Genomic DNA, 55,347 nt, shown 5'->3' with positions numbered 1-55,347 from the left:
GGTTCCCTGATCGAAATTGCTTTCATCTCTCTCTTTCTCGCATCCCTGAGGGAGTTGTCGGTGGGCGCGGAGCCCTACCGCGTCACTTCAGCTTCTTGAGGACCTCGGCTGCGGCCGGTCCGGCGGAGGCGGGGTTCTGACCGGTGACCAGGTTGCGGTCCACGACGACGTTCGGGGCCCACGGCTCGCCCGCCCGGTAGTCGGCGCCGGCCTCGACAAGGCGGTCCTGGAGCAGCCACTTGGCGCCCGCCGCCAGGCCGTTCTGGGTCTCCTCGGCGTTGCTGAAGCCGGTGAGCCGGTAGCCGGCGAAGGCGTTGCCGCCGTCGGCCTCGGTGGCGGCCAGCAGCGCGGCCGGGGCGTGGCAGACCACGCCGAGCGGCTTGCCCGAGGCCAGGGTGTCGACGAGGAGCCTGCCGGAAGTGGCGTCGACGGCCAGGTCCTCCATCGGGCCGTGGCCACCGGGGTAGAAGACGGCGGCGTAGTCGTCGAGGTCGACGTCCTCCAGCGCGACGGGGTGCTGGATCTCGCTGATCGAGGCGAGGGCGTCCGCCATCTTCCGCGCGCCCTCCTCGCCGCCGTTGAACTCCGGCGCCAGGCTGACCTGGTCCAGGGGCGGTACGACGCCGCCCGGCGTGGCGACGACGATGTCGTGGCCGGCGGCCTTGAACGCCTGGTACGGGGTGACGGCCTCCTCGGCCCAGAAGCCGGTCGGGTGCTTGGTGCCGTCCGCCAGTGTCCAGTGGTCGGCGCCGGTCATCACGAAAAGGATCTTCGACATGGTGCGGTCTCTCCTAGAGCCGGGTATCGGGCGGCGCCCCGCGGGAGCGGGCGCCCAGGTCTCTGCACTGGTTGCTCGGTCTCTGCACCGGTTGCCCGGTCTCCGGCCGCCGCAGCGAGAACCACGTCGCTGACGGCCTCGGCGGACACCGGGTTCTGCCCCGTGATCAGGCGGCCGTCACGCACGGCGTACGGCGCCGGGGGACGGCACTCCGCTTCCACACCGTCGGCCGACTGCACGCTCGGGGCCGGGTGGGACCGGACGGCACCGACGGTGGTGATCCAGGGAGCCCAGTACTTCACTGCTCTCGAAACTAAAGGTGCTGAAGTATCCGCGCCAATGAAGAAGCCGATACCAGGTATCGATGACCCGATGCCCCGACCCGGTGACCGCGTGCCCCGGTCCTGGGACGGGCGGATGGGTGGCCGGCAGGCGTACCTCGTACGCTCGGATCCGTGAGCGTTCACGACACTCATGCGTCCGGTCCGCTGGACCTGAACCTGCTGCGGACCTTCCTCGCGGTGCACCGCCTGGGCTCCTTCACCGCCGCGGCACGTCAGCTGAGCCTGTCGCAGTCCACCGTCACCACGCAGATCCGGACACTGGAGAACCGCCTGGGCCACGAGCTGTTCGAACGCCGGGCGCAAGGTGTCACCCCGCTGCCCCACGCGGACGAACTCGCCACCCGGCTGTCGGGCCCCCTCGACCAGCTGGCCGTCATCGCCGACGAGGAACCGAGCAGCACCGTGGCGCCGGTGCATCTGGCGGGGCCCGCGGAGTTCATGAGCGTGGCCGGCCTGCTGGTGCTGGGCCCGCTGGTCACGCAGGGCGTCCGGCTGCGGGTGGCCGTCGGGCTGACCGAACCGCTGCTGGAGGAACTGCGGGCCGGACGCCACGACCTCGTCGTCGCCACGCGGCGGCCCCGCGGCCGGACGCTGCAGGCGGACCTCCTCGCCGACGAGGAGTTCGTCCTGGTCGCCGCGCCTGTGTGGGCCGAGCGGCTCAAGGGGCGGGAGCTGTCCACCGCCCTGGAGGGCCTCCCGCTGGTCGCCTACGCCGAGGACCTGCCCATCGCCCGCCGCTACTGGCGCCATGTCTTCGGCCGCCGCCTGCACACCCAGGCCGCGATCACGGTCCCCGACCTGCGCAGCGTCCTCACCGCCCTCACCGCCGGCGCCGGCTGGAGCGTCCTGCCCAGCTATCTGTGCCGCGCCGAGCTCGCGTCCGGCGTCCTCCAGCTGCTGCACCAGCCGGAGGACCCGCCGATCAACACCGCCTACCTCGTCCAGCGCCCGGGCAGCTCCACCAACCCGCACGTGGCGCTCGTCCGCGAGCACCTGCTGTCCGCCGCGAGAACCTGGTGAACGGCCCAGCGACGCGAGAGCCCGTACGGCTGCGCTTCCGCCCCGGCGAGGCGACCCAGCTCGTCATCGGCTGGGCGGACCCTCCGGCCGTACCGCCCGAGAGGCACCTCAAGCCGTGTTCGTCCGCTCCGAGGGCTGACCGGCGCCCGGACGCCGTACAGCTCCCGCTCGGCAGGCGCACCCGCGCCGCGGGTGCCACGCTTGACTGAGTCCCGGCCTCTGGAACGCGGAGAGGGGACGGACATGGAGATCAAGCCGCAGATGGTCGCCATCCCCAAGGACACCGGCCATCTTGAGCAGGGGAAGTACGGCCCCGTTTTCCCCAGGACCCCGGCGTGCTACGGGTTCACCATCATCGCGCGGGTCAAGCCGGGCCGGGCCGAGGCGGTGCGCGCCCACGGCCAGACGCTGGTCAAGGCCCTGGAGGAGGACCCGTACCTGCTGGCGCCGTTGAAGCTGCACTACCTCCGCTGGGTTCTCTTCGACGACGACACGCGCTTCATGTACCAGGGGATCTTCGACACCGACTTCGACAAGTACACCGAGGACGCGGTCGCGCTCTTCACGAAGGTCGGCGCGAGCACCGTCTTCGAGAACCTCGAAGGGTTTCCCGAGGACTGGCAGTCGAACCCCGAGGCGTTCGTCCGGTTCGTGCGGGAACACCACTGTCCGAGCTTCATCGAGTACGGGGAGTATCCGTACGTGACCTCGGACGAGATCAAGAAGGCGCTGCGGATCAAGGGCGCCCTGTCGGAGATGCTCGACCAGCTGCAGTGAGACGATCGGCATGAGCGAGGTCAGGACCGCCCGCACGTACAACCAGCGCCACGTTCCGCGGGAGTACACCCCGGGCGGTCGGCGGGTGAGTATCTACGTGTCCTGGAGCTACCCGGCCGAGGCCGGTCGCGACACGGCCGGGCTGGACAACCGCTTCTCCACGATGACCGAGGTCAGGCGGGTCGCGTGGCCGGACTACGAGGATCCGAGGTGGTCGGATCCGTATCGGTTCCAGCAGGGCATCGCCGGGTCGCTGGAGCTGTTCTTCTGGGCCTGGGTGCCGTTCCAGGACTTCGTCGAGGAGGTCACGGGACACCCCGTCCCGGTGTACCAGCGCATCGACCAGGCGGGCTTCCCCACCCCGCTGGACGAGCGGGTGCTCGACGACACGGACGTGCTCTTCGTGTTCGGGCTGGACCACGCGGTCACCGGGCAGGAGGCCCGGCCCGGGGAGATCGAGGCACTGCGGGCGTTCCTGGGCCGGGAGGGCACCTGCCTCGTCCTGGGCCCGCACCACGACGTCGGCGCGTCGGACGACCTGAAGGTCCGGGAGATGGAGTACCGCCATCACGGCGATCCCCTGGTGCCCCGGCAGCAGCGGTTCGCCACCTACGTCAGGGACCTGATGCAGGGCCTCGGAGTGCCGGTCATGAACCGGTACGGACTGCGCCCGGCGACGGGTGAGGGCAACCGGATCGTCCCGTTGTCCACGGTCAGGGACCTGGACCCGAAGGGCTGGCTGGACGGGGTGACGAACTTCAACTTCCACATGCACCTGCCGCACTACGAGGTGACGACCGACGATCCGGACACCGTCCGTGTGCTGGCCAGACAGCCCATCGACCTGTCCCGGCCGCATCCGTTCACCGAGGCCGGCAACACCGAGTTCAACATGCTCCTGTGGATGCCGCCCGGCGGTGACCGAGCGGCCGACCTGCTGCTGGCGGACTCCACGATCTTCAGCTCCTTGTTCGGCGGGGACGAGAGCCTGCGCAACTTCTGGCGCAACCTCGTCTCCCCGTAGGGCGCGTACGGCCGCCGGGAGGTCAATCGTGAGCGTGCACACGGGCGTCGCACTGGAACTCGACGACATCCAGCGCGGGGTCCTCAGCCCCCGGCCGACACCGTACGCGGCGACGTATCTCGTCTTCCGCATCGACGACCCGGACCACGGGCGGGAGTTGATGCGCCGCGCGAGTTCGGCGGTGACCTCCGCGGCGGACGCGGTCAGCCCGCTGGGTGAGACCTGGGTGAGTGTCGCCGTCACCTGTCAGGGCCTGGCGGTGTTGGGGGTGCCGCGCGCGTCGCTGGAGACGTTCGCCTGGGAGTTCCGGCAGGGGATGGCGGCCCGCGCCCGAGCTCTGGGCGACGTGGGCGTGAGCAGCCCGGAGCACTGGGAGGCCCCGCTGGGCGGCCGCGACGTCCATGTGGTGCTCACAGCGGTCGCGCCCGGTCCCGCGCAGCTGGAGGCGGCCGTCGACCGTGCCCGCCCCGCCTACGACGGGCTGTCCGGCGTGACGGCGGTCTGGCGGCAGGACTGCTACGCGCTGCCCACCGAGACCGAGCATTTCGGCTATCGCGACGGGGTCAGCCATCCGGCCGTCGAAGGCAGTGGCATAACGGGATCCAACCGGCTGGAAGTCCCGCTGAAGGCGGGCGAGTTCGTCCTCGGCTACCCGGACGAGCTCGGCGGTGTGCAGCGCCCGCACCCCACCGAGCTGGGACGCAACGGCAGTTACGCGGTCTTCCGCAAGCTCCACCAGGACGTCGCCGCCTTCCGGCGCTATCTGAAGGACAACTCCACCGGACCCCAGGACGAGGAGCTGATCGCCGCGAAGATCATGGGGCGCTGGCGCAGCGGTGCTCCCCTGGCGCTGGCTCCGCAGGCCGACGATCCCGCACTCGGCGCCGACCCGGACCGCCGTAACACCTTCCTGTACGAGAGCGACGATCCGACGGGGTTCAAGACGCCCGGCGGCTGCCACATCCGCCGGGCCAACCCCCGCGACGCCGCGGTGGCGGGAGAGGTCCGTCTGCACCGCATGATCCGGCGTGGCGCCGTGTACGGCCCGCCGCTGCCCGAGGGGGTGCTGGAGGACGACGGAGCCGACCGCGGCCTGATGTTCGCGTTCATCGGCGCGCATCCGGGGCGGCAGTTCGAGTTCGTGCAGTCGCAGTGGATGAACGACGGTGTCTTCTTCGGCGCCGACGACGCCAAGGACCCCGTCACCGGAGCGCACGACGGCTCCACCGGTTTCACCGTCCCCCGGCGACCGGTGCGCCGGCGCCTGGCCCCCCTGCCGCGGTTCGTCGTCACCCGAGGGGGCGAGTACTGCTTCCTGCCGAGCCTGACCGCCCTGCGCCGGCTCGGCGGTCTGCACGAGTGAGGGCATGCGCCCGTTGGGTCCCGGCCCCGCTGGGTCTATCGTCTGAATTCCGGGGTCGGGACGAGTGACTTCCGGGGTCGGGACGAGGAGGACGGGCCGGCGATGGCGCAGGACGAGGCCGTGATCGGCTGTGTGGGCAAGGTGCTCATCGGGACGCGGGGATCCGCGGGCCCCGGTGAGGTCCTGGTGCGGGTCAGGGGCGGCTCCGAGACCTTCCTGGCATGGTCCGAGGACCCCCTGCCCGCGGGCGCCACGGTCCTCGTGATCGAATCACGGGGATGCCGCCAGGTCGGCGTCATCGAGTGGGTGGATCCATTGGACGCGCTCGGCGGAGAGGCCGCCGGCGCCGGCTGAGGAGTACAGGCATGTTCGGATACCGCGTTCCCGCTCCCGACGAGGCGATGTTGATCTCCGGGGGGCGGCGGGGACTGGGGGGCGCGCCCTTCCGAGTGGTGACGGGACACGGGAAGTTCGTGCTTCCGGTCTTCCGTAAGGTCCGGTTCCTCACGCTGTCGATGTGCGAGGCCGAGGTCACCGAGACCTGTGTGACCAAGCAGGGCATCTCGCTGCATGTGCGCGCGGTGATCGCGTTCAAGGTCGGCAACGACCACGAGAGCATCATCAACGCCGGTCAGCGGTTCCTGTCCGACCAGGAGCAGATGTCGGTGCTCACCGGCCGGATCTTCGCCGGTCATCTGCGGGCCATCATCGGCTCGATGACGGTCGAGGAGATCGTCACCGAGCGGCAGAAGCTGGCCGCCGAGGTGCTGGACACCTCGAAGACGGAGATGGCGAAGATCGGCCTGATCGTCGACTCGCTGCAGATCCAGTCGATCGACGACGGCGACACCGGCTACATCGACGCGATGTCCGCCCCGCACAAGGCGGCGATCCAGCGGCAGGCGCAGATCGCCCAGGCCCAGGCCACCCAGGCCGCGGTCGAGGCGGAGCAGGCGGCGGCTCGCAAGCAGGCCGAGTACGCCCGGCAGACCGCCATCGTCAAGGCCGAGTACTCGGCCGAGGTGGACCGCGCCCAGGCCCAGGCCGCGCAGGCCGGACCGCTGGCGCAGGCGCACGCCCAGCAGGAGGTGCTGGCCGCCCAGACGGAACTGGCCGAGCGCCAGGCCCGGCTGCGCCAGCAGCAGCTGGTCGCCGAGGTCGTCAAGCCCGCCGAGGCCGAGGCCGAGCGGGTGCGGGTCCTCGCCGCCGCCGAGGCCCAGCGTATGAAGATCCAGGCCGAGGCCGCCGCGTCCTACGACCGGGTCGCCCTCGACCGGATGATCATCGACCAGCTCCCGCAGATCGTGAAGGAGGCCGCCGGCGGCCTGTCCGGTGCCAACGTCAACGTCCTGAACGGCGCGGACGGCCTCGGCGAGATCGCCGCCGGCCTGGTGTCGCAGGGCCTGACGATCCTCGAGTCGGTCCGGCACAACCTGAACGGCGGCCAGGACAAGGACGAGCAGGGCGGCAGGGGTGACCTGGGCGGCCTGCTCCAGCTGCGCTCGGGCAAGGAGCGGAACCCGGACGACGACGGTCCGGTCAACGTCGACTAGGCGCCCCGCTGGTGCGCGACCGTGAGGTGACGGTGCGCGCCGGGGCGCTCCAGCTCGTCCAGCACGGCCACCGCCAGGTCCTCGGCGCTGATCCGGGAGCCGCCGTCGGCGTCGGTCAGCAGGGTGTCGGTGCCGCGCCGGTAGCGGCCGGTGCGCTCGCCCGGTTCCAGTACGGCCGGCGGGCTCAGGTAGACCCAGTCGGCGCCGGGGTGGGCCTGGCAGGTACGCAGCTGGGCCACGCCGGCGAGTGCCACGGATCGGTACTCGTCCGGCACGTACACCGGGTTCTCGGCGACCAGGAGTGCCCGGTCGCCGGGGCTGCGCAGGGCGCCGGCGCCGCCGACCACGAGGACGCGGATCCCGAGCCGTGCGGCGGCGTCCAGCACCGTACGGGTGGCGCCGACGAGGAACTCCTGGTCTGCCGGGAAGGTCCGTACGGTCAGTACGACGGCGTCGGCGGCGGAGCCGGCGAGCGCCTCCCGTACGGCGGCCGGGTCGGTCACGTCCACGGCGACCGGCGTCACGGCCGGGTCCTCACTCGCCGGCTTCCGGGACAGCGCCAGCACCCGGTGTCCGCGCGCGCTCGCCTCGCCGACCACCCGGCCGCCGACCATCCCGGTGGCCCCCAGCACGGCGATCGTCATGGTCCCGGCCTGCGAAGCCCGGCTCGTCGATCCTGTTCGCATCGAAGTTCTCCTCTTTCGTTCCGTTCTTCTTCCGTGCCCTCGGGGTGAGTTGCGCGGCCACCAGCGCGGTCAGCGCCAGGGCGAAGCCGAGGGTCTGCGGCAGGCTGAGCGACTCGCCCTGCGCGAGGCCGATGAGGGTCGCGACCAGCGGGGACAGCAGCACCAGCGGTGCGGACGCGGCGACCGGCAGGCTGCCGATGCCGCGGAACCACAGCGTGTACGCGATCAGTCCGCCCATGCTGCCGAGCCAGAGGTAGCCGCCGGCGGCGCCCGCGTCGATCCGCGCGGGCACTCCCTCGACGGTCAGGGTGAGCGGGAGCAGCAGCAGTCCGCCGACGGTCAGTTGCCAGCCGGCCAGGGCGAGCGGGCCGACGCCCGCCGGACGGCCCCAGCGCTTGGTGAGGACGACCCCGCCGGCCATGGTGGCCGTATGGCCGAGACCGGCGAGCACGCCCACGGCGTCCAGCCGGGCCCCCGGTCCGAGCACGACGAGGCCGACACCGAGCACACCGAGCACGCCCCAGCCGAGCCGCCAGGCCGTGGGCCGGTCGTGGAGCACCGCGAGGCCCAGCCCGGCCACCAGCAGTGGCTGGGCGGCGCCGAGGGTGGCGGCGACTCCGCCGGGGAGCCGTTCGGCGGCCACGAACAGCAGCGGCATCGCGCCGATGTTGAGGACGCCGAGGACCGCGGTCTTCCACCACCACTCGCCGCGCGGCAGCACCCGGGTGATCGCCAGCGCGAGCAGCCCGGCGGGCAGGGCCCGCATCAGGCCCGCGAACAGCGGATGCCCGGGCGGGAGCAGCCGGGTGGTGACCACGTAGGTGGTGCCCCACGAAGCGGGGGCGAGCGCGGTCAGCAGGACGGTCGCCGCCCGCTGTGCGGTGGAGGTCGAGGGACGCATGGGGGAAGTCTCGACCGGACCTCGCCATGCATTCAAAGCATGGTTGTAATCGCAGCCATGAATGTAGACGATTGATCTGTGGATCTCCAGCAGCTGCGTTACGTCGTCGCCGTCGCCGACACCCTGAACTTCACCCGGGCCGCCGAGCGGTGTCAGGTGGTGCAGTCCTCGCTGAGTCATCGGATCGCGGCGCTGGAGCGGGAGCTCGGGGTCCGGCTGTTCGCCCGGTCCAGCCGCCGGGTCGAACTGACCGGCGCCGGTGCGGCGTTCCTCGTGGGGGCGCGGGAGTGTCTGGCCGCCGCCGACCGCGCGGTCGCCGATGCCGCCGCCGCGACCGGCGTGGTGCGCGGGCGGCTCGCCGTCGGCGTGATCGTGACCACGGCCGCCGTCGACGTACCCGAGCTGCTGCAGCGCTACCGGGCCCGGCATCCCGACGTCCGCGTCGTGCTGCGGTCCGGGCGCAGCGACGAGCTGGCGGCGGCGGTGCGCGACGGGGAGCTGGACATCGCCTTCCTCGGCCTGCCGGAGGGTGCGCGGCCGGCCGGTCTGGAGACCGTGGTGCTCGATCACGACCGGCATGTGCTGGTGGTGCCGGCCGGGCACCGGCTGGCGGGGGCCGCCCGGGTCACGCTGGCGGAGATCGCCGGGGAGACGTTCGTGGACTTCGTGGCCGGCACCCCCGCCCGCGCCCAGTCCGACCAGGCGTTCGCCGCGGCGGGTCTGGCCCGTGACGTCGCCTACGAGGCCGGTGTCGTGGAGCTGATCACCCGGCTGATCGCGCGCGGGCTCGGTGTCGCGCTGCTGCCGTCGGCGTTCATCCGCCCGCTCGCCGCCGACGACCCCGGGCTGGCCCTGGTGCCGGTGGCCGACGGTCCGCGGCGCCTGGAGTACCTGGCGTGGAGCCGGTTCAACCCGAGCCCGGCCACCCGGGCGATGCTCGACGTCCTCGGGGTCAGACCGCCGTCGGGGCGCTCCTGACGCGGTGCCGCCGTACCGGCCGGCCCGGCCGCTCGGACCGGTTGGGCGTCAGCGGGCGGGAGCGGTCCGCGGGGCGGCGCTCGCCAGCTCCAGCAGTTCCCCGACCGGCCACTGGTCGTACGCGTGCTCCCCGTACTTCGCGGCGAGCACGGTGCCGTCGGCGCCGATGAGGAAGTCGGCGGGCAGGCCCAGCCGGCCGCCGGGCCGGCGGCCGCGCTCGCGCAGCATCCCCCAGGCGCTGCGCGACACCGCCCGCACGACCGGGCCCCACACCCGCGGATCCAGCGGCGCCCGGGGCGCCGACTCCACTCCGAGCTCGGCGTACAGCCGCTTGTCCCGGCGCGGGCACGGTGCCCATCTCCGCGCCGGCGGCCGAGGAGTTCCCGCTCATGCCGGCGACCGCCCGCCGCGCCCGGCGCGTCGATGTGGAACGGGAGTCCTCCGGCGGCCTCGCGGCGCTGCTGGGCGGCCTGACCCCCTGACCCGCCGGACCCTCGGGGATCCGGTGGTTCCGCGGCACTCAGTCCAGCTGGAGCCGGTCCGCGAGTCCCGCCTCCTCGAACGCCTTCACCACGTCGTCGCGGGTCTCGGTGAAGTGGGCCCAGCTGTCGCAGTGGGCCGGCACCACCCGGCGGGCGTCGAGCAGCCGGGCGGCGGCGGCCGTGCCCTGGCCGTCGAGGACGAGGAGGGCGTCGTCGAGGACGGGCATCCGGGGTGCGCCGGCGAAGAGGACGGCGGTGTCGACGGGGGCGAACCGGTCGGCGATCTCCCGCACCAGCTCCAGGGAGGCGTTGTCGCCGCTGACGTAGACGCTCGGCAGGTCGGCGGAGGTCAGCAGGAATCCGGTGACGTCACCGACGAGCGGCTCGGAGCCCTCGGGGCCGTGCAGGGCCGGGGCGGCGGTCACGGTGACCGTGCCGCCGTCGGGACGGGCGAGGTCGACGGACCGCCACGGCGCGAGGGGCTCGGTGGTGCCGCCGAGCCGGCCGGCCGCCGCGGGCGTGGTGAGGGTGCGCGGGGTGGCGGCGAGCAGGGCCCGGCCGGAGTGGTCGAGGTTGTCGGCGTGCTGGTCGTGCGAGAGCAGGACGACGTCCACGGGGCCGAGCGCGGCGGCGCTCACGCGGGGCGGGGCGGTCTTGGTCAGGGTCCGGCCGCTGGGCGACGGGTAGTCACCGGGGCCGTCGAAGGTGGGGTCGGTGAGGAAGCGCAGGCCGCCGTACTCGATGAGGACGGTGGGGCCGCCGAGGACGCTGACGGGTATGCGCTCGTCTGCGGGTGCGGAAGCGGGCGAGGGGGAGGGCGTTGCGGCCATATCGGCTCACCTCACGGATAGAAGGAGTTCATCCGTGAGAGACACTACGCCTTTCTCACGGATGCATGCAAGGCGTACCATGAGACACGTGACAGAGAGCGTGAGTGGGACCGACCGGTCCGCGCCGTACCCCCCGGCGCCGGGCGCCCAGCAGCACCCCGCCCTGGACCTCGCCAACAGCGCGATCACCCTGCCCGGCGGACAGCACATCGACCTCCTCGGCACGCCCGCCGCGGCACAGCGCTGGCTGGTGGAGCGCGGGCTCGCTCCGGCCGATGCCGACCTGCGCGAGACGTGCGCGGGCCGGCTGCGGGCCCTGCGCGAGCGGATCCGCGCACTGCTGGCCTCCCGCGCCGGGGGCCACCCCGCCCCCACCGACGCCCTCGACGCCGTCAACGAGGCGCTCACCCTCGCTCCGGCCGCCTCCCTGCTGCACTGGTCCGCGGAGCGGGGCCTGCACCGCTCCGCCGCCCACCCGGTCACCCAGATCGTCGAGCACGCGCTGGCCACCCTCGCCGCCGACGCCGCCGACCTGCTCACCGGCCCGGACGCGGACCGCCTCACCGCCTGCGGCTCCGCCCCCTGCAACCGCTACCTGCTCCGCCACGGCCGCCGGCACTGGTGCTCCACCCGCTGCGGCGACCGCGCCCGCGCGGCCCGCGCCTACGCACGCCGCACCGGGCGGACCGAGGAGACCTGAGCCCCGGGGGCGGCCCGAGGACGACCGGGCACACCGGGACAGCCCGAGGACGACCGGGACACACCGACGCGGGCGCCGGCCGACCGGGCCGCAGGGGACCGGCCGAAGGAACCACGGCGTGCCGGGGCGAAGTCGCCCGTCGGGGCACTAGCAGTACGGCGCCTGGCTGGTGAGCGAGGAGGCCACCCGCATCCACACCCCGAACTGCCGGTAGAGCGACGGAAGCCCGCCGGTCGCACGGACCGTACGGCTGTCGTCCGCGGTCACCCCCGGGATGCCCAGGAGGGTGGCGGCGACGGAGGCGGACTGCCAGCGGACGGCGAGGGTGGCCTCGGCGGCCACGGCCGCGGGACGCCGGGGGGCCGGGCTCAGGGCCGCCGCGACCGCCTCCTCGACGGCCTTCCAGGCCTCCGCCTCCGGCCGCAGCTCGGCGGCGAACCGGTCATGGGCGTACTTCACGGGCACCGTGACGACCGACGCGTCCCACGCCGTCATCTCCGCGCACGCCACGTCGTCACCCGTGAGGGCCACCACGGGCACCCCCAGGGCCGCGGCCGTGGCGTGGGCGAGCCCGATCTCACCGACCGGGCGGCCGTCCAGCCACATGTCCTCGATCTCGTGACCCATGAAGCTGTGGCTGAGCACGCCCGGCGCGCCGGCCCGGGAGTGGTAGCCGACACACAGCGCGGCGTCGTACTCCCCGGTCAGGCCCTCCAGCATGCCCATCCGCTTGGGCTTGCCGCGCACCAGGCGGGCGGCCGGGTGCAGCGCCTCGGGCAGCAGGTTGCGCATCGGGCCGTGGGCGTCGTTGACGAGGATGTCGTCGGCGCCCGCCGTCAGCGCGCCCCGCACGGCCGCGTTCACATCCTCGGCCATCATGGAACGGCCGCGCTCGTAGTCCCGGCCGCCCGGCTGGACGTCGTCCGCGTCCACGAGCCCGGTGACGCCTTCCATGTCCACGCTGATGTAGATACGCACGACGTCGACCCTAAAGGACCCTACGTATTGTAGGTTCCCAACCGCCGGCGGCACCCGCCCGTTCATACGTCTGTTCATCGGGGGACCCATGCAGGACACGGAAACGGAAGCCGGCGGGGAGGTCTGCGCACACAGTCTCGCGCCGACACTGACCCTGCTGGCCGTCAGCCTCCTCGTCGCCGCCGTCGGCGTGTACGAGCTGTGCGGCTTCGGTCTGCACAGCCTCGACCGGCGCCCGCACCTGTTCAGCGACGGTCTCGCGACCGGCGGGGTGATCGTCGCCGCGGTCGCGGCCGGCGCGGCGCTGGGCAACCTGGGCTGGCACCTGGTGACGGCCCGGCGCGGCAGGGAAAGGGCCGGGTAAGAGGCGCGGCACGGGAAGGGGTTGGGTAAGAGGCACGGCCCGTGGCGGGGCCGGGTAAGAGCCGGTGCCGGTACGCTCCCGGTGCACAGGCGCAATGCCCTACAAACTGTAGGGTGAGCGTCTGCCCCATCCCTCCCCACCCAAGGTGACCAGTCACCATGCCCGCTCAGCAGTCGACCGTTGTCTCCGCGAAGGTCCCCGGTCAGCGCGGCACGCGCCGCGAGTTCCGGTTGCCCGACCCCAGTCCCCGGCTGCGCGCCGGGGCGGCCTCGGCCACCGTGTGGTACCTGCGGCTGATCGCCGTCTTCAACATCATCGCGGTGCTGTCGCTGCCGTTCCGCAAGGAGGTCGAGGAACACAACGACGGCCAGCTCTTCACCGCCCGCCACGTGCACGCGCACACCCACCACGCCGGCCAGTTCTTCACCCCGTACCTGGCCACCGCCGGCCTGGTCTCGGCCGCGGCGGCGATCTTCCTGGCGCTCGTGATGCGACGCGGGAAGCGCGCCGGCTGGGTGGTCAACATGCTGCTCGCCGGCCCCCTCTTCGTGCTCTACGTCCTCGCCCTCACCCAGCACCCGTTCCGCGACCACGCCTTCAACTGGGTCTCCACCGCCCTCACCGGCCTGTTCGTGGCCGCGCTGCTGATCGGCCGCCGGGAGTTCAACGCCGTCGGTGACCCCTCCAACCCCAAGCTCGCGCTGGCCGTGGGCACCGGCGGGGTCGTGCTGACCGGCGGCCTCGGCACACTGCTGGTGCACGCCACCAACACGCTGCCGGGCGCGCCTCTGGCCGAGGAACTCGCCTACACCCTGCTCCGCGGCATCAGCGTCGGCCCGCTCGCCGACCGGGTCGACTCCGTGCACGCGCCCCGCTGGGTCGACATCATCATCAACATCCTGCTCGCCGCGGCCTTCTGCCTCGTGCTGTACGCCTGCTTCCGCTCCCCGCGCGGCCGCCGGCTCCTGACCCCCGAGGACGAGGAGAGGCTGCGCGCGCTGCTCGACAAGCACGGCGCCCGTGACAGCCTCGGCTACTTCGCGCTGCGCCGCGACAAGGCCGCCATCTTCTCCCCCACCGGCAAGGCCGCCGTGACCTACCGCGTCGTCGGCGCGGTCTCCCTCGCCTCCGGCGACCCGATCGGCGACCCCGAGGCCTGGCCCGGCGCCATCGACGCCTGGCTCACCGAGGCCCGCCGGCACGCCTGGACCCCGGCCGTCATGGGCGCCAGCGAGGAGGCCGGCACCATCTACGCCCGCCACGGCCTGGACGCCCTCGAACTGGGCGACGAGGCGATCGTGGACATCGCCGACTTCACCCTGGACGGCCGCGCCATGCGCGTGGTCCGCCAGGCCCACAACCGGGTCAAGCGGGCCGGGTACAGCGTCCGCATCCGCCGCCACGAGGACATCCCCGCGGACGAGATGGCGCTGCTGACCGAGCGCGCCGACCGCTGGCGCGACGGCGCCACCGAACGCGGCTTCTCCATGGCCCTGGGCCGTCTGGCCGACCCGGCGGACGGCCGCTGCGTGATGCTGGAGTGCCGCGACGCGAACGACGAGCCGCGCGCCCTGCTCAGCTTCGTGCCCTGGGGCGAGCACGGGCTGTCCCTGGACCTGATGCGCCGCGACCGCGACTGCGAGAACGGCCTGATGGAGTACATGGTGGTGGAACTCCTGCTCGGCGCCAAGGAGCTGGACATCCACCGGGTGTCCCTGAACTTCGCGATGTTCCGCTCGGTCTTCGAACGCGGCGCCCGCCTCGGCGCCGGCCCGGTCCTGCGCCTGTGGCGCTCCACCCTGACGTTCTTCTCCCGCTGGTGGCAGATCGAGTCCCTCTACCGGGCCAACGCCAAGTACCGCCCGGTGTGGGAGCCCCGCTTCCTGCTGTTCGCCAAGAGCAGCGACATCCCCCGGATCGGCCTGGCGAGCGCCCGGGCGGAGGGCTTCCTCACGCTGCCGGGGATGGGCGGGCACCAGCCGTAGCGTGCGCGGACGAGGGGCCGAGGACGGGCGGGGTCACCGCGCCGGCGGCGGAGTCGGGAAAGTAGGGTTCCGCGTCGCTCTGCCGCCAGCCGGGGTCGTAGGCGCAGGGCGCGGTGGCGCCGCCGGCGAAGTACTGGCGGTCCGCGAACCAGTCGAAGGACATCCGCTCGTCCCCGTCGTCCCGCTGGGCGTAGAGCGTTCCGTCCCTACCCTTGCCCGCCGCGCGGTACGACGTGATCTCCCACCCCTCGTCGGTGAGGCGCCGGTGCAGCCGGCGCAGGCCGGCGGCGGCCTGGCTCGCGGGCACACGGTCCAGCGCCCACGCGTGATGCATGCGGTAGGCGCCGTCGACGGTCTTGTCCTCCATCCCCAGCAGACCGCCGTCGTAGCAGTAGCCGGCGTCGAGCGTGTTCTCCGGGCTGACGCCGACGCGTTCGACCCCGGGCCGCACGGGCCGGGTGAACCCCATGGCGTCGTAGGCCTCCTGGGAGTGCCGGAAGACTCGGCCGGCCATGTCCTCGGGTGCGACGCGGGGAAGGTCCGTGGCGTCCCCGGCGTTCCAGGCGAGCCGAACGACCAGGACGAGCAGCGCGACGAGCGCGAGGCCTCCGCAGCCGAGGCAGCCGAGGAAGGGGGAAGGGGCCCCGGAGCCGGTCGTCGGGGCGGCGGTGGCCGTGGCGGCCGGTGTGGTCTGCTCGGGCATACGAGGACCGTAGGGCGCCGGGGGACCCCGGCGCATGCGCGTGCCTACCCGGGCACGGTAGGTACGTCTACTCAGTCACGCGGGCCCCGCACCCTCACGGCGTCCGGCCGCCCACCGTGAACCCGATCACCGCTCCGCCGCCCTCCCGCCGGAAGGCGAAGGGCGCTCCGCCGTGCGCCATGGCGACCTCACGGACGATGGACAGGCCCAGTCCGGAACCCGGCAGGGAGCGGGCGTCGGCGGCGCGGTAGAAGCGGTCGAAGATCCGGATGAGGTCGCCCTCGGCGATCCCGGGGCCCCGGTCCAGCACCTCCACCCGCACGGTCCCCGACCGCGCCGGCCCGGTGACGTCGACCTCGATGGGGCCCTTCCCGCCCCGGTCGAACTTGGCCGCGTTCTCCACCAGGTTGGACAGGGCCCGCTGCAGCATCCCGGGCCGCCCGTCGGTCGTCGTGTCGCCGCTCGCGCGCAGCACGATCTCGCGCCCGGTACGGCGTTTGGCCAGCCCCACCACGTCCTCGGCGATGTCCGCGAGGTCCACCCGCTGCGGCGGCTCGGTGTCGGACTGCCCGGCGGCGAGGTCGACCAGCTCGTTGACCAGGTCGGTCAGCTCCCGCGCCTCCTGGGTGAGGTCGGCGACCAGTTCCTCCCGCGTGGCCGGGGGGAGTTCGTCGATGCGGCGGAGCAGGGAGATGTTCGTGCGCAGGGACGTCAGCGGCGTACGCAGTTCGTGCCCCGCGTCCTGCACCAGCCGCCGCTGGTCCTCCTCGGACTGCGCGAGCCGGCCCAGCATCCGGTCGAAGGCCCGCCCGAGCCGGCCCACCTCGTCCAGCCCGGCCACCGGCACCTCGATGCCCAGCCGGCGGGTGCGGGCCACGTCCTCCGCCGCGGAGGTGAGCACCACCAGGCGCCGGGTGATCCGCCGGGCCAGCCACCACCCGAACAGGCCGGCCGCCACCACGACCGCCGCCATCAGGATCAGCGTCCGCTGCTGCAGCGCCCGCAGCAGGTCCTCGGTGTCGCTGAACTCCTGCGCGACCTGCACCGCGCCCCGCCCGTCGCCGAGCGAGACGGTGGCGATGCGGAACAGGTCCTCGTCCACCCGCACGTCCTTGTGCTCGACCACCTTCCCGGCCGTCACCGCGAGCGCCATGGCCTTGTCGCGGGAGGTGACGGGCAGGCTCGGATTGCCGTGGTCGACGATCTGGCCCTGCGCGCCCAGCACCTGCACATCGGTGCGGGCGGGCCGCACCAGGTCGTGCCCGGGACGGGAGGAGGAGAAGTCGTCGGGGACCATCTCGTGCTGCCGTACCTCGTCCCGTACGTCCTGCACGACCTGCGTGAACACCGACTGCTGGTCGACGCGGACCAGCCGTGCGGCGGAGCCGTACGACAGGATGCCGACGAGGATGGTGACGGCGGCGGTGACCGCCGCGAAGGAGACGGCGAAGGTGGTGCGCAGGGAGACCAGCTTGGGCCGGCCCGGGGCCAGCAGCCGCCGCAGGCGGCCCACCTAGTCCTCCCGGAGCACGTAACCCACGCCCCGCACGGTGTGGATCAGCTGCGGGGCGCCGGGCTCGTCCAGCTTGCGGCGCAGGTAGCCGACGTACACGGCGAGGTTCTTGGAGCCGGGCCCGAAGTCGTAGCCCCAGATCCGGTCGTAGATCGTGGAGTGGTCGAGCACGATCCCCGCGTTGCGCACGAGCAGCTCCAGCAGCTCGAACTCGGTGCGGGTCAGCTCCAGCTCCCGCTTGCCGCGCCAGGCCCGGCGGGCCTGCAGGTCCATGCGGATGCCCGCGGCCTCCACCTGCCGGTCGGGCAGCTGGGCGTCCCGGCCACCGGCCTCGACGCCCGCGCCGCCGTTGCCGCCGCCGGCGGGCACCGGGCTGGTCCGGCGCAGCAGGGCGCGCAGCCGGGCGAAGACCTCCTCGACGTCGAACGGCTTGACCACGTAGTCGTCGGCGCCGGCGTCCAGGCCGGCGATGCGGTCGGCGGTCTCCACCAGCGCGGTGAGCATGAGGATCGGCGTGCGGTCGCCCTCGGCGCGCAGCACCCGGCAGACCTGGAGGCCGTCGATCCCCGGCATCATGACGTCGAGGACGAGGACGTCCGGCGGGGTCTTGTGGGCCTGTGCCAGCGCTTCGACGCCGTCGGCCACCGCCGTGACCTCGTACCCTTCCAGGGTCAGGGCACGCTCCAGGGCATGACGGATGGCACGGTCGTCTTCGGCGAGCAGCACAGTCTGGGGCACGGTCCCAGTCTGCCAAGGCCTGCGGCGATTCGGCCGGGGCGAGCGGACCTACGATCACCCTTTTTACCGGCCTCTCACCGTCACAGGGGCAACCCGGCGCCGGGTTCTACCGTCTTCTCACCGTCGGCCGCGCCGCGCCGCCTACCGGCGTCCCCGGACCCGGCTCCGGCCCCGTTCCTCACACGCCGGTCGGGCTCAGCTTCGCCAGCTGCTCCTCGAAGGGCACGACCACGAATCCGCCGGAGGCGCCCGCCGCGGCCCGGCCCGAGGCGCCCGCCCCGCCCTGGTCGGACGTGCCCGCCCCGATCCCGCCGGACGTGCCCGCCCCGGGCGCCGACAGCCCGGTCATCAGGCCGGCCAGCTCTCCCGCCGCCCGCTCGATCCGCCCCGGGAGCCCCTCCTCACCCCAGTCCTCCGACGCCGCGTACACACCGGTCGGCGCGACGACGGCCCGCAGGTAGGTGAACAGCGGCCGCAGCGCGTGCTCCAGCACCAGCGAGTGCCGGGCCGTGCCCCCGGTGGCCGCGATCAGCACCGGCGTGCCCACCAGCGCGTCCTTGTCCAGCACATCGAAGAACGATTTGAACAGCCCGCTGTACGACGCGCTGAACACCGGCGTGACGACGATGAGCCCGTCGGCCCCCGCCACCGCCTCCTGCGCGGCGGCGAGCGCCTTGCCGGCGAAGCCGTTGGTGAAGTTGTGCGCGATCTCGACCGCGAGGTCACGCAGCTCGATCACCTGGACGTCGGCCGGCGTCCGCCGGTCCACCGCGGCGGCCAGCCGGTCGGCCAGCAGCCGGGTGGAGGACGGCACGCTCAGTCCCGCGGACACGACGACGAGCCTCATGCGACGGTCTCCTTCCGCTCCTGACCGGCGGCGAGCAGGGACTGCTGGGTCGGCGCCTCGGGCACATCCGCCGGGCGCCCCTTGGCGAACTCCTCGCGCAGCACCGGTACGACCTCCTCGCCGAGCAGGTCGAGCTGCTCCAGCACGGTCTTCAGCGGCAGGCCCGCGTGGTCCATCAGGAACAGCTGGCGCTGGTAGTCACCGGCGTACTCGCGGAAGGACAGCGTCTTCTCGACGACCTGCTGCGGGGAGCCCACCGTCAGCGGGGTCTGCTCGGTGAACTCCTCCAGCGACGGCCCGTGGCCGTACACCGGGGCGTTGTCGAAGTACGGCCGGAACTCGCGCACCGCGTCCTGCGAGTTCCTCCGCATGAACACCTGTCCGCCCAGTCCGACGATCGCCTGCTCGGGCGTGCCGTGCCCGTAGTGGGCGTACCGGGTCCGGTACAGCTCGACCATCCGCTTGGTGTGGTCGGCGGGCCAGAAGATGTTGTTGTGGAAGAAGCCGTCGCCGTAGTAGGCCGCCTGCTCGGCGATCTCGGGCGAGCGGATCGAGCCGTGCCAGACGAAGGGCGGGACGCCGTCCAGCGGGCGGGGGGTGGAGGTGAAGCCCTGCAGCGGCGTGCGGAACCTGCCCTCCCAGTCCACGACCTCCTCGCGCCACAGCCGGCGCAGCAGGGCGTAGTTCTCGATGGCGAGGTTGATGCCCTGGCGGATGTCCTGGCCGAACCAGGGGTAGACCGGCCCGGTGTTGCCCCGGCCCATCATCAGGTCGACGCGCCCGTCGGCCAGGTGCTGCAGCATCGCGAAGTCCTCCGCGATCTTCACCGGGTCGTTGGTGGTGATCAGGGTGGTGGAGGTGGAGAGGATCAGCTTCCGCGTCCTCGCGGCTATGTAGCCGAGCAGGGTGGTCGGGGAGGACGGCACGAACGGCGGGTTGTGGTGCTCGCCGGTGGCGAAGACGTCCAGGCCGACCTCCTCGGCCTTCAGCGCGATGGCGACCATGGCCTTGATGCGCTCCGCCTCCGTCGGCGTACGCCCCGTGGTGGGGTCCGGCGTGACGTCGCCGACCGTGAAGATCCCGAACTGCATGGTCGCTCACCCTCCAGGTTGTTGACCGTTCAACTATATCCCGTCGAACGGTCCCCCCGGCCGGGTTATTCCACCCCCGCCCCACACCCCTCAGGGCGCCAGCACCAGCCGCCCGCGCACGCCGCTCTCCGCCAGCCGCGCATGCGCCTTCGCCGCGTCCTCCAGGGCGTAGGCCTCCGCCACCCGCAGGGTCAGCACCCCCTGGTCCACCAGCCGGACCAGCTCGTCGAGCTGCACCCCGTCGGCCCGCACCCAGACGTTCTCCATCCGCACCCCCCGCTCCGCCTCGGGCAGCACCCCGTCACGGACCGCGACGAACGCGCCCCCGTCCCGCACCCACGCCAGCGCGGGCGCCCCCAGCACGGCGGCGTCCAGCACCGCGTCCACACGACCGGGCTCGACGCCCTCGGAGGTGAAATGCGCGGCCCCCAGGGAGCGCACCAGCTCCTCGTCGCCCGCCCGGGCGTGCCCGGTCACCTCGATCCCCCGGTGCGCGGCCAGCTGCACCGCGAACCCGCCGACCGCCCCCGCCGCTCCGGTCACCAGCAGCGAGTCGCCCGGCGCGAGGTCCAGCAGAGCCAGGGCCTGCAGCGCGGTCAGCCCGTTCAGCGGCAGGGTGCCCGCGTGCACCGCGTCCACCGAGGCGGGTGCCGCGGCCACCGCACCCGCGTCCACGACGACGTACTCGGCGTGCGCGCCCAGCGGGTCGGCCACCCCCGGCGCCAGCGCCACCACCGGGTCGCCGACCTGCCAGGCGGCGGGCGCGCCCACCGCGTCCACCGTGCCGGCCACGTCCCAGCCGAGCCCGAGGGTCTTGCCGGCCCCGCCGAAGAGACCGGCGCGCACGGCCGCGTCCACCGGGTTCAGCGCGCTCGCGGCCACCTTGATCCGCACCTGACGCGCCCCCGGCTCCGGCACCGGCACCTCGGCGATCTCCACGGCCTCCGGTCCGCCGAACGTCGTCACCACAGCAGCACGCATGTCAACTCTCCCTGAAATCAAGGCACTTGATGCTTTCGCGGCATCTCTCCGGCCGCACACCAACCGTAGGAGAGCTACTATCGATCGGTAAGTAGTTACCTGAGAGTGCGTAGCTGACCCCGAGGTGAGAGCCCATGGCGACCACGACCGCCGCCCAGCGGCGCGAACAGGCCCGCGCCGACTACGACGCCTTCCTGCGCGCGTGCCCCACCAACCAGCTCCTCGGGCGGCTCAGCGACAAGTGGGTCAGCCTCGTCGTCGCCGCCCTGGCCGCCGGCCCCCAGCGCTACAGCGACATCGGCCGCAGGATCGCGGGCGTCAGCCCCAAGATGCTCACGCAGACCCTGCGCACCCTCGAACGGGACGGCATCGTCAGCCGCACGGTCACCCCGTCCGTCCCGGTCCGCGTCGACTACACCCTCACCCCGCTCGGCGCCAGCCTCGCCGGCCTGCTGACCGCGGTGAAGGAGTGGGCCGAGACCCACTTCGAGGAGGTCCGAGCGGCCCGCGAGCGCTACGACACCGAGAACGCCGTCTGAGCCCGGCGGCCCGAGCGGCGCGGAGCGCGTGGACCCCGCGTGCCAAGCTGCTGTCCATGTCGATCCTCCGCTCCGCCGCCCTGTTCGTCCTCGCCGCCCTCTTCGAGATCGGCGGCGCCTGGCTGATCTGGCAGGGCGTGCGCGAGCACCGGGGCTGGCTGTGGATGACGGGCGGTGTCCTGGCCCTCGGGGCGTACGGGTTCGTCGCCACCTTCCAGCCGGACGCCCACTTCGGCCGCATCCTGGCCGCGTACGGCGGGATCTTCGTGGCGGGCTCGCTCCTGTGGGGCGTCGTCGCCGACGGCTACCGCCCCGACCGCTGGGACGTGACCGGCGCCCTGGTCTGCCTCGCCGGGATGGCCATGATCATGTGGGCGCCGAGGAACGGCGGTTGAGCCTCACTTACGCTGGACACAGCCCTTCGCCACCGGATCACAGGAGCTGCCCATGACCCCCGCCTCCCGCATCGCCGTCGTCACCGGGGCGAGCAGCGGCATCGGCGCCGCCACGGCCCGGCAGCTCGCGGAGGCCGGCTACCGCGTCGTCCTCACCGCCCGCCGCAAGGACCGCATCGAGGCGCTGGCGGAGGAGCTGACCAAGGCGGGCCACTCGGCCGTCGCCTACCAGCTGGACGTCACGGACCGCACGGCGGTGGACGAGTTCGCCACGGCGTTCCAGACGATCGGCGTCCTGGTCAACAACGCGGGCGGCGCCCTCGGCGCGGACCCGGTGGCCACCGGCGACCCGGCGGACTGGCGCACGATGTACGAGACGAACGTCATCGGCACCCTGAACCTCACCCAGGCCCTGCTGCCGAAGCTGGTGGCCGGCGGCGACGGCGTGATCGTCGTCGTGTCCTCCACCGCCGGGCACGGCACGTACGAGGGCGGCGGGGGCTACGTGGCCGCCAAGCACGGCGCCCACGTCCTCGCCGAGACCCTCCGCCTGGAGATCGTCGGCCAGCCGGTCCGCGTGATCGAGATCGCGCCCGGCATGGTCAGGACCGAGGAGTTCGCCCTGACCCGCTTCGGCGGCGACGAGGCGAAGGCCGCCAAGGTCTACGAGGGCGTGGCCGAGCCGCTCTCGGCGGACGACGTGGCGGAGACGATCACCTGGGCGGTCACCCGCCCCAGCCACGTCAACGTGGACCTCCTGGTCCTCCGCCCCCGCGCCCAGGCATCCAACACCAAGGTCCACCGAGAACGCTGATGCCCGAAGACAACTCCCCGGAGTCCCTGGAAAAGCGCCGCCTGGCCCAGGAGACCAAGGACGAACGCCAGGTGTGGTACTTCCTCGCCTACTTCCTCTTCGGCATCCACATCCTGGCGTTCGTCATGATCTACGCCGTGCGGCACGGTCACTGACGACACGTCAGCCCTTGACGCACACGACCTGCTTGAGCTTCGCGACGACCTCGACGAGATCCCGCTGCTGGTCGATGACCTGGTCGATCGACTTGTAGGCGCCCGGGATCTCGTCCACGACGCCGGAGTCCTTGCGGCACTCCACGCCCCGGGTCTGCTCCTCCAGGTCCTTGGTGGAGTAACGCTTCTTCGCGGCGTTGCGGCTCATCCGCCGGCCGGCTCCGTGGGAGGCCGAGTTGAAGGCCGTCTCGTTTCCGAGGCCCTTCACGATGTACGAGCCCGTGCCCATGGAGCCGGGGATGATCCCGTACTCGCCGGAGCCGGCCCGGATCGCGCCCTTGCGGGTGACGAGCAGGTCCATGCCCTCGTACCGCTCCTCCGCCACGTAGTTGTGGTGGCAGGAGATCTCCGGCTCGAAGACCGGTTTGGCCTTCTTGAACTCCTTGCGGACCACGTCCTTCAGGAGCGCCATCATCAGCGTGCGGTTGTACTTGGCGTACTCCTGCGCCCAGAACAGGTCGTTGCGGTAGGCCGCCATCTGCGGGGTGTCCGAGACGAAGACCGCCAGGTCACGGTCGACCAGGCCCTGGTTGTGCGGGAGCTTGTGGGCCACGCCGATGTGGTGCTCGGCGAGCTCCTTGCCGATGTTGCGGGAACCGGAGTGGAGCATCAGCCACACGGCACCGGTCGTGTCCGTGCAGACTTCGATGAAGTGGTTTCCGCTTCCGAGCGTTCCCATCTGCTTGGAGGCGCGCTCCAGGCGGAACCTGACCGACTCGGCCACTCCGTCGAACCGCCCCCAGAAGTCGTCCCACCCGGACGTGGCCAGCCCGTGGAAGTCCCCCGGGGCGACGGGATCGTCGTGCATCCCCCGGCCCACCGGGATCGCCTGCTCGATCTTCGACCGGAGCCGGGACAGGTCGCCCGGCAGGTCGTTCGCGGTCAGGGACGTCTTCACCGCCGACATCCCGCACCCGATGTCCACTCCGACCGCCGCCGGGCAGACCGCGCCCCGCATGGCGATGACCGAACCGACCGTCGCGCCCTTGCCGTAGTGCACGTCCGGCATCACGGCCAGGCCCTTGATCCACGGCAGGGTCGCCACGTTCTGGAGCTGGCGCAGGGCCACGTCCTCGACCGTCGCGGGGTCCGTCCACATCCGGATCGGGACCTTCGCGCCCGGCATCTCCACGTACGACATACGTTCCTCATTCCCCCGAAAACGACAGCAAAAGACTTGAAAGCAGCAAAGCGCAAAAGAGGTGACAGGCTCGGTGAAAAAGGACAAGGGACCGGCGGCCACGGCAGTGCGTGCGATACACATTGTCTCCAGGGGGCGCCCCGCTGCGGCAAACGATTAACCAGCGGGGACACTGGAGCACCGAGCTAGCGCACACCCGAGAGGAGCCCGACCGTGCAGCGGAAGGCGTACGTATCCGGCACCGCCGCCCTCCTCGTGGCGCTGCTGGCCGGCTGCACGAGCGGCTCGGGCGGTGACAGCCCCACGGACGACGCCAATCCGGGCGAGGCCGGCACCGCCACGGTGGCCGCCCAGCCCGGCAAGTACCGCACACTCCCCGAACCCTGCGACGCGGTCGACCACGACACCCTCGACTCGCTGCTGCCCGGCATCAAGCAGATCACCGACCCCACCCAGCGGGACAAGGCCTACCAAGGCGAGGCCGAGCTCACCTACGACACCGAGCGCAAGGTCGGCTGCCACTGGAAGGTGGAGGCCGCGAACGCCACCGACCGCCTCGCGGTCGACTTCGAGCGCGTGGTGTCGTACGACAACGCGATCAGTGACGACGACCAGGCGCAGCAGCTGTTCGAGGACAAGGAGTCGGCCGCCGACCTGCCCGAGCCGGGCGGTTCCCCGGCGACGGGCGGCACGCCCGCGTCCCCGGCCGCGTCGACGCCCAGGGGCACCGCCTCCTCCGCTCCCTCGTCGGCCCCGTCGCCCTCCGCGAGCGGCGGCGCCTCCCCCTCCGGCTCCTCCTCCAGCTCCTCCTCTTCCGGATCCCCCTCCGACTCCGCCTCGGCGGCCGATCTGCAGCCGCGGGTGCTGTCCGATCTCGGCGACGAGGCGTATCTGGACGACCAGCTCGACTCGTCCGGTTCGACCGCCGAGCAGCGGACGGTGACTGTGGTGTTCCGCACGTCCAACGTCGTCGTCACCATCGAGTACGAGGAGCAGCCGACGGCCACCGGAACGGTCCCCGACAGCAAGGAAATGCAGGACAGGGCCCGTAATCTGGCCTCTCAACTGGCCGACGCGCTGGGCGGTTGACGGCCCCCGGGACCGTTCGCCCCGTCGCACGCGAAGCAACCGAACGGAAACCGCACCGCTCCTTCACCGCGTACCGTGGCCCCGCAGGAACCCGCACGACCACCGAGCGTCATGAGTGAAGGAACCATGCAGCGAGCAGCCCAGCGAGACGACCGTGCCCAGCGACAGATGCGTGGCAAGCGCCTGAGCCGTGTTCTTGTCTGCGCGGCAGCCGTTCCGGCGGTGCTCATCACCGCCGCCTGTTCGTCGGACTCGGGCGACTCCAAGAGCAAGGGCGCCGACAGCAGTGCACGGCAGTCCGCGGGCAGCAGCGCGAAGCCGTCGGCGAGCGCCTCCCCGACCGTGCAGGCGGCGGCATACCAGAAGCTTCCCGCCGCGTGCGCGGTGCTGTCGAAGAAGACCCTCGCGGATCTGGTACCGAACGCCGCCTCTTCGGGCAAGAAGGGCACTTCGGACGATCCGTCCTCGCGTGCCTCCTGCTCCTGGAGCAGCCTGGACAACAACGGCGTGAAGGGCTCGCAGTTCCGCTGGCTGAACGTCTCCCTGCTCCGCTTCGACTCGGACACCGCGCGCGGCGCCGGTGACGCGCAGGCCCACACGTACTTCGGCCAGCAGGTCAAGGACGCCGAGGCGGTGGACGGCGCGAAGAACACCAAGGAGATCCCGCTGTCCGGCACGGGCACGGAGGCGACGGCCGTGCGCTACGACCTGAAGAAGAAGGAGGGGCTCTTCAAGCAGCAGACGGTGGTCGCCCGGGTCGAGAACGTGGTCATCACGCTCGACTACAACGGCGCCGGTCTCGCGGGTGAGAAGACCCCGGACGCCGACGACCTGACGAAGGCCGCGCAGCAGGCGGTCAAGGAGGTGGTCGGTTCGGTGTCGTCCGCCAACGGTGGTTCGTCCTCGGGCGGTTCCTCCTCGAAGGCCCCGGCCTCTCCGTCGCAGTCGGCGTCCAAGTCGGCGTCCCCCTCCAAGTCGCCGTCCAAGTCGGCCTCTTCCAGCGCTTCTCCGTCCAAGTCGGCCGCCCGGAAGAGCTGACCCCCGGTCCGAACCCCCGACCGGTACCACGTTCGGCGTAAGCGTGTGCCACCCTGTTGCGCGCAACAACAGCAAGGGGAGGGGAGTACGAGTGGCCGCGCCACTGCAGCTGACTCGGATGCACCGCGTTCTCATCGGCGTGGTCGTGACCGGCGCCTTGATCATCGCCGGTATCGGCTTCGCCGGCTCCTACGCGGCCGTCCGCGAGCTGGCCATCAAGAAGGGCTTCGGGAACTTCTCCTACGTGTTCCCGGTCGGCATCGACGCGGGTATCTGTGTCCTGCTGTCCCTGGACCTACTGCTGACCTGGATCCGTATCCCCTTCCCGCTGCTGCGTCAGACGGCGTGGCTGCTGACGGCGGCGACGATCGCGTTCAACGGCGCCGCCGCCTGGCCGGACCCGCTGGGCGTCGGCATGCACGCGGTGATCCCGGTCCTGTTCGTGGTCGCGGTCGAGGCGGCCCGGCACGCGATCGGCCGCATCGCCGACATCACGGCGGACAAGCACATGGAGGGCGTCCGGCTGACCCGCTGGCTCCTCTCCCCGGTCCCCACGTTCCTGCTCTGGCGCCGGATGAAGCTGTGGGAACTGCGCTCGTACGACCAGGTGATCAGGCTGGAGCAGGAGCGTCTCGTCTACCAGGCGAGGCTCCGCAGCCGCTTCGGCCGGGCCTGGCGCAGGAAGGCTCCGGTGGAGTCCCTGATGCCCCTGCGCCTGGCCCGCTACGGCGTCCCCCTGGCCGAGACGGCCCCGGCGGGGCTGGCGGCGGCGGGTATCGAGCCGAACGTGATACCCGCCGTGGCGGCGGGCGGTCGCGCCACCGGGGCGGTGCCCGTCCCGCAGCAGGCGGCGCCTCCCGCCGGCGAGCGGCGCCCCGAGCTGCCGAGCCAGAACGCCGCGCCGCCGGGGAGTGGCCCCGTGGACGAGGAGAGCCCCTGGTTCCAGGCCCAGCGGGAGATCGAGTACCAGGGCGGCTACGACCCCACCTACGAGCCGCCCCTGGACCCTCAGTACGCCCCCGAGGAGGAGTACCAGGGCTGGTACGAGGAGCCGCCCCCGGAGCAGTTCCAGCAGCCCTCCCCCGAGGAGACCGGCAGTTTCCCCATCCCGGTGGGCCCGAACCGCACCCGCGAACTGGGCGAGGGCGGCGGCCCCCCGGAGCCGGACGAGGACGCGTACTACCAGGTCTTCCGTGAGTCGATCAAGAGCGGGAACGGGGCGCCGACCCCCCGCGGTTTCATCGCCGACGTCGAGGCGACGTACGGCATCGCGCTCCCGGAGGCCGAGTCCAAGCGCATGCTGAACCGGTTCTCCAACCGCCTCAACGCGGAACTCGCGGACGAGCACATCGCCTGAAAGGCACCGGCGGACAGAAAAAAGGGGCCCTCCTGTGAAAGAGGGCCCCTTTTTCTTACGCGGTTGCCAACGGGCTCTTACTCGCCGAGCAGCTTGCGGACCCGGTCCTGTCCCACCGCCAGCAGCAGCGTGGGCAGCCGCGGCCCCGTGTCCCGCCCGACCAGCAGGTGGTACAGCAGCGCGAAGAACGACCGCTGAGCCGTCTTGATCTCCGGCGGCAGTTCCTTGGGCGTGGCGTCGGCCGGGAACCCGGCCTGCACCTTGGGCACGCCGTAGACGAGGTGGGTCAGACCGTCGAGCGACCAGTGCTCGGCGAGCCCGTCGAGCAGCAGCCGTACCGACTGCTGGGACGCCTCGTCGAGCGACTTCAGCAGCTCGGCGTCGGGCTCGTCGCGCACGATGGTCCGCTGGTCGGCGGGCACGTGCGTGTTGATCCAGGCCTCGGCCCTGTCGTAGCGCGGCCGGGCCTCGTCCAGGGAGGCCAGCGGCTGCTCCGGGTCCAGCTCGGAGAGGATCCGCAGGGCCTGGTCCTCGTGGCCGGCGGTGATGTCGGCGACGGACGCGAGCGTGCGGTACGGCAGCGGGCGCGCCGTCTTCGGCAGCTCGCCGCCGGCCGTACCCACCGCGCGCATGTACGCGGCGACGTCGGCCGGCAGCGCGGAGCCGTCGGCGACCTTCCCGGCGAGCTTGTCCCACTCGTCGTAGAGCCGCTGGATCTCCTGGTCGAAGGCGATCTTGAAGGACTGGTTGGGCCTGCGGCGGGCGTAGAGCCAGCGCAGGATCTGCGGCTCCATGATCTTCAGCGCGTCGGCGGGCGTCGGAACGCCGCCGCGCGAGGAGGACATCTTCGCCATGCCGGAGATGCCCACGAAGGCGTACATGGGCCCGATCGGCTGCTTGCCGTCGAAGATCCCGACGATCTGCCCGCCGACCTGGAAGCTGGACCCGGGCGAGGAGTGGTCCACACCGCTCGGCTCGAAGATCACGCCCTCGTACGCCCAGCGCATCGGCCAGTCGACCTTCCAGACCAGCTTGCCGCGGTTGAACTCGCTGAGCCGGACGGTCTCGGTGAAGCCGCACGCGGTGCAGGTGTACGCCAGCTCGGTGCTGTCGTCGTCGTAGGAGGTGACCGTCGTCAGGTCCTTCTCGCAGTTGCCGCAGTACGGCTTGTACGGGAAGTAGCCGGCGGAGCCGGAGCTGCCGTCGTCCTCGGACGCGGCGCCCGAGCCCTCCTCGGCCTCCAGCTCGGCCTCGTCGACGGCCTTCTGCTGCTGCTTCTTCGGCGCCTTCTTCGTGCGGTACTGGGCGAGGATCGCGTCGATGTCGCCGCGGTGCTTCATCGCGTGCAGGATCTGCTCGCGGTAGGCGCCGGAGGTGTACTGCGCGGTCTGGCTGATGCCGTCGAACTCGACGCCCAGTTCGGCCAGCGAGGCGATCATCGCGGCCTTGAAGTGCTCGGCCCAGTTCGCGTACGACGACCCGCCCGGTGCCGGCACGGAGGTCAGCGGCTTGCCGATGTGCTCGGCCCACGACTCGTCGACGCCCGCGATGCCCGCCGGGACCTTCCGGTACCGGTCGTAGTCGTCCCAGGAGATCAGGTGCCGGACCTGGTACCCGCGGCGGCGGATCTCGTCCGCGACCAGGTGGGGGGTCATGACCTCACGGAGATTGCCCAGGTGAATGGGCCCGGAGGGCGAGAGTCCGGACGCGACGACGACCGGTTTACCCGGGGCCCGGCGCTCCGACTCCTCGATGACCTCATCCGCGAAACGGGAGACCCAGTCGGTGGTCTCGGTGCTCTGAGCCACGATCGGCACGTCCTTCTTTCTGAACGGGGTGACACCCCATTCTCACAGACCGTCCGTCGACCGGGAAAACGCCTTTACCCACCATGGGATACTGACCGGGACTATCCATCCCCACGAGGAGAACGGCACCCATTCCTATGGCCTCGGTCACGTCCCTCAGCGATTCCGTCCAGCAGCACCTCGCGTCCGCCCTCTCGGCCACCCTGCCCGAGGCCGCCGGCGCGGACCCGCTGCTGCGACGAAGCGACCGGGCCGACTTCCAGGCCAACGGCATCCTGGCGCTCGCGAAGAAGGCGAAGGCGAACCCGAGGGAGCTGGCGACGCAGGTCGTCTCCCAGGTGGCCACCGGCACCGAGCTGATCAAGGACGTCGAGGTCTCGGGCCCCGGCTTCCTCAACATCACGATCGCGGACCAGGCGATCACCCGGAACCTCGCCGCGCGGTACGCGGACGACACGGGCCGCCTGGGCGTGCCGTACGCCGAGCACCCCGGCACGACGGTGATCGACTACGCCCAGCCGAACGTGGCGAAGGAGATGCACGTCGGCCACCTGCGGTCCGCGGTGATCGGCGACTCGGTGGTCCAGATCCTGGAGTTCACCGGCGAGAACGTGGTCCGCCGCCACCACATCGGCGACTGGGGCACCCAGTTCGGCATGCTCATCCAGTATCTGGACGAGCACCCGCACGAGCTGGACCACAAGGCGTCCGCCGAGGACGCCGCGGCGTCGGGCGAGGAGGCGATGTCGAACCTCGACCGCCTCTACAAGGCCGCGCGCAGGAAGTTCGACTCCGACGACGAGTTCAAGACGCGCGCCCGCCGCCGGGTGGTCGACCTCCAGGCCGGCGACCCGCACACGCTCGCCATGTGGCAGAAGTTCGTGGACGAGTCGAAGATCTACTTCTTCTCCGTCTTCGAGAAGCTGGACATGGAGATCCGGGACACCGACATCGTCGGCGAGTCCGGCTACAACGACATGCTGGCCGAGACCTGCCGCCTCCTGGAGGAGTCGGGCGTGGCGGTCCGCTCCGAAGGCGCCCTGTGCGTGTTCTTCGAGGACATCAAGGGCCCGGACGGCAACCTGGTCCCGCTGATCGTCCAGAAGTCCGACGGCGGCTACGGCTACGCGGCCACCGACCTGTCCGCGATCCGCGACCGCGTCTTCGGCCTCAAGGCGAACACGCTCCTGTACGTGGTGGACGCCCGCCAGTCCCTGCACTTCCGGATGGTCTTCGAGACGGCACGCCGGGCCGGCTGGCTGGGCGAGGACGTCACGGCGACGCAGCTGGCCTTCGGCACGGTCCTCGGCAAGGACGGCAAGCCCTTCAAGACGCGTGAGGGCGAGACGGTCCGCCTGGTCGACCTGCTGGACGAGGCGATCGACCGCGCCTCGGCCGTGGTCCGCGAGAAGGCCCAGGACCTCTCCGAGGAGGAGATCGCCGAGCGGGGCACCCAGGTGGGCATCGGCGCGGTGAAGTACGCCGACCTGTCCACGTCGGCGAACCGGGACTACAAGTTCGATCTGGACCAGATGGTCTCGCTCAACGGCGACACCTCCGTGTACCTGCAGTACGCGTACGCCCGTATCCAGTCCATCCTGCGCAAGGCCGGCGAGGTTCGCCCGGCCGCGCACCCGGAGCTGGAACTGGCCGACGCCGAGCGTGCCCTGGGCCTCCACGTGGACGCGTTCGGGCAGACGGTGTCGGAGACGGCGGCGGAGTACGCCCCGCACAAACTGGCCGCGTACCTCTACCAGCTGGCGTCCCTCTACACGACCTTCTACGACAAGTGCCCGGTCCTGAAGGCCGAGACGCCGGACCAGGTGGAGAACCGCCTGTTCCTGTGCGACGTCACGGCCCGCACCCTGCACCAGGGGATGGCCCTGCTGGGGATCAGGACGCCGGAGAAGCTCTGACCCGACCGGCCTACGTCTGGGCGTCCAGGAGTTCCCGGGTGCGGCGGATCAGGGCCTGGCGTACCGAGTCCGGGGTGAGGATCCGCACGGGGGCTCCCAGGCCCAGGAGGTAGCGGGCGAGGCCGTCCGGGTCGGGGCCGCCGATGTCGACCAGGGTCGCGTCCGGGCCGTCGGGGCGGTGGGTGCCGACCGTGGCCGGGACGAGTCGCAGGGCCTGCGCCATCGGCAGCGGGAGGCGGACGGTCGCGGACAGCGGATAGGGGCCGTTCGCGATGTTCCGGGAGACCAGCCGCGCCGGGTCCGGCGGATCGGTGAGATCCGCCGGGTGACCGGTGGGCTGGAGGCGGTCGACCCGGTCGGCCCGGAAGGTGCGCCACTGTCCCCGGGACACGTCCCGCGCGACGAAGTACCAGCGCCGGCCCGTGTGGACGAGACGGTACGGGTCGACGTCCCGGACCGAGCTCCGGCCCTCCCCGTCCGTGTACGCCAGCCTGGCGCGCAGGCCTTGGCGGCAGGCGACCGCCAGTTCCAGCAGCAGACCCGGTCTGATCCGATCCCCCTCGGCCCCCGGAAGCCGTACGAAGGCGTCGTCCAGCTCGCCGAGGCGTTCCGCGACCCGCCGGGGCAGCACCTGCCGCAGCTTCAGCAGTGCCGACAGCGCCGCCTGGTCGCCGCCGAGCGCGTCGCTCAGCGCGGCCTCCCGCAGCCCGACCGCCACGGCCAGCGCTTCTTCGTCGTCGAGGATCAGCGGCGGCACACGGGAACCGGCGCGCAGGCGGTAGCCGCCCCACGGGCCGGCCTCGGAGTCGACGCGGTAGCCGAGGTCCCTGAGCCTGGCGATGTCCCGGCGGACCGTGCGGTCCGTGACATCCATGCGCTCGGCCAGTTCGGCGCAGGTCCAGGACGGGCGGGAGGACAGCAGGGACAGCAGCCGGAGCAGCCGGGCGGACGAACTGAGCACGCCCGGAAGTCTGGCACGCCCTCGGCATGACCAGGACCGGAACTGTCCTGGTCCTGTCCTAACGTTCCTCCCATGACCACGCAGACCTCTTCCTCGTCCCCTTCCGCCCCCGCGTTCCGCTACGCCGCCGTCACCTTCGACTGCGCCGACCCCGCCGAACTGGCGCGCTTCTACGGCGAGTTGCTCGGCATGGCGGTCCTCTACTCCACCGACGACTTCGTCCTGCTCGGCAAGGAGGGCGCGACCGGCCTCGGCTTCAACCGCCTCGCCGACTACCGCCCGCCCACCTGGCCGGACCCCGCGCAGGAGAAGCAGGCGCACATCGAGCTGGGCGTGGACGACCTGGACATCGCCGAGAAGCGGCTGCTCGACCTGGGCGCCACCAAGCCCGGCTTCCAGCCGGGCGAGGACCGCTGGCGGGTCCTGCTCGACCCGGCCGGCCATCCGTTCTGCATCACGACGCTGGTCTGACACCTCGCGCCGGCAGCGCCGTGACGGGCGGATCCGCGCCGGGTGTCCGCCCGCCACGGGGCGCCCGCTGGGGCCAGAAGAGCACGTACGCCGCCGAGCCGAGCCCGAAGGCGAGGCGGATGAGGCCCTGGGTGGAGTCCGACGGAACCAGCAGGGCGCTGCCGTAGAGGGAGATGAGGGCGATCCAGCTCACCCAGGGGACCAGGCGGCGTTGGCCGATCGAGTCCCAGATGAGCGTGCCCAGCAGAACCGAGGCGTTGTAGTACGTGTACACGCTCGGGTCGAGCAGGATGCGGGCGTCGGCGGCCAGGAAGACCACCGCCGGCCAGCGGTGCCGTCGTACCGCGAGCGCGCCCAGGGCGATGCCGAGGGCCATCTGCGCGGGACGGTCCCACCAGGGGGTCACGGGGTCGTTCGCACCGAACCAGCGCAGCGAGGACGCCGGTTGGTTGGGGATGGTGAAGCGGGCCGCGTGCAGGGTGTCCAGGTGGCTGAGGTAGAAGGGCAGCCAGGCGACCGCCACCAGGCCGAAGGCCCATGCCGCCGAGCGCAGGCGGGCGGGGCGGGGCAGCGCCAGGAGCAAGGGCAGGAAGCCGACCGCCCAGGGCTTCGAGTCCACCGCCAGCGCCAGGAACACGCCCACCGCCGTCGCCCTGCCGCGGACCAGGGCGCGGACGGCGAGGGTGGTGAAGAACAGGGCCAGGACGTCGTCGAGATGGGCGAAGCGGACCGAGACCTCGACCCACATGGGGATGAAGGCGGCACCGGCGATCAGGACGCGTTGCTGGAGGCGTTTGTGGTTGAGGCCGGTACCCCGGTTGTGGTCGGCGGCGGCGCGGCCGACCAGGACCAGCATGTACAGGCCGAGGCCGGACATGAACGCGTCGGCCAGCTTCTCACCGACGTCGGCCGGGAACGGCGCGAACAGCCCGGCCACCACGAAGCTGACGGGGCCGATCTGCAGGTTCGGGTGGTTGGCGTAGAGGGCCAGGCCGCCGCCGGAGACCTGGTTGAACAGCAGTTGCTGGCCGGTTCTCAGGTAGTGCCAGGAGATGGCGGCGTGGCGCTCGGCCACCACGAACCAGACGGCGGTCCACAGGGTGAGCAGCACGATGTGCCATCGCACCGGGTAACGCCCGATCCACACGTTCCGCCCTTCCCCTCCCCCGGCAACCCGGCACCCGGCGCTCATCACAACATCACCCGGTAAGAGAGGCTGCGGCGGGCACCGGTTCATCGGGGAACCCGGTCAACGGCGTTGTCAGTGAGGGGCTTTACAGTCACGGTCATGGCGACTCTTCCCAATCCGCTGCCCAGGCTGGCCACCGACCCCAGCGGGCGCTCCCTCGGGCTTCAACTGCCGCCCGGCAGGCTCGTCGACATGGCGGACGACGGCCCCTGGCACGAACCTCTGCTGTGGTACGCGGAGAAGCCGGCCGCGCCGGGCACCTGGAAGGCACTGGGCGCGCCGGCGGCCCGGGCCGGCCTGCTGCCGGTGCTCGTGGACACCGGCGGTGGCGTGGGCGGTCCGCACGAGTGGGTGCTGTTGCCCGGCGAGACGTCGTACCCGGGTGATCACGACGCCGAGGACGTCCTCGCGGAGTACTGGGAGGAGGAGACGGAGGACGGCGAGATCGCCGGGGAGATCGAACCGTTCGGGGACGAGTGGCCGGGCCTCGCGCCCGCCTCCGCCGCCCTCGCCGCCGACCCGGACACCCGCGCAGCGCAGGTCGCCGACGCGCTGGCCGGGGACCCGGAGTCGGACGTGGAGGAGCCGCACCTCGCACTGGTCGCGGCCCGCCGGTCCGCCGACATCCCGGCGGCGATCGGCTGGACCGGTCCGGTGAACTACGAGGGTGACGTGGCCCGGATATGCGCGGTGCTGCGCTCCTGGGAGGACCGCTTCGGCATCCGCGTGGTGGCCCTCGGCCTGGACGTCCTCGTCGTGTCGGTCGCGGCCCCGCCAGTCACCCTGGAGGAGGCGGAGGCCGTGGCGGCGGAGCACTTCGCGCTGTGCCCGGACAACGTGCTCCAGGGCGAGCGGGACACCCTGCGCGCCTATGCGAAGGACCTGATCGGGGCATCCGCCTGGACCTTCTGGTGGGACTGACCCCGGACGGCTCCCGTCACGCGCTCGCCCGGTCCGCGCCCGCTCAGTGCGCGTTCGCCTCTGACGCCGTCTCCCACTTCTCGCCGCCCAGCGGGAAGGCGTACGCGGGCCGTCCGTTGTTGCCGCTGGTGCGGAACGGCCGGCCGCCGTCGTCGACCCGCAGCGTGCCGTGCCGTGTCCCGCTGGACCAGGACAGCTCCAGGTACCAGCTGACGTCGTACGCGGAGGCGTCGGCCGTGAGGTGGAAGACCTCGGGGTCCGACCGGCTCACCTTGTAGGGGAAGCCGCGCTGTCCCGACTCCGGTACGGCCGCGGGGCGCAGGGCGTCCAGGGCGACCGTGAAGGAGCGGGTCGGCACACCGCCGCCGCAGCCCACGCCCGGGTAGCCCATGGCGTAGTCGTTCCAGGCGAGCGGCGACCGCCGGCCCGCCGTGCGTACCGAGAGCCCCTCCAGGACGACGGTGTCGGAGCCGGTGCCCTGCACGGTGAAGGTGACGTACTGCTCCCGGGCCGAGACGGCCCTGTGCACGGCCACCCAGGCGGGCGCGTCCTGTTCCAGCGGGGGCGGGGAGACCTCGGTCGGGGCCCGGTCGACCAGGTAGTGCGGGGAGCAGGGGTCCGCCCAGGCGTAGGGATGGGTGGTGACCGCGAGGGGAGGGGTGGCTGCGGGGTCTTCTTCCGGCGTACGACGGGTGTGCGGTGTGCTCGGCGCCTCCCCGGGCGTGGACGGCGCAGGGGAGGCCGTGGGCGAGGGAGGGGCCGGGGTGGCCGAGCGGGTGGAGTCCGTTCCGTACGTGGTACCGGCCGTCGGCGCCCGGTGCTGTACGGAGGCGTCGGGCGGGGCGGTCTTGCCGGCGTGCTCGGTTCCGCTGGACGAGAGGTCGAGGGCGAGCGCCACGGTGCCGAGCAGGGCGGTGACGGTGAGGGCGGCGAGGAGGACGGTCCGGGTACGCCGCCGGGGCCGGCCGTCGTCCGGCACCCGCCGCCCCTGGACGGACGCCGCGTCGTCTGCCGTCCCCTCCCGCACGGGAACGACATCACACACCGGCTCCTGCCCAACAGGCCCTTGCGCAACCGGTCCCTGCCCCACCGGCTGTTGCCCGACCGGCTCCTGCCCCACCGGCTGTTGCCCGGCCGGTTCGCGTCCCGCCGGCTCCTGCCCGGCAGGCTCCTGCCGCACCGTTCGCCTCCGCCCCCGCGCCGCGTCCGCCAGCACCCATCTCCGGTGCAGCTCCACGAGTTCCTCGGGGGTGGCCCTGCACAGGCGGGCCAGGCGCTCCACGGGGGCGTAGTCGGTCGGTACGGCGTCCCCGTTGCAGTAGCGGTGCAGCGTCGACGTACTCATGTGGAGCCGCTTGGCGAGCATGCCGTAGCTGTGCCCGGAGCGGTCCTTCAACTCCCGCAGTAACTCCGCGAACCCGGTCTCCGTGATGCCGTCCGCCACCGTTCCTCCACCCCTGTGTCCCCTCGCGGCGTCCCCTCCCGGCGTTCCAGGAAGGGAACGTTCCCGCAGGTCATCCCCCATGTAGCCGTTCCACGCGTCCCGGATTCCCGGTAGCCCCTGGCCACCGGGACGAAACGCCGCACAGGCTGTGTGTCATCCAAACACGCCAACGGGCCCGGCCCGAAAGAGGACTTGCCATGCGTATGCGCCACATCCGTCTGTACGCCGCGACCGGCACCGCCCTGACCGCTCTCGCCCTCACGGCGTGCGGGGCCGGCGGAACCGGCACCAAGGACGAGGGCGCCGCCCAGCCGAAGCCCACGACGGCCGCCACGGCGGCGGCCAGGACCACCACGCCCGGCGCCGGCACCACCACCGCGTCCCACGCCACCAGCATGTCCGCCCGCACCTCGGCGGCGAAGCCGGGCGGGCACACCACCGGCGTGGCGCTCCAACCCTGCAACGGCTCGAACACGAAGGTGACCGCCACCCCGGTGTCCCGCCCGCTCAACCACCTGCTGCTCACCGCGACGAACACCAGCGGCAAGCGCTGCGACCTGCTGTACTGGCCGACCCCGCGCTTCGACGACGCGCAGTGGGCGCCGGAGGTGATCAAGGACAGCGAGCCGCAGGCGGTGGTGTCCCTGGCGCCGGGCGAGTCCGGGTACGCGGGCGTGCGGCTGTCGGCGGCCGACGGCAGCGGCGAGCACGGCAGCACCGCCCACAAGCTGGAGGTGTTCTTCCTGGGCCGCACGCCGGACACCGACGGCGGCCCCTCCGCGCACCCGTCGCTGCCCGCGAAGGGTGTGTACTACGACTCCACGCTGGCGATGACGTACTGGCAGCGGGACCGGTCGGACGCGCTCAGCTGGTGACGCCCTCGTAGCGCCGCAGCTTCTGCGCCGCCTCGGTCGCCCAGTAGGTGAGGATGTTGCGCGCCCCGGCGCGCTTGATGCCGGTGAGGGTCTCGAAGACGGCCCGGTCGCGGTCCACCCAGCCCTTCTCGGCGGCGGCCTCGATCATCGCGTACTCGCCGGAGATCTGGTAGGCGGCGACGGGCACGTCCACGGCGTCCGCGACCCGGGCGAGGATGTCGAGGTACGGCCCGGCCGGCTTGACCATCACCATGTCCGCGCCCTCGGCGAGGTCCAGCTCCAGCTCCCGCAGGGACTCGCGCCAGTTGGCGGGGTCCTGCTGGTACGTCTTCCGGTCGCCCTGCAGCGACGACGCCACGGCCTCGCGGAAGGGGCCGTAGAAGGCGGAGGAGTACTTGGCGGTGTAGGCGAGGATCGCGACGTCCTCGCGGCCGATCTGGTCGAGGGCGTCGCGGACGACGCCGATCTGGCCGTCCATCATCCCGCTGGGGCCCACGACATGGGCCCCGGCGTCGGCCTGCACCTGGGCCATCTCGGCGTACCGCTCCAGGGTCGCGTCGTTGTCGACGCGGCCCTCGGCGTCCAGGACGCCGCAGTGCCCGTGGTCGGTGAACTCGTCGAGGCACAGGTCGGACATGACGAGGAGGTCGTCGCCGACCTCGGCCCGCACATCGCGCAGCGCGACCTGCAGGATCCCGTCGGGATCCGTACCGGCCGTGCCCAGCGCGTCCTTCCCGGCCTCCTCCGGCACGCCGAACAGCATGATCCCGGAGACCCCGGCCGCCACGGCCTCCGCCGCCGCCTTCTTCAGGCTGTCGCGGGTGTGCTGGACGACACCGGGCATGCTGGCGATCGGCACGGGCTCGCTCACGCCCTCCCGGACGAACGCCGGAAGGATGAAGTCGGCCGGGTGCAGGCGCGTCTCGGCGACCATGCGGCGCATGACGGGCGAGGTCCGCAGCCGGCGGGGACGCGTACCGGGAAAAGATCCGTACTTCGTCATGGCTCCTACGCTACGCCCGCCCGCTCCGCGCCTTTGCCAACACCATGTCGGCCCGGTGCCCCGCGCACAGGCATCCCACAGACACCGCATTCGAGGGCATAACGGCGCCGTCATACGAAGCCTTTGCGCTCCCCTGGGCATCCCTGGATCCGCCGGCCTCCCCAGCGCGGGGGGACCAGGGGGCCGAGCCCCCTGGTACCTCAGGTGGTCGTGCGGCGCCGGCGCGCCCCCGGCCGTCGCTCGCTGGGCCGCGTCACCGGGTCCCCGGCCTCCAGGGCGGCAGCCCGCCGCTTCATGCCGAAGTCGGCCAGCGCCTCCGCCAGCTTGTGCACCGACGGCTCCGGCGCCATGACATCGACCCGCAGCCCGTGCTCCTCGGCCGTCTTCGCCGTGGCCGGACCGATGCACGCGATCACCGTCACGTTGTGCGGCTTGCCCGCGATCCCGACCAGGTTCCGGACCGTCGACGACGACGTGAAGAGCACCGCGTCGAAGCCGCCGCCCTTGATCGCCTCGCGGGTCTCCGCCGGCGGCGGCGAGGCCCGCACGGTCCGGTAGGCCGTGACGTCGTCGACCTCCCAGCCCAGCTCGATCAGACCGGCCACCAGGGTCTCCGTGGCGATGTCCGCCCGGGGCAGGAAGACGCGGTCGATCGGGTCGAACACCGGGTCGTACGGCGGCCAGTCCTCCAGCAGACCAGCGGCCGACTGCTCGCCGCTCGGCACCAGGTCCGGCTTCACACCGAACGCGACGAGCGCCTTCGCGGTCTGCTCGCCCACCGCAGCCACCTTGATACCCGCAAAAGCCCGAGCATCAAGGCCGTACTCCTCGAACTTCTCCCGTACCGCCTTCACCGCGTTGACCGACGTGAAGGCGATCCACTCGTAGCGGCCCGTCACCAGGCCCTTGACCGCGCGCTCCATCTGCTGGGGCGTGCGGGGCGGCTCCACCGCGATCGTCGGGACCTCGTGCGGCACGGCGCCGTAGGACCGCAGCTGGTCGGAGAGCGACGCCGCCTGCTCCTTCGTACGCGGCACGAGCACCTTCCAGCCGAACAGCGGCTTGGACTCGAACCACGACAGCTGGTCGCGCCGGGCGGTGGCGGAGCGCTCGCCGACCACGGCTATCACCGGCCGGCCGCCGTCCGGCGACGGCAGCACCTTCGCCTGCTTCAGCGTCTGCGCGATCGTGCCGAGCGTCGCCGTCCAGGTGCGCTGGCGGGTCGTCGTACCGGCGATCGTCACCGTCAGAGGGGTGTCCGGCTTGCGGCCGGCCGACACGAGCTCGCCCGCTGCGGCGGACACGGAGTCCAGGGTCGTGGAGACGACGACCGTGCCGTCGGAGGCACCCACCTCCGTCCAGCACCGGTCCGAGGCCGTACGGGCGTCCACGAACCGGACGTCCGCCCCCTGCGCGTCCCGCAGCGGCACACCGGCGTACGCGGGCACGCCGACCGCGGCCGCCACACCCGGTACCACCTCGAAGGGCACACCGGCGGCGGCGCAGGCGAGCATTTCCTCGGCCGCGTCCGTATCAAGTCCCGGGTCCCCGGACACCGCACGGACGACCCGCCTGCCGCCCCGCGCAGCCTCCATGACAAGATGAGCGGCATCCCGGGCAGCGGCCCGGAAAGCGGCGGTTGTTGACGTGCCGTCAACGACCGTCAACTGGGGCGTGCCCGGCGGCCCCGCGGAGGGATCCGCGTCGGTGCGCACCACGGAGACGCCCTGTCGGGCGTGCGTCCGGATCACGTCGAGCACCTCGTGCTCGGCGACCAGGACGTCCGCGTTCGACAGCGCCTCCACAGCGCGCAGAGTCAGCAGTCCCGGATCTCCGGGTCCGGCACCGAGGAAGGTGACGTGCCCGTGTTCAGGACCGGCGGCGGGAAGGGTGGTGGGGCTCACTGTGCTCGCTCCCCCATCAGACCGGCCGCGCCCTGGGCGAGCATCTCGGTGGCGAGGTCGCGACCGAGTGCCAACGCCTGGTCGTGCGTCTGGGGCACGGGACCGGTGGTGGACAGCTGCACCATGCGGGTGCCGTCGGTCGTGCCGACAACACCGCGCAGGCGCATTTCCTTGACAAACTGCCCGTCGGCCAGGAGGTCGGCCAGCGCGCCCACAGGGGCGCTGCAACCGGCCTCCAGGGCGGCGAGCAGTGACCGTTCGGCGGTCACGGCGGCCCGGGTGAACGGGTCGTCGAGCTCGCCGAGCGCCGCGACGAGGTCCGCGCGGTCCGCGGCACACTCGATCGCCAGGGCCCCCTGGCCGGGGGCGGGCAAAACCGTGTCGACCGACAGGAAGTCGGTCACCTCGTCGATCCGGCCGATCCGGTTCAGTCCGGCGGCGGCCAGGACGACCGCGTCGAGTTCACCGTCCCGGACGTACCGGATGCGGGTGTCGACGTTGCCGCGTATCGGGACCGTCTCGATGTCCAGTCCGTGGGCGCGGGCGTACGCGTTCAGCTGCGCCATGCGGCGCGGCGCACCGGTGCCGATGCGGGCGCCCCGCGGCAGATCGGTGAACTTGAGGGCGTCACGCGCGACGATCACGTCCCGCGGGTCCTCGCGCACCGGTACGGCGGCCAGGACCAGCTCGTCGGGCTGCGCGGTCGGCAGGTCCTTGAGCGAATGAACCGCGAAGTCGACCTCGCCCCCGAGCAGCGCGTCGCGCAGCGCCGTGACGAAGACGCCGGTGCCGCCGATCTGGGCGAGGTGCTCGCGGGAGGTGTCGCCGTAGGTGGTGATCTCGACCAGCTCGACGGGCCGCCCGGTCACCCGGCGGACGGCCTCCGCCACCTGCCCCGACTGGGCCATGGCGAGCTTGCTGCGCCTGGTCCCCAGTCTCAGTGCCTTCTCAGTCATGCCGGTCGGTCCTTCTTGTCTGTGCTGTCCCCGGCCCGGGAGACGGCGGCGACCGTCTCGGGATCGAGGTCGAACAGGGTGCGCAGCGCGTCCGCGTACCCGGCGCCGCCGGGTTCGGCCGCGAGCTGCTTGACCCGTACGGTCGGCGCGTGCAGCAGCTTGTCGACGACCCGGTGCACGGCCTGCCGGATCTCACCGCGCTGGCGTTCGTCCAGGTCGGGCAGGCGGCCGTCGAGCCGCGCGATCTCACCGGCGACGACGTCGGCGGCCATGGTGCGCAGCGCGACGACGGTCGGCGTGATGTGCGCCGCCCGCTGTGCCGCGCCGAAGGCCGCGACCTCGTCGGAGACGATACGCCGGACCTGGTCCACATCGGCCGCCATCGGCGCGTCGGCGGAGGCTTCCGCCAGCGACTCGATGTCGACCAGTCGCACCCCGGCCAGCCGGTGCACGGCCGCGTCGATGTCGCGGGGCATGGCCAGGTCGAGGAGGAAGAGGGAGGGCGCGGGACGCTCGGCCACCGGCTCGGGCTTGCGCCGCTCCGGGATGCGGCCGACGGTCGCGGCGGTCGCGGCGAGCGCGGTGATCAGCTCGGCGTCCGCCTCGGGCGTACGGCGGCCCGGACGGTCGAGGGTGCCGCCCGCGGCCCAGGCCGCGTGCTGCTCCAGGGTGGCCGCGTCCATGCCCGCGACGGCGGCCTCGCCCATGACGGAGAAGCCGGGCTGTGCGGCGGCCAGGTCCAGCGGGCAGTTCTCGTCGGTGCCGACGCTGGTGGGCGGCAGCGGGGTGCCGGTGGTCCTGGGAGCCGTACGGGCGCTGTCGTCCGCGGCGGTACGGCCGCTGCCGGCGATCTCGGTGACGGGGGCGCCGGTGCGGCCCTCGACCGCCTGGGCGACCGTTTCCGCCGTGAGGACCAGGCCCGTCGCCCCGGTACAGGAGACGATGACGTCGGCACGTGTCAGCTCGCCCGGTATGGCGTCCATCGACACCGCGCGGGCGGTCGCCGTGTTGTCCTCGGCCTCGGTGAGGATCTGCGCGAGCCGCTCGGCGCGCTCGAAGGTGCGGTTGGCGACGACGACCTCGGCGATCCCGGCCCGCGCGAGCGTGGCCGCGGCCAGCGAGGACATCGACCCGGCGCCGATGACCAGCGCCTTTCTGCCCTCGGCCCAGGCGGACACGGCGGTGCCGACGGCCAGCTGCTCCAGGCCGAAGGTGACCAGGGACTGCCCGGCGCGGTCGATACCGGTCTCGGAGTGGGCGCGCTTGCCCACCCGCAGGGCCTGCTGGAACAGGTCGTTCAGCAGCCGTCCGGCGGTGTGCAGCTCCTGCGCCCTGGCCAGCGCGTCCTTGATCTGGCCGAGGATCTGTCCCTCGCCGACGACCATCGAGTCCAGGCCGCAGGCCACCGAGAACAGGTGGTGGACGGCCCGGTCCTCGTAGTGCACGTAGAGATAAGGGGTCAGTTCCTCCAGGCCGACACCGCTGTGCTGGGCGAGCAGCGTGGACAGCTCGGCGACGCCGGCGTGGAACTTCTCCACGTCGGCGTACAGCTCGATGCGGTTGCAGGTGGCGAGCACGGCGGCCTCGGTGGCCGGCTCGGCGGCGACCGTGTCCTGCAGCAGCTTGGTCTGGGCGTCCGTGCTCAGCGCGGCCCGCTCCAGCACGCTGACCGGCGCGCTGCGGTGGCTCAGCCCGACGACGAGGAGGCTCATGCCGGCATCACGGCGGGTACGTCCCCGTCGGGTCCCTGGTCGGCGGAGTCGCCTGCGGCCACGCCACGGGCGGTGGCGGCGGGCAGTGCGCCGTCGCCCGCGGCGGTCTCCTCTCCGGCCTTGCGCTGCTCGTGGAAGGCGAGGATCTGGAGTTCGATCGAGAGGTCGACCTTGCGCACGTCGACGCCGTCCGGGACGGACAGCACGGTCGGCGCGAAGTTCAGGATGGAGGTGACGCCGGCGGCCACGAGCCGGTCGCAGACCTGCTGGGCGACGCCGGCGGGGGTGGCGATGACGCCGATGGACACCCCGTTGTCCTTGATGATCTTTTCGAGGTCGTCCGTGTGCTGCACGGGGATACCGGCGACGGGCTTCCCGGCCATCGCGGGGTCGGCGTCGATCAGCGCGGCGACACGGAAGCCGCGGGAGGCGAAACCGCCGTAGCCGGCGAGGGCGGCGCCGAGGTTACCGATACCGACGATGACAACCGGCCAGTCCTGGGTCAGGCCGAGTTCACGGGAGATCTGGTAGACGAGATACTCCACGTCGTAGCCGACACCGCGCGTTCCGTAGGAGCCCAGGTAGGAGAAGTCCTTGCGCAGCTTGGCGGAGTTGACCCCCGCCGCCGCGGCCAGCTCCTCGGAGGAGACCGTGGGTACCGAGCGCTCCGACAGCGCGGTCAGGGCTCGGAGGTACAGCGGAAGCCTGGCGACGGTGGCCTCGGGAATCCCTCGGCTGCGGGTCGCCGGTCGGTGTGTTCGGCCAGTTGCCACGGTGCTCCTGCGGGTAGAGCGGGGCTGCGGGCGGTCATGCGTCCCCAGACCGCCCCGTCGACAGCAGGCTATGTCTTTGTGAACGCGTGCACAAAGATGGTGTCCGATTTGCCCGGCAGAAGTGACCGGGGTCACGCACCCATGATGCCCTCGCCGGGAACCGGTGCATACACACCGACGTTCCTTCGTTACTGGGGGCAAACCCGCACACTCTCCTCACGAATCCCGCCCCCGAGACCAAACCGCCGTCGATCCTAAGTGACTTTCCGGGCCAGTTTGGACTAGTCGGTCAGTGCCCGACGCAGTCGCTCCTCGTTCACGCGCCAGAAGGTGTGCTGTTCGCCGTCGATCAGCACCACCGGGATCTGCTCCCAGTACTTGTCGTGCAGATCACGGTCCTCGGTGATGTCCTTGTGCTCCCAGGACACGCCGAGCTCGCCGCAGACCTTGTCGACGACGAGCTGGGCGTCGTCACAGAGGTGACAGCCGGGCTTGCGGATCAGCGTGACGAGCCGCTCGCGGGGATCGGCCTTACGCCGGAAAAGGGGACTCATACCGGCCATTCTCCCGCGTCGCCCGCCGGCGCCTCCCCGCGCGCGGAGCCCCTGATCCACACCCCGGCCCGCGCGCCCGTTTTACGGCCAGGTCGCGGAGAGTTCACACGCTTCCAACCTCTCGACCGACGGAAGCACCGAACAAACTGGCTATGCTCACGACATGGCCGCTCTCGGATGGCTCACTCCTCGTAGGCGCTCCGCCACGGCGCGCAGCGTGTTGGCAGGCGAGGCCTCGGCGGAGGCTGCCCGCAAGTCGTCACAGGAAGCGCAGGCCCCGCAGGTCGCCGAGGAGGAACCGGACTTCCCGGTGATCGGCGACGACAAGGCGGCCGCCTTCTTCGACCTCGACAACACCGTGATGCAGGGTGCCGCGCTGTTCCACTTCGGCCGGGGCCTGTACAAGCGGAAGTTCTTCGAGACCCGCGACCTGGCCAGGTTCGCCTGGCAGCAGGCCTGGTTCCGGCTGGCGGGCGTCGAGGACCCCGAGCACATGCAGGACGCCCGCGACTCGGCGCTGTCCATCGTCAAGGGCCACCGCGTCGCCGAACTCGCCTCGATCGGCGAGGAGATCTACGACGAGTACATGGCCGACCGCATCTGGCCCGGCACCCGCGCCCTCGCCCAGGCCCACCTGGACGCCGGTCAGAAGGTGTGGCTCGTCACGGCGGCACCCGTGGAGATCGCCCAGGTGATCGCCCGCCGCCTGGGCCTCACCGGCGCCCTCGGCACGGTGGCCGAGTCGGTGGACGGCGTCTACACCGGCAAGCTGGTCGGCGAGCCGCTGCACGGCCCGGCGAAGGCGGAGGCGGTGCGCGCCCTGGCGTCGGCGGAGGGCCTCGACCTCTCCCGCTGCGCGGCGTACAGCGACAGCCACAACGACATCCCGATGCTGTCCCTGGTCGGCCACCCCTACGCCATCAACCCCGACGCCAAGCTGCGCAGACACGCCCGCGAGCAGGACTGGCGGCTGCGGGACTACCGCACGGGCCGCAAGGCGGCCAAGGTCGGCATCCCGGCGGCGGCCGGCGTCGGCGCGGTCGCCGGCGGCACCGCGGCGGCCATCGCCCTGAGCCGACGGCGCCGATAGGCGCCCTGCGCGCCCCCCGGCAGCCGTGCCGCCGGGGGCGGCGCGGGCGGGCGCGGTGGCACCCCTGAGCGAGCGGCGCGTCAAACCCGACCGCCCTGTTACCGCGCACGGATTATGCCGCGGCCATTTCAACACGCCCCGTACCTCACCGAAACCGGCCGCTTTTCGATCAACAAGCGGTCAATCTGCGGCACTTGATGCGGCGCCAATCGATAAAAGAAGCGACGCAATCGATGATTTGAGCAACTCGGTGTAGCAGTGCCTGCACGAAGCGTTATTCTCCTCAGACGCAAACCGGTACCCCTCCGTCGCTACGACGGGTGAACGGTCCCGCACTGCACGTGATGGAAGCTCTGCCTCTGGGAGTCCCGTGTACCCACACGTCGGGGTTGACGCCTCGGGCCTGGCTACGCTGCGCGCAACAGTCGCAACGGTCAAAGAGACGCTGCGCGGCCTCGTCCCCACCGCGTACGCCGTCCCCGCCTTCGCCGCCGCGCCCGTCGGCCCGTGCTACGCACTGGCCGACGGCAGCGCCGCGGTCGGCAGACGGGGGCGCTCCGCCGGCGCCGCCACCGCCCGCCGTCCGGCCGCCGACAGCGACAGCGCCCGGATGATGGACCTGGTCGAGCGCGCCCAGGCGGGCGAGGCCGAGGCCTTCGGCCGGCTGTACGACCAGTACAGCGACACGGTCTACCGCTACATCTACTACCGCGTCGGCGGCCGGGCCACCGCCGAGGACCTCACCAGCGAGACCTTTCTGCGGGCCCTCAGGAGGATCGGCACCTTCACCTGGCAGGGCCGCGACTTCGGGGCCTGGCTGGTGACGATCGCCCGGAACCTCGTCGCCGACCACTTCAAGTCCAGCCGTTTCCGGCTGGAGGTCACCACCGGCGAGATGCTCGACGCCAACGAGGTCGAGCGCTCCCCGGAGGACTCCGTCCTGGAATCCCTGTCGAACGCCGCGCTGCTCGACGCCGTACGCCGGCTCAACCCACAGCAGCAGGAGTGCGTCACGCTCCGCTTCCTCCAGGGCCTCTCGGTCGCCGAGACCGCCCGCGTCATGGGCAAGAACGAGGGCGCCATCAAGACCCTGCAGTACCGCGCCGTACGCACCCTGGCCCGGCTTCTGCCGGACGACGCCCGCTGAGCCGCAGCCCCGCACGCCGCCACGGAGGGCAACACCCAACTCACGCTCCGTGAAAGCCCGTTGCCTTTCCGAACCGGTCATCCGCCGTCCGTAACCCAAGTGCCGCGCCAGTCGTTGTGCGGGATACAGGCTCCCTGTGGTCACGTCTTGGCCGACCCTGATCACTCGATCGTGTGGAAGTGGTCGCGGCGTGCAACCCTCAGGACCCCCTGGGGAGTCGACCGTCATGACGAGAGGAGGTGCCGCCAGTGATCGCGAACGTATCAACCCACCGGCGGGCGAACGCCTTCGCCCAGGCCCTGGAGGAGCAGCCCGACCGGGACACGGCGGCCGAGCAGTCCGAAAGTCCGGCGGGATTCCCGCCGACCGCCGAGGAACGCTCCGAGCAGGGCGAGCTGCTGGCCCTCACCACGGACCTCGGCGCACTGCCCAAGCCGCAACTCGATCCCGAGGTCAAGGTCGTGCAGCGCGCCCAGCTGGTGGCCGCGATGGAGGCCATGCTCCAGGAGGGCACCGGGGCGGCGGACACGCCCGTACCCGGACAGCGAGGGCACGGCCGGGGCGCGCACCGAGCGAGCCCGCTGGGCAAACTCCGCCCGCGTTCCCGGCTGACCAAGGGGCTCGCCGCGGGCGGGCTCAGCGTCGGCGTGGCCGCAGGAGCCTTCGGCGGAGTCGCCGCCGCCAGCTCCGAGGCCCTGCCCGGCGACTCGCTGTACGGCCTCAAACGCGGCATCGAGGACTTCAAGCTCAACTACCTGACCGACGGCGACGACCAGCGCGGCCAGACGTACCTCGACCAGGCCTCGACCCGGCTCAACGAGGCCCGCCGGCTGATGGACCGCGGCCGCGGCGGCCAGCTCGACCACGAGTCCATCGGTGAGATCCGCCGCACGCTCTCCGGCATGCAGCACGACGTGGCGGAGGGCCACCGCCTGCTCCACGAGGCCTATGAGGCGGACCCCGGCTCGCTCGGCCCGATCCAGGCCCTGTCCACCTTCTCCCGGTCCCACCGCGAGGTCTGGAGCGCGCTCAGCGACAAGCTGCCCGTGCAGCTCGGGGACGTCAAACAGCAGGTGTCGTCGGTGTTCGACGCCATAGACCAGGAGGTCGCCCCGCTGCAGTCCCTGCTCCCGCCGCCGCCCTCCCAGAGCAGCGACGGCAAGCGGCAGGGCACCAGCTCGGCCACCACCGGCTCCTCCGGCGCCCACCGGTCGTCGACCACGCCCAGCGCCTCCGGCCACACCCCGGCCTCCGGCAAGCACACCAGCTCCGGAGTCCCGAGCGGCTCGGCCACCGGCAGCAGCGGCGAGGGCCTGATCGGCGGCAACACCGGCGGGCTGCTGGAGCCGCCGAAGACGGGCCCCGGCAGCAGCACACCGTCCACCAGCAAGCCCCCGACGACCGCACCGGACGTCACCCTTCCCCCGCTCCTCCCGGGCCTCCTGCCCGGCCTGGGCATCGAGGGCGAGGAAACGCACTAGCCCCCCACGGATGCGACGACGGGGGCGCCCTTTCCGAGCAGGGCGCCCCCGTCGTCGTATCCGGACCAGGCCCCGGACCGGCGTCAGAAGAACACCGAGCGCCGCTGCACCAGCAGCTTGTACAGCGTGTGCTGGATCTGCTCCCGGACCTGGTCGGTCAGGTTGAACATCAGCATCGGGTCCTCGGCCGCCTCCGGCGGATAACCGTCCGTCGGGATGGGCTCGCCGAACTGGATCGTCCACTTCGTCGGCAACGGGATCGCACCCAGCGGACCGAGCCAGGGAAACGTCGGTGTCAGCGGGAAGTACGGGAAGCCCAGCAGCCGCGCCAGCGTCTTCGCGTTGCCGATCATCGGGTAGATCTCCTCCGCCCCGACGATCGAGCAGGGGATGATCGGCGCGCCCTGCCGCAGCGCCGTCGACACGAAACCGCCACGGCCGAACCGCTGGAGCTTGTACCGCTCGCTGAAAGGTTTCCCGATGCCCTTGAAGCCCTCCGGCATCACCCCGACCAGCTCGCCCTGCGCCAGCAGCCGCTCGGCGTCCTCCGCACACGCCAGGGTGTGCCCCAGCTTGCGCGCCAGCTCGTTGACCACCGGCAGCACGAACACCAAGTCCGCCGCCAGCAGCCGCAGATGACGGCCGGCCGGATGGCGGTCGTGCACGGCGACCTGCATCATCAGCCCGTCCAGCGGCAGCGTCCCGGAGTGGTTGGCGACGATCAGCGCCCCGCCCTTCGCCGGGATGTTCTCGATGCCCTTCACCTCGACCCGGAAGTACTTCTCGTACACCGGCCGCAGCATCGACATCAGGACCTGGTCGGTCAGCTCCTCGTCGTAACCGAAGTCGTCGACGTCGTAGTCCCCGGTCAGCCGGCGGCGCAGGAAGGCCAGCCCGGCCGCCACACGCCGCTCCAGGCCCGCGTCCCGCCCCCCGTCACCCGACCGCTCCAACGGCCCCTCCGCACGGCTCACAGACCCGTCTTCCTGCCCCCCGCTCCGGCCCGGCAGAGGCTGAACCTCACCCATCTCCCCGGCCTCGCCGAGCGCGCCGCGCCGACTGCCCGCGCCGCGCCGCCGCGCCGGGCGCTGCACGGCGCTGCCCCGGGACCGGTCGTCGTCGAACGGAATGACCTTGGCGTCCGCCATCGTTGCCGCTCTCCTCAGTTGGCGCTGTGCGTGGTGAGCCGGCCGCCGCCCCTCGCGGCCAGCGCGGCGATCCGGTCGACGGCCCCCGCGAGGGCCTCCGGCGGCACCAGACCCGGGCCCTGGCCGCGCGCGAAGTCCTCGAACGTCTCCGCCGTCGTGTACCGGGGCGTGAAACCCAGCGTCTCGCGCATCTGGACCGTGTCCACCACCCGCCCGTGCGTGAGCAGCCGGATCTGCTCCGGCGAGAAGTCCGTCATACCGAGCGTACGCACCAGCGAACCCGCCCACGTGACCGCGGGCAGCAGCAGCGGCACGGTCGGCCGCCCGAGCCGCCGGGAACACTGCGACAACAGCAGCACGCCGTCGCCCGCGATGTTGAACGTGCCGCTGTTGAGGGTGCCCCGGCGGGGCTCGTGCGAGGCGATCCGCAGCACCTCGATGACGTCGTCCTCGTGCGCGAACTGCAACCGCGGGTCGTAGCCGAACACGGTCGGCAGGACGGGCAGCGCGAAGTAGGAGGCCAGCGGGGTCTCCGCGGCCGGCCCGAGGATGTTGGCGAACCGCAGCACGCACACGGCGACGTCCGGCCGACGCCGGGCGAACCCGCGCACATACCCCTCGACCTCGACCGTGTCCTTCGCGAACCCACCGCTCGGCAGCGACTTCGGCGGAGTCGTCTCGGTGAACACGGCCGGATCACGCGGCGCCGACCCGTACACGTTCGTACTGGACTTCACCACCAGCCGCGTCACGGCCGGCGACTTCTGGCAGGCGCCGAGCAGTTGCATGGTGCCGATGACGTTGGTCTCCTTGACCGTGGCCCGGCTGCCGCTGCCCAGCGCCGTACCCGTCACGTCCATGTGGACCACCGTGTCGGCGCCCGTCTCGGCGAGCACCCGGGCGATGGTCGGCTGCCGGATGTCGGCCTGGATGAAGTCCGCCCCGCCCAGATGGTGCGCCGGCGGCACCGCGTCCACGGCGATCACCCGGTCGACCTCCGGATCCCGCTGGATCCGCCGTACGAACCGGCCGCCCAGTTGCCGGGCCACTCCGGTGACGAGCACGACCTTCCCCAAGATCAGCGCCTTCCCTCGTACGTGATGCGTACGGCCAACCTAGCGGGTTGATGTTGCGCTGTGATGACCGCCCGATGCATGAGGTGACGGAAATTCACTCATCGGAACTTCCGGCTCACCCGGTGGGACGGGTGCCCCGGAAACGGCTGTGGCCTCCCACCAGTGCGATGGGAGGCCACAGAAACACGCTGACACGCTCTCGCGCGTCGCTTACTTCTTGTTGCGACGCTGAACGCGCGTGCGCTTGAGCAGCTTGCGGTGCTTCTTCTTGGCCATCCGCTTGCGCCGCTTCTTGATAACAGAGCCCACGACTACCCTCGCTCACTTCTCATCACTCGGTTGTTTGGGCGCCATGGGCCCACACGACCTACGAGGGGCTAGCCTACCCAACCGAGCGCCCAGGTCGTAATCGAGGGGGTAACCCCAGGTCACCCGCGGCCACCCGGGGTCGTCGTCAGGCCGTCTCCACCCCCACATAGCTGTCACGGAGGTACTCGTGTACCGCCTGTTCCGGGACGCGGAAGGACCGCCCCACCCGGATCGCGGGCAGATGACCGCTGTGCACCAGGCGGTACACGGTCATCTTCGACACTCGCATCACCGAGGCGACCTCCGCCACGGTAAGGAACTGAACCTCGTTCAGAGGCCTCTCGCCAGCTGCACCCATGACACACCTGAACCTTCCGCACTCGACGGCCACCGGCTTCCCCTTCCGGTGACTCTTCGTCGTTGCGTGCTCACTCCCCAATGTAGGGGCGGGTGATGCAAGTGGGGAAGAGGTGCACCCATCGCAGGCCTACTGTGACAGACTCGCTCGTTTGAGTACGTAGCGGGTAAGCGGCCGGTAGTGATCAGACCGCACGCCGTCATCAACCGGAACGACGACGGACACGCGCCCCTCCGCCTCCCCCACGAACAGCGCCGGATCATCGGTGTCGGCCAGACCGATCGCCTCGAACCCCAGCTGACCAGCACCGCAGACCCACCCGTGGTCCCCGACGACCAGCTCCGGCAACGGCCCCCCACCCGCCGCCGCGGCCTCCAGCACGACCCGAACCGGCAGCGGTGAATGACAGTGCACGCCCGGCTCACAACCGGGGCGCCCACCACCGGGTTCCCGCACCAACCCGACCCCCCGCGCGTAGTCCAGTGCACACGTACGTAGACCGAACCGGGTCAATATGTCGACACAGCGACCCTGCGCCGGGGTGAGCACGGCACACCCCGCCGCCGAGAGCGCGTCCGCCAAGCCTGCGTAGAACCCGAGCAGCCGCTGCGGATGCCCGGTCCCGAACAACACCGGCGCCCCCCGCCTCGCCGCCTCCCCGATCCGTCCCGCGAACGCGTCCAGCGCGGCCAGCGTCCGCTCGGGATCGATCACATCCGGACCCGAAGTGTGCCGAGGATCGGCCGAGACCCCGCACCTCTCCGCCATCAGGCCCAGCACGTCCCGCTGCCCCCAGACCCCTTCGGGGTCGATGCCGATCAGCACCCGCGGATCCCGGGCGGCGAACAGCCGGTAACTTCGCAGACTGTCCTCCCGCGAGGTCCCGATCTCCCCGGCGAGCCGGACAGCCAGCAGATGCGCGCGCAGAGCTCCGCCGGTCCACATGCGTGCGATCGTGACGCATCGGACCGGGCGAGGGGACGGGAACGGACGAAGTCCGCACGGTTGGCCTAACGGCCGGGAAGGGTCACGGCAGCAGCCCGCGCAACGGAAACACCGCCTGGCGAGTGGCCCGTACGGCCTGGTCCAGGCGATCAGCGGGGTCGTAACCCGACTCCCACGACGCCCAGTTCACCGGCCACCGCCCATCCGTCATCCGCTGCGGCCCCAACTGCCGGGTCCGGGCGAACACCTCCTGCCGCCACGGCTCGGGAATCACCGCCTCGGGCGCCACCGGCCTCCCCGCCGCGATCCCCACCAGATGCGTCCACGACCGCGGCACGACATCGACCACCGCATACCCGCCGCCCCCCAGCGCGATCCACTTCCCCCCGGCGTACTCGTGCGCCAGCTCATGACACGCCACCTGCACCGCCCGCTGCGCATCCAGCGACACGGCGAGATGCGCCAGCGGATCCTCGAAGTGCGTGTCGGCCCCGTGCTGCGACACGAGCACCTGCGGCCGGAACTCCGCGAGCAGCTCGGGCACCACCGCGTGAAACGCCCGGACCCACCCCGCGTCCCCGGTCCCCGCCGGCAGCCCGACATTCACGGCCGAGCCCTCGGCACAGTCCGCCCCGGTCTCCTGCGGCCACCCGGTCTGCGGGAACAACGTACGAGGGTGCTCGTGCAACGAGATCGTCAGCACCCGCGGATCCTCCCAGAACGCCGCCTGCACCCCGTCCCCGTGGTGCACGTCGACGTCCACATAGGCGACCCGCTCGGCCCCCAGCTCCAGCAACCGGGCAATGGCCAGCGCGGCGTCGTTGTAGATGCAGAACCCCGACGCGCCTCCCGGCATCGCGTGATGCAGCCCGCCCGCGAAGTTCACGGCATGCTCGGCGTCCCCCCGCCACACCGCCTCCGCCGCCCCCACGGACTGCCCGGCGATCAGCGCCGACACCTCGTGCATCCCCGCGAACGCGGGATCATCGACAGTCCCCAGCCCGTAGGCCCCGAGGGCCCGCGCCGGATCCGCCGAGGCCGCCTTCACGGCGTCGATGTAGTCCTCCCGGTGGACCAGCCGCAGCGTCGACTCCCCGGCCGGCTTGGCCGCGACGACCTCCATCTCCCGGTCGAGCCCGAAGGCAGCCACCAGTTTCCGGGTCAGCGCCAGCCGGACCGGATCCATCGGATGGTCCGGGCCGAAGTCATAGCCCGTTACTGCCTCGTCCCACATCAGCTGTGCGCGGCCGCTCATGCCCGCCACCGTATCGGTCCGGTTGAGCGGCGAACGACCTGGCGTACACCAACGTCACCAGCACCAACACCATCGGCACAAGCATCGCCCCCCGGTAGCTCCACGCGTCGCCCAGCGCCCCCACCAACGGCGAACCGACCAGAAAGCCCACGTAATTGAAGATGTTCAGCCGCGCGACGGCCGCATCCGAAGCGCCCGGGAACAACCTGCCCGCCGCCGCGAACGTCTGCGGCACCAGCACGCACAACCCCAGACCCAGCAGCGTGAACCCGAGCATCCCGACCCAGGCCCCGGACGCCGAGGCCACCACCGCGAACCCGCCCGCCGCCACCAGCGTCCCCAGCCGTACGACCGCCACCGCCCCGAACCGCCGCACCCCGAAGTCCCCGATGGCCCGCCCCAGCAGCGTGGTCACCATGTACACGTTGTACGGCACGGTCGCCAGCTGCTCCGAGCTGCCCAGCACGTCCTTCAGGTACTTGGCGCTCCAGTTGGAGACGGTCGAGTCCCCGATGTAGGCGAAGGTCATCACCAGGCACAGCGGCAACAGCAGCCTGAAGACGACACCCCCGCCCTGCCCCTGGCCCCGCTCCTGACCCACGGACGCCGGCTCGCCGTCGACGTACCACCGGCTCCCCACGAGCGTCGCGGGCAGCAGCACGGCCACCACCGGCAGGTACGACACCCACAGCGCGAGATGCCAGTGCGCCCCCACCCACGCCAGCGAGGCGCCCAGGATCCCGCCCAGGCTGTACGCGGCATGGAAGCTGAGCATGATGCTCCGCCCGTACGACCGCTGCAGGCTCACCCCCAGCATGTTCATGGAGGCGTCCAGCGCCCCCACCGCCAGCCCGAACGCGCCCAGTGCCACCGCCAGCTCCGCGATCCGCCCGCCCGCCCCGGCCCCGAGCAGCGCCAGCAGCACCAGCGGCTGGGACCAGCGCAGCAGCCGGCTGGGCCGTATCCGCTTCACCAGCTGCTCGGTGGTCACACTGCCGACACCCGCGAGGATGGGTACGGCGGCCAGGAACACCGGCAGCAGCGCGTCGGAGATGCCGTACCGGTCCTGGATCGCCGGGATGCGCGTCACGAGCAGGGCGAAGGTGGCGCCCTGGGCGAAGAAGCCGAACGCCAGCGAGGCCCTACCGCGCCGCAGCACATCTGTCATGGCGGCGAGCGTAGGGCCCCGGGCTACCGGTGGGTAGATCCAGCCAAAGATGAATTTCCCTCAGCTTTACCTGGTGAGTACGGGTGGGTCAGGCGGCGGCGGGCGCGGTGGCCCCGGCCTCGCCGACCTCGGCTCCGGACTCGGTCTCGGCCTTGAGCATCTCCTGCATCGGCTCGATGGCCAGTCCACCGCCGACGAGCATGCCGATCCCGATCGCGCCGACCACGAAGACCGTGCCGAGCCAGACCATGGTGTCCACGGGGACGGTGTAGGCACCCACCACCCGTGCGACGCACTCGGTGAGCAGCGCCAGGCCCCAGACGACGGAGTAGGCCCGCTCCTTGCGCAGGAACTCCGCGGACCGGGCCGCCGCTCCGGACGTCAGCCGCGTCCAGGCGGCCTCCTTGGCCGCGTCGGCCTTCACCAGGAAGGGCTTCAGGCCCGCGGTCATCATCGGCTTGCCCATGCGCACGGAGAGCAGGATCCCGATCCCGACGGTGCTGCTGACCACGCCGTCCTTGGCGAGCATCAGCCGGGGGTCACCGGAGACGAAGGTCAACAGCAGCGAAACGAGGTTGACGGCCAGGATCAGCCCCGCGAGTCCGTTCGCCTTCCGCTCCTTCACCAGGGCCCACACGGTCCGCACCGCCGGCACCACACTGCTCCAGGCGAGCGCGGCGAAGGTGCTCATCCCGAGGGCATCCTTGAACAGGTAGTACGAGCCGAGCGGGACCCCCACGTCCAGGACCAGCGGCAGGAAGTTGTCCAGCACGCTCGGGTTCTGCTTCTGCTGCTCGGTCCGGCCCTGGGCCCCCGTGTTCTTCGTCATGCCCTCAGCTTCGCCGCTGCGGGGGGTGCGCCGGTAGAAACGATCGTCCGGACGTCCGCATGACAATTGTCAGGTCCGGCCCGATGGCTCAGGTCATACCAGCAGGTCGGCCAACTCCCCCATGGACGAGAAAAGTTGGTTCGCCCCCGCCAGCCTTGCCGCCGGCGTCATCGCGGTGAACCCGAAGACATCCATCCCGGCCGCAACGGCCGCCTGTACGCCCAGCGGAGAGTCCTCGACGACCAGGCACCGTGCCGGAGCCACACCCATCCGCTCCGCGGCGTACAGGAACAGGTCGGGTGCCGGCTTCCCCCGTCCCACGTCCTCGGAGCTGAAGACGCGGTCCTCCGCGAACCACCGGTCGAGGCCGGTCGTCCGATGCCCGACACGGATCCGCGCATGACTCCCGGAGGAGGCCACGCAGTACGGCATCCCGTCCGCGGCCAGCTTCTCGAGTACCCCCTCGACGCCTGCGACGGGATGCAACTCCCGCTCGAACGCGGCGAACACGCGCGCGTGGAAGACGTCGTCGAAGTCGTCCGGCAGCCGCTGCCCGGTCCGCTCCAGCACCAGTTCGTGGATCCGGTGCATGGCCGACCCCATGTAGTCCCGGATGGAGTCCTCGTACGTCGTCGGGTGCCCCAGCTCGGTCAGATAGGCGGCCAGGTGCCGATTGGAGATCGGCTCACTGTCCACGAGAACACCGTCGTTGTCGAAGATGACAAGGTCATAGCGCATGCGGTCGAGCATAAACGCAGAAAGGCCCACGCCAGATGGCGTGGGCCTTTCTCAAAAATTGTTCGGCGGCGTCCTACTCTCCCACAGGGTCC

General features: G+C 71.8%; 57 protein-coding genes (1 of these 57 only partly in view). 24 read left to right on the top strand and 33 right to left on the bottom strand.

Going from position 1 to position 55,347, the window contains the following annotated elements; all coding sequences use genetic code 11:
• Both IE244_RS32725 and IE244_RS32720 read right to left on the bottom strand, forming a co-directional pair.
• On the bottom strand, window positions 1-26 hold the beginning of the coding sequence (locus IE244_RS32725; RefSeq protein ID WP_191877204.1) for an NAD(P)H-quinone oxidoreductase. Its footprint begins 940 nt before the window's first position; the window shows 26 of its 966 coding nt (coding positions 1-26); the start codon lies at window positions 24-26; its stop codon lies beyond the left edge, outside the window.
• 56 nt (window positions 27-82) lie between these two features.
• A complete protein-coding gene (locus tag IE244_RS32720; protein WP_191877203.1) occupies window positions 83-778 on the bottom strand; it encodes a type 1 glutamine amidotransferase domain-containing protein in 696 nt (231 codons plus the stop codon).
• A gap of 455 nt (window positions 779-1,233) precedes the next feature.
• Here IE244_RS32720 and IE244_RS32715 point away from each other — a divergent pair, with 455 nt between their 5' ends.
• From IE244_RS32715 to IE244_RS32690, 6 genes are all read left to right on the top strand, one after another.
• Complete coding sequence (locus IE244_RS32715; protein WP_191877202.1) at window positions 1,234-2,142, top strand: LysR family transcriptional regulator; 909 nt, start codon at window positions 1,234-1,236, stop codon at window positions 2,140-2,142.
• Window positions 2,143-2,385: 243 nt separating this feature from the next.
• A complete protein-coding gene (locus IE244_RS32710) occupies window positions 2,386-2,919 on the top strand; it encodes a hypothetical protein (protein ID WP_191877201.1) in 534 nt (177 codons plus the stop codon).
• A 10-nt stretch (window positions 2,920-2,929) separates the two neighbouring features.
• The gene (locus IE244_RS32705) at window positions 2,930-3,943 is read left to right on the top strand and encodes a hypothetical protein (RefSeq protein WP_191877200.1); all 1,014 of its coding nucleotides are present in this window, start codon (window positions 2,930-2,932) and stop codon (window positions 3,941-3,943) included.
• A gap of 28 nt (window positions 3,944-3,971) precedes the next feature.
• Window positions 3,972-5,306, top strand: a complete 1,335-nt coding sequence (locus IE244_RS32700) for a Dyp-type peroxidase (protein ID WP_191877199.1) — start codon at window positions 3,972-3,974, stop codon at window positions 5,304-5,306.
• 102 nt (window positions 5,307-5,408) lie between these two features.
• Window positions 5,409-5,660, top strand: coding sequence for an NfeD C-terminal domain-containing protein (locus IE244_RS32695; protein WP_191877198.1), 252 nt, complete (start codon window positions 5,409-5,411; stop codon window positions 5,658-5,660).
• Window positions 5,661-5,671: 11 nt separating this feature from the next.
• On the top strand, window positions 5,672-6,859 hold the full coding sequence (locus IE244_RS32690) for an SPFH domain-containing protein (RefSeq protein ID WP_191877197.1): 1,188 nt from the start codon (window positions 5,672-5,674) through the stop codon (window positions 6,857-6,859).
• Here IE244_RS32690 and IE244_RS32685 read toward each other — a convergent pair.
• Together IE244_RS32685 and IE244_RS32680 are read right to left on the bottom strand one after the other, a co-directional pair.
• The gene (locus IE244_RS32685; protein ID WP_191877196.1) at window positions 6,856-7,503 is read right to left on the bottom strand and encodes an NAD(P)-dependent oxidoreductase; all 648 of its coding nucleotides are present in this window, start codon (window positions 7,501-7,503) and stop codon (window positions 6,856-6,858) included. The two genes, IE244_RS32690 and IE244_RS32685, sit on opposite strands and share 4 nt — an antisense overlap.
• Window positions 7,394-8,446, bottom strand: a complete 1,053-nt coding sequence (locus IE244_RS32680; RefSeq protein ID WP_191877195.1) for an EamA family transporter — start codon at window positions 8,444-8,446, stop codon at window positions 7,394-7,396. Before IE244_RS32680 ends, IE244_RS32685 begins: the two co-directional genes overlap by 110 nt.
• A 78-nt stretch (window positions 8,447-8,524) precedes the next feature.
• On the opposite strand from IE244_RS32680, the gene IE244_RS32675 reads away from it, so the two are divergent.
• Window positions 8,525-9,424: a LysR family transcriptional regulator gene (locus IE244_RS32675; RefSeq protein ID WP_191877194.1), complete on the top strand. Its 900-nt coding sequence runs from the start codon at window positions 8,525-8,527 to the stop codon at window positions 9,422-9,424.
• 48 nt (window positions 9,425-9,472) lie between these two features.
• On the opposite strand, the gene IE244_RS32670 is transcribed toward IE244_RS32675, so the two are convergent.
• Together IE244_RS32670 and IE244_RS32665 are read right to left on the bottom strand one after the other, a co-directional pair.
• Window positions 9,473-9,733, bottom strand: a complete 261-nt coding sequence (locus IE244_RS32670) for a hypothetical protein (protein WP_308436303.1) — start codon at window positions 9,731-9,733, stop codon at window positions 9,473-9,475.
• A 211-nt stretch (window positions 9,734-9,944) separates the two neighbouring features.
• Complete coding sequence (locus IE244_RS32665) at window positions 9,945-10,736, bottom strand: MBL fold metallo-hydrolase (protein WP_191877193.1); 792 nt, start codon at window positions 10,734-10,736, stop codon at window positions 9,945-9,947.
• Window positions 10,737-10,815: 79 nt separating this feature from the next.
• Here IE244_RS32665 and IE244_RS32660 point away from each other — a divergent pair, with 79 nt between their 5' ends.
• Window positions 10,816-11,436 carry a CGNR zinc finger domain-containing protein gene (locus tag IE244_RS32660; protein WP_191877192.1) on the top strand — a complete coding sequence of 207 codons (621 nt, stop codon included), beginning with the start codon at window positions 10,816-10,818 and terminating at the stop codon, window positions 11,434-11,436.
• A gap of 147 nt (window positions 11,437-11,583) precedes the next feature.
• On the opposite strand, the gene IE244_RS32655 is transcribed toward IE244_RS32660, so the two are convergent.
• Window positions 11,584-12,414 (bottom strand): M55 family metallopeptidase, encoded by an 831-nt coding sequence (locus IE244_RS32655; RefSeq protein WP_191877191.1) that lies wholly within the window; start codon window positions 12,412-12,414, stop codon window positions 11,584-11,586.
• A gap of 88 nt (window positions 12,415-12,502) precedes the next feature.
• Between IE244_RS32655 and IE244_RS32650 the strand changes: the two genes are divergently transcribed.
• On the top strand, window positions 12,503-12,778 hold the full coding sequence (locus tag IE244_RS32650; RefSeq protein WP_191877190.1) for a hypothetical protein: 276 nt from the start codon (window positions 12,503-12,505) through the stop codon (window positions 12,776-12,778).
• A 158-nt stretch (window positions 12,779-12,936) separates the two neighbouring features.
• On the top strand, window positions 12,937-14,763 hold the full coding sequence (locus IE244_RS32645; protein WP_191877189.1) for a phosphatidylglycerol lysyltransferase domain-containing protein: 1,827 nt from the start codon (window positions 12,937-12,939) through the stop codon (window positions 14,761-14,763).
• Here IE244_RS32645 and IE244_RS32640 read toward each other — a convergent pair.
• From IE244_RS32640 to IE244_RS32615, 6 genes are all read right to left on the bottom strand, one after another.
• The gene (locus tag IE244_RS32640) at window positions 14,729-15,466 is read right to left on the bottom strand and encodes a hypothetical protein (RefSeq protein WP_229854486.1); all 738 of its coding nucleotides are present in this window, start codon (window positions 15,464-15,466) and stop codon (window positions 14,729-14,731) included. The genes IE244_RS32645 and IE244_RS32640 overlap by 35 nt on opposite strands.
• 94 nt (window positions 15,467-15,560) lie before the next feature.
• Entirely contained in the window at window positions 15,561-16,979 is a 1,419-nt protein-coding gene (locus IE244_RS32635; RefSeq protein ID WP_191877188.1) for a sensor histidine kinase, read from the bottom strand.
• Window positions 16,980-17,705 (bottom strand): response regulator transcription factor, encoded by a 726-nt coding sequence (locus IE244_RS32630; RefSeq protein WP_308436306.1) that lies wholly within the window; start codon window positions 17,703-17,705, stop codon window positions 16,980-16,982.
• 190 nt (window positions 17,706-17,895) lie between these two features.
• Window positions 17,896-18,564, bottom strand: a complete 669-nt coding sequence (locus IE244_RS32625) for an FMN reductase (RefSeq protein WP_191877186.1) — start codon at window positions 18,562-18,564, stop codon at window positions 17,896-17,898.
• Window positions 18,561-19,655, bottom strand: coding sequence for an LLM class flavin-dependent oxidoreductase (locus IE244_RS32620; protein ID WP_191877185.1), 1,095 nt, complete (start codon window positions 19,653-19,655; stop codon window positions 18,561-18,563). The genes IE244_RS32625 and IE244_RS32620 overlap by 4 nt, the downstream gene beginning before the upstream one ends.
• A 90-nt stretch (window positions 19,656-19,745) precedes the next feature.
• Window positions 19,746-20,636 carry an NADP-dependent oxidoreductase gene (locus tag IE244_RS32615; RefSeq protein WP_191877184.1) on the bottom strand — a complete coding sequence of 297 codons (891 nt, stop codon included), beginning with the start codon at window positions 20,634-20,636 and terminating at the stop codon, window positions 19,746-19,748.
• A 134-nt stretch (window positions 20,637-20,770) separates the two neighbouring features.
• On the opposite strand from IE244_RS32615, the gene IE244_RS32610 reads away from it, so the two are divergent.
• Genes IE244_RS32610 through IE244_RS32595 form a run of 4 tightly spaced genes read left to right on the top strand, consistent with a single transcriptional unit; the run spans window position 20,771 to window position 22,539 of the window.
• Window positions 20,771-21,175 carry a winged helix-turn-helix transcriptional regulator gene (locus tag IE244_RS32610; protein WP_191877183.1) on the top strand — a complete coding sequence of 135 codons (405 nt, stop codon included), beginning with the start codon at window positions 20,771-20,773 and terminating at the stop codon, window positions 21,173-21,175.
• Between the two features lie 56 nt (window positions 21,176-21,231).
• The gene (locus IE244_RS32605) at window positions 21,232-21,570 is read left to right on the top strand and encodes a YnfA family protein (RefSeq protein ID WP_031166726.1); all 339 of its coding nucleotides are present in this window, start codon (window positions 21,232-21,234) and stop codon (window positions 21,568-21,570) included.
• Between the two features lie 52 nt (window positions 21,571-21,622).
• The gene (locus tag IE244_RS32600) at window positions 21,623-22,384 is read left to right on the top strand and encodes an SDR family NAD(P)-dependent oxidoreductase (protein WP_191877182.1); all 762 of its coding nucleotides are present in this window, start codon (window positions 21,623-21,625) and stop codon (window positions 22,382-22,384) included.
• Window positions 22,384-22,539, top strand: a complete 156-nt coding sequence (locus IE244_RS32595) for a hypothetical protein (protein WP_167349460.1) — start codon at window positions 22,384-22,386, stop codon at window positions 22,537-22,539. Before IE244_RS32600 ends, IE244_RS32595 begins: the two co-directional genes overlap by 1 nt.
• Before the next feature lie 7 nt (window positions 22,540-22,546).
• Here IE244_RS32595 and IE244_RS32590 read toward each other — a convergent pair whose 3' ends face one another.
• Complete coding sequence (locus IE244_RS32590; RefSeq protein ID WP_191877181.1) at window positions 22,547-23,740, bottom strand: RtcB family protein; 1,194 nt, start codon at window positions 23,738-23,740, stop codon at window positions 22,547-22,549.
• 213 nt (window positions 23,741-23,953) lie between these two features.
• Between IE244_RS32590 and IE244_RS32585 the strand changes: the two genes are divergently transcribed.
• From IE244_RS32585 to IE244_RS32575, 3 genes are all read left to right on the top strand, one after another.
• Entirely contained in the window at window positions 23,954-24,829 is an 876-nt protein-coding gene (locus IE244_RS32585) for a DUF3558 domain-containing protein (protein WP_191877180.1), read from the top strand.
• 126 nt (window positions 24,830-24,955) lie between these two features.
• Window positions 24,956-25,867 (top strand): DUF3558 domain-containing protein, encoded by a 912-nt coding sequence (locus IE244_RS32580; RefSeq protein ID WP_229854484.1) that lies wholly within the window; start codon window positions 24,956-24,958, stop codon window positions 25,865-25,867.
• Between the two features lie 91 nt (window positions 25,868-25,958).
• On the top strand, window positions 25,959-27,224 hold the full coding sequence (locus IE244_RS32575; RefSeq protein WP_229854483.1) for a DUF2637 domain-containing protein: 1,266 nt from the start codon (window positions 25,959-25,961) through the stop codon (window positions 27,222-27,224).
• 77 nt (window positions 27,225-27,301) lie between these two features.
• Here IE244_RS32575 and lysS read toward each other — a convergent pair whose 3' ends face one another.
• On the bottom strand, window positions 27,302-29,041 hold the full coding sequence (gene lysS / locus IE244_RS32570; protein WP_191877178.1) for a lysine--tRNA ligase: 1,740 nt from the start codon (window positions 29,039-29,041) through the stop codon (window positions 27,302-27,304).
• Window positions 29,042-29,169: 128 nt separating this feature from the next.
• Here lysS and argS point away from each other — a divergent pair, with 128 nt between their 5' ends.
• Complete coding sequence (gene argS / locus IE244_RS32565) at window positions 29,170-30,948, top strand: arginine--tRNA ligase (protein ID WP_191877177.1); 1,779 nt, start codon at window positions 29,170-29,172, stop codon at window positions 30,946-30,948.
• Between the two features lie 10 nt (window positions 30,949-30,958).
• Here the strand turns inward: argS and IE244_RS32560 are convergent, their stop codons facing one another.
• Complete coding sequence (locus tag IE244_RS32560) at window positions 30,959-31,909, bottom strand: helix-turn-helix transcriptional regulator (RefSeq protein ID WP_191877176.1); 951 nt, start codon at window positions 31,907-31,909, stop codon at window positions 30,959-30,961.
• Window positions 31,910-31,981: 72 nt separating this feature from the next.
• On the opposite strand from IE244_RS32560, the gene IE244_RS32555 reads away from it, so the two are divergent.
• Window positions 31,982-32,380 (top strand): VOC family protein, encoded by a 399-nt coding sequence (locus IE244_RS32555; protein WP_191877175.1) that lies wholly within the window; start codon window positions 31,982-31,984, stop codon window positions 32,378-32,380.
• Here IE244_RS32555 and IE244_RS32550 read toward each other — a convergent pair.
• On the bottom strand, window positions 32,364-33,572 hold the full coding sequence (locus IE244_RS32550; RefSeq protein ID WP_229854481.1) for a hypothetical protein: 1,209 nt from the start codon (window positions 33,570-33,572) through the stop codon (window positions 32,364-32,366). The two genes, IE244_RS32555 and IE244_RS32550, sit on opposite strands and share 17 nt — an antisense overlap.
• A 96-nt stretch (window positions 33,573-33,668) precedes the next feature.
• On the opposite strand from IE244_RS32550, the gene IE244_RS32545 reads away from it, so the two are divergent.
• Window positions 33,669-34,490: a DUF4253 domain-containing protein gene (locus tag IE244_RS32545; RefSeq protein ID WP_191877174.1), complete on the top strand. Its 822-nt coding sequence runs from the start codon at window positions 33,669-33,671 to the stop codon at window positions 34,488-34,490.
• Between the two features lie 43 nt (window positions 34,491-34,533).
• On the opposite strand, the gene IE244_RS32540 is transcribed toward IE244_RS32545, so the two are convergent.
• Window positions 34,534-35,934 carry a transcriptional regulator gene (locus tag IE244_RS32540; protein WP_229854479.1) on the bottom strand — a complete coding sequence of 467 codons (1,401 nt, stop codon included), beginning with the start codon at window positions 35,932-35,934 and terminating at the stop codon, window positions 34,534-34,536.
• 203 nt (window positions 35,935-36,137) lie between these two features.
• Between IE244_RS32540 and IE244_RS32535 the strand changes: the two genes are divergently transcribed.
• Window positions 36,138-36,809, top strand: coding sequence for a DUF4232 domain-containing protein (locus IE244_RS32535; protein WP_191877291.1), 672 nt, complete (start codon window positions 36,138-36,140; stop codon window positions 36,807-36,809).
• Here IE244_RS32535 and hemB read toward each other — a convergent pair.
• The 6 genes from hemB to IE244_RS32505 all read right to left on the bottom strand — a co-directional run bounded on the left by hemB (window position 36,799) and on the right by IE244_RS32505 (window position 43,720).
• Window positions 36,799-37,812 (bottom strand): porphobilinogen synthase, encoded by a 1,014-nt coding sequence (gene hemB, locus IE244_RS32530; protein ID WP_191877172.1) that lies wholly within the window; start codon window positions 37,810-37,812, stop codon window positions 36,799-36,801. The genes IE244_RS32535 and hemB overlap by 11 nt on opposite strands.
• 200 nt (window positions 37,813-38,012) lie before the next feature.
• Window positions 38,013-39,716 carry a bifunctional uroporphyrinogen-III C-methyltransferase/uroporphyrinogen-III synthase gene (locus tag IE244_RS32525; protein WP_191877171.1) on the bottom strand — a complete coding sequence of 568 codons (1,704 nt, stop codon included), beginning with the start codon at window positions 39,714-39,716 and terminating at the stop codon, window positions 38,013-38,015.
• Window positions 39,713-40,672, bottom strand: coding sequence for a hydroxymethylbilane synthase (gene hemC, locus IE244_RS32520; protein ID WP_191877170.1), 960 nt, complete (start codon window positions 40,670-40,672; stop codon window positions 39,713-39,715). Before hemC ends, IE244_RS32525 begins: the two co-directional genes overlap by 4 nt.
• Complete coding sequence (locus tag IE244_RS32515) at window positions 40,669-42,384, bottom strand: glutamyl-tRNA reductase (protein WP_191877169.1); 1,716 nt, start codon at window positions 42,382-42,384, stop codon at window positions 40,669-40,671. Before IE244_RS32515 ends, hemC begins: the two co-directional genes overlap by 4 nt.
• On the bottom strand, window positions 42,381-43,157 hold the full coding sequence (locus IE244_RS32510) for a redox-sensing transcriptional repressor Rex (protein WP_191877168.1): 777 nt from the start codon (window positions 43,155-43,157) through the stop codon (window positions 42,381-42,383). The genes IE244_RS32515 and IE244_RS32510 overlap by 4 nt, the downstream gene beginning before the upstream one ends.
• Window positions 43,158-43,438: 281 nt before the next feature.
• Window positions 43,439-43,720 (bottom strand): glutaredoxin family protein, encoded by a 282-nt coding sequence (locus IE244_RS32505; RefSeq protein ID WP_191877167.1) that lies wholly within the window; start codon window positions 43,718-43,720, stop codon window positions 43,439-43,441.
• A 154-nt stretch (window positions 43,721-43,874) separates the two neighbouring features.
• Between IE244_RS32505 and IE244_RS32500 the strand changes: the two genes are divergently transcribed.
• The 3 genes from IE244_RS32500 to IE244_RS32490 all read left to right on the top strand — a co-directional run bounded on the left by IE244_RS32500 (window position 43,875) and on the right by IE244_RS32490 (window position 47,429).
• Window positions 43,875-44,801, top strand: a complete 927-nt coding sequence (locus tag IE244_RS32500; RefSeq protein ID WP_191877166.1) for an HAD family hydrolase — start codon at window positions 43,875-43,877, stop codon at window positions 44,799-44,801.
• A gap of 370 nt (window positions 44,802-45,171) precedes the next feature.
• A complete protein-coding gene (locus IE244_RS32495) occupies window positions 45,172-45,948 on the top strand; it encodes an ECF subfamily RNA polymerase sigma factor, BldN family (protein WP_191877165.1) in 777 nt (258 codons plus the stop codon).
• A gap of 248 nt (window positions 45,949-46,196) precedes the next feature.
• Entirely contained in the window at window positions 46,197-47,429 is a 1,233-nt protein-coding gene (locus tag IE244_RS32490; protein WP_191877164.1) for a DUF5667 domain-containing protein, read from the top strand.
• A gap of 83 nt (window positions 47,430-47,512) precedes the next feature.
• Here IE244_RS32490 and IE244_RS32485 read toward each other — a convergent pair whose 3' ends face one another.
• The 9 genes from IE244_RS32485 to IE244_RS32445 all read right to left on the bottom strand — a co-directional run bounded on the left by IE244_RS32485 (window position 47,513) and on the right by IE244_RS32445 (window position 55,255).
• A complete protein-coding gene (locus IE244_RS32485; protein WP_191877163.1) occupies window positions 47,513-48,577 on the bottom strand; it encodes a lysophospholipid acyltransferase family protein in 1,065 nt (354 codons plus the stop codon).
• Window positions 48,578-48,591: 14 nt separating this feature from the next.
• A complete protein-coding gene (locus tag IE244_RS32480) occupies window positions 48,592-49,653 on the bottom strand; it encodes an NAD-dependent epimerase/dehydratase family protein (protein ID WP_191877162.1) in 1,062 nt (353 codons plus the stop codon).
• Between the two features lie 210 nt (window positions 49,654-49,863).
• A complete protein-coding gene (locus tag IE244_RS32475; RefSeq protein WP_003948845.1) occupies window positions 49,864-49,962 on the bottom strand; it encodes a 30S ribosomal protein bS22 in 99 nt (32 codons plus the stop codon).
• Window positions 49,963-50,107: 145 nt separating this feature from the next.
• Window positions 50,108-50,320 (bottom strand): helix-turn-helix domain-containing protein, encoded by a 213-nt coding sequence (locus IE244_RS32470; protein ID WP_158727370.1) that lies wholly within the window; start codon window positions 50,318-50,320, stop codon window positions 50,108-50,110.
• A 129-nt stretch (window positions 50,321-50,449) separates the two neighbouring features.
• Window positions 50,450-51,265, bottom strand: coding sequence for a phosphatase (locus IE244_RS32465; protein WP_191877161.1), 816 nt, complete (start codon window positions 51,263-51,265; stop codon window positions 50,450-50,452).
• 82 nt (window positions 51,266-51,347) lie between these two features.
• Window positions 51,348-52,520, bottom strand: a complete 1,173-nt coding sequence (locus IE244_RS32460) for an acetoin utilization protein AcuC (protein WP_191877290.1) — start codon at window positions 52,518-52,520, stop codon at window positions 51,348-51,350.
• Window positions 52,471-53,688 (bottom strand): MFS transporter, encoded by a 1,218-nt coding sequence (locus IE244_RS32455; RefSeq protein WP_191877160.1) that lies wholly within the window; start codon window positions 53,686-53,688, stop codon window positions 52,471-52,473. The genes IE244_RS32460 and IE244_RS32455 overlap by 50 nt, the downstream gene beginning before the upstream one ends.
• Before the next feature lie 88 nt (window positions 53,689-53,776).
• The gene (locus IE244_RS32450; protein ID WP_191877159.1) at window positions 53,777-54,517 is read right to left on the bottom strand and encodes a VC0807 family protein; all 741 of its coding nucleotides are present in this window, start codon (window positions 54,515-54,517) and stop codon (window positions 53,777-53,779) included.
• Window positions 54,518-54,610: 93 nt separating this feature from the next.
• Window positions 54,611-55,255: an HAD family hydrolase gene (locus IE244_RS32445; protein WP_191877158.1), complete on the bottom strand. Its 645-nt coding sequence runs from the start codon at window positions 55,253-55,255 to the stop codon at window positions 54,611-54,613.
• Between the last annotated feature and the right edge of the window lie 92 nt (window positions 55,256-55,347).

Origin of the sequence: Streptomyces filipinensis, assembly GCF_014649495.1 — a bacterium.
GTDB classification, from domain to species: domain Bacteria; phylum Actinomycetota; class Actinomycetes; order Streptomycetales; family Streptomycetaceae; genus Streptomyces; species Streptomyces filipinensis.
Note: the sequence above shows the minus strand (reverse complement) of the source record. Positions and strands in the feature narration are given on the sequence as shown.

Excerpts from the sequence above, each read along its gene's own strand:
- IE244_RS32720 (WP_191877203.1), bottom strand. The coding sequence starts at position 778 with ATGTCGAAGATCCTTTTCGTGATGACCGGCGCCGACCACTGGACACTG.
- IE244_RS32710 (WP_191877201.1), top strand. The coding sequence starts at position 2,386 with ATGGAGATCAAGCCGCAGATGGTCGCCATCCCCAAGGACACCGGCCAT.
- IE244_RS32705 (WP_191877200.1), top strand. The coding sequence starts at position 2,930 with ATGAGCGAGGTCAGGACCGCCCGCACGTACAACCAGCGCCACGTTCCG.
- IE244_RS32695 (WP_191877198.1), top strand. The coding sequence starts at position 5,409 with ATGGCGCAGGACGAGGCCGTGATCGGCTGTGTGGGCAAGGTGCTCATC.
- IE244_RS32690 (WP_191877197.1), top strand. The coding sequence starts at position 5,672 with ATGTTCGGATACCGCGTTCCCGCTCCCGACGAGGCGATGTTGATCTCC.
- IE244_RS32685 (WP_191877196.1), bottom strand. The coding sequence starts at position 7,503 with ATGACGATCGCCGTGCTGGGGGCCACCGGGATGGTCGGCGGCCGGGTG.
- IE244_RS32680 (WP_191877195.1), bottom strand. The coding sequence starts at position 8,446 with ATGCGTCCCTCGACCTCCACCGCACAGCGGGCGGCGACCGTCCTGCTG.
- IE244_RS32665 (WP_191877193.1), bottom strand. The coding sequence starts at position 10,736 with ATGGCCGCAACGCCCTCCCCCTCGCCCGCTTCCGCACCCGCAGACGAG.
- IE244_RS32660 (WP_191877192.1), top strand. The coding sequence starts at position 10,816 with ATGAGACACGTGACAGAGAGCGTGAGTGGGACCGACCGGTCCGCGCCG.
- IE244_RS32650 (WP_191877190.1), top strand. The coding sequence starts at position 12,503 with ATGCAGGACACGGAAACGGAAGCCGGCGGGGAGGTCTGCGCACACAGT.
- IE244_RS32645 (WP_191877189.1), top strand. The coding sequence starts at position 12,937 with ATGCCCGCTCAGCAGTCGACCGTTGTCTCCGCGAAGGTCCCCGGTCAG.
- IE244_RS32640 (WP_229854486.1), bottom strand. The coding sequence starts at position 15,466 with ATGCCCGAGCAGACCACACCGGCCGCCACGGCCACCGCCGCCCCGACG.
- IE244_RS32625 (WP_191877186.1), bottom strand. The coding sequence starts at position 18,564 with ATGAGGCTCGTCGTCGTGTCCGCGGGACTGAGCGTGCCGTCCTCCACC.
- IE244_RS32620 (WP_191877185.1), bottom strand. The coding sequence starts at position 19,655 with ATGCAGTTCGGGATCTTCACGGTCGGCGACGTCACGCCGGACCCCACC.
- IE244_RS32615 (WP_191877184.1), bottom strand. The coding sequence starts at position 20,636 with ATGCGTGCTGCTGTGGTGACGACGTTCGGCGGACCGGAGGCCGTGGAG.
- IE244_RS32610 (WP_191877183.1), top strand. The coding sequence starts at position 20,771 with ATGGCGACCACGACCGCCGCCCAGCGGCGCGAACAGGCCCGCGCCGAC.
- IE244_RS32605 (WP_031166726.1), top strand. The coding sequence starts at position 21,232 with ATGTCGATCCTCCGCTCCGCCGCCCTGTTCGTCCTCGCCGCCCTCTTC.
- IE244_RS32600 (WP_191877182.1), top strand. The coding sequence starts at position 21,623 with ATGACCCCCGCCTCCCGCATCGCCGTCGTCACCGGGGCGAGCAGCGGC.
- IE244_RS32595 (WP_167349460.1), top strand. The coding sequence starts at position 22,384 with ATGCCCGAAGACAACTCCCCGGAGTCCCTGGAAAAGCGCCGCCTGGCC.
- IE244_RS32590 (WP_191877181.1), bottom strand. The coding sequence starts at position 23,740 with ATGTCGTACGTGGAGATGCCGGGCGCGAAGGTCCCGATCCGGATGTGG.
- IE244_RS32580 (WP_229854484.1), top strand. The coding sequence starts at position 24,956 with ATGCAGCGAGCAGCCCAGCGAGACGACCGTGCCCAGCGACAGATGCGT.
- argS (WP_191877177.1), top strand. The coding sequence starts at position 29,170 with ATGGCCTCGGTCACGTCCCTCAGCGATTCCGTCCAGCAGCACCTCGCG.
- IE244_RS32555 (WP_191877175.1), top strand. The coding sequence starts at position 31,982 with ATGACCACGCAGACCTCTTCCTCGTCCCCTTCCGCCCCCGCGTTCCGC.
- IE244_RS32550 (WP_229854481.1), bottom strand. The coding sequence starts at position 33,572 with ATGAGCGCCGGGTGCCGGGTTGCCGGGGGAGGGGAAGGGCGGAACGTG.
- IE244_RS32545 (WP_191877174.1), top strand. The coding sequence starts at position 33,669 with ATGGCGACTCTTCCCAATCCGCTGCCCAGGCTGGCCACCGACCCCAGC.
- IE244_RS32535 (WP_191877291.1), top strand. The coding sequence starts at position 36,138 with ATGCGCCACATCCGTCTGTACGCCGCGACCGGCACCGCCCTGACCGCT.
- hemB (WP_191877172.1), bottom strand. The coding sequence starts at position 37,812 with ATGACGAAGTACGGATCTTTTCCCGGTACGCGTCCCCGCCGGCTGCGG.
- hemC (WP_191877170.1), bottom strand. The coding sequence starts at position 40,672 with ATGACTGAGAAGGCACTGAGACTGGGGACCAGGCGCAGCAAGCTCGCC.
- IE244_RS32515 (WP_191877169.1), bottom strand. The coding sequence starts at position 42,384 with ATGAGCCTCCTCGTCGTCGGGCTGAGCCACCGCAGCGCGCCGGTCAGC.
- IE244_RS32505 (WP_191877167.1), bottom strand. The coding sequence starts at position 43,720 with ATGGCCGGTATGAGTCCCCTTTTCCGGCGTAAGGCCGATCCCCGCGAG.
- IE244_RS32500 (WP_191877166.1), top strand. The coding sequence starts at position 43,875 with ATGGCCGCTCTCGGATGGCTCACTCCTCGTAGGCGCTCCGCCACGGCG.
- IE244_RS32485 (WP_191877163.1), bottom strand. The coding sequence starts at position 48,577 with ATGGCGGACGCCAAGGTCATTCCGTTCGACGACGACCGGTCCCGGGGC.
- IE244_RS32470 (WP_158727370.1), bottom strand. The coding sequence starts at position 50,320 with ATGGGTGCAGCTGGCGAGAGGCCTCTGAACGAGGTTCAGTTCCTTACC.
- IE244_RS32465 (WP_191877161.1), bottom strand. The coding sequence starts at position 51,265 with ATGTGGACCGGCGGAGCTCTGCGCGCGCATCTGCTGGCTGTCCGGCTC.
- IE244_RS32460 (WP_191877290.1), bottom strand. The coding sequence starts at position 52,520 with ATGAGCGGCCGCGCACAGCTGATGTGGGACGAGGCAGTAACGGGCTAT.
- IE244_RS32455 (WP_191877160.1), bottom strand. The coding sequence starts at position 53,688 with ATGACAGATGTGCTGCGGCGCGGTAGGGCCTCGCTGGCGTTCGGCTTC.
- IE244_RS32450 (WP_191877159.1), bottom strand. The coding sequence starts at position 54,517 with ATGACGAAGAACACGGGGGCCCAGGGCCGGACCGAGCAGCAGAAGCAG.
- IE244_RS32445 (WP_191877158.1), bottom strand. The coding sequence starts at position 55,255 with ATGCGCTATGACCTTGTCATCTTCGACAACGACGGTGTTCTCGTGGAC.